The organism is Polaromonas sp. (assembly GCF_039932935.1).
GTDB lineage: Bacteria > Pseudomonadota > Gammaproteobacteria > Burkholderiales > Burkholderiaceae_C > Polaromonas.
The window spans coordinates 1-44410 of sequence record NZ_JBDTPB010000022.1 but is presented as its reverse complement, the minus strand read 5'-3'; the positions used below and the strand labels follow the sequence as shown (position 1 = coordinate 44410).

General features: G+C 62.0%; 42 protein-coding genes and 1 pseudogene. 22 read left to right on the top strand and 21 right to left on the bottom strand.

Annotation, left to right across the window (positions count from 1 at the left end; translation table 11 throughout):
- The first annotated feature begins 267 nt into the window (after positions 1–267).
- The 5 genes from ABI546_RS03445 (at position 268) to ABI546_RS03425 (ending at position 5993) form a co-directional block, all read left to right on the top strand.
- A complete protein-coding gene (locus ABI546_RS03445; protein WP_348044132.1) occupies positions 268–1008 on the top strand; it encodes a hypothetical protein in 741 nt (246 codons plus the stop codon).
- A gap of 81 nt (positions 1009–1089) precedes the next feature.
- Positions 1090–1377 (top strand): hypothetical protein, encoded by a 288-nt coding sequence (locus ABI546_RS03440; RefSeq protein WP_348044130.1) that lies wholly within the window; start codon positions 1090–1092, stop codon positions 1375–1377.
- A 15-nt stretch (positions 1378–1392) separates the two neighbouring features.
- Positions 1393–1671, top strand: coding sequence for a dihydrofolate reductase family protein (locus tag ABI546_RS03435; RefSeq protein ID WP_348044128.1), 279 nt, complete (start codon positions 1393–1395; stop codon positions 1669–1671).
- Between the two features lie 240 nt (positions 1672–1911).
- Positions 1912–4800 (top strand): aconitate hydratase, encoded by a 2889-nt coding sequence (locus ABI546_RS03430; RefSeq protein WP_348044126.1) that lies wholly within the window; start codon positions 1912–1914, stop codon positions 4798–4800.
- Entirely contained in the window at positions 4800–5993 is a 1194-nt protein-coding gene (locus ABI546_RS03425; protein WP_348044124.1) for an FAD-dependent monooxygenase, read from the top strand. Before ABI546_RS03430 ends, ABI546_RS03425 begins: the two co-directional genes overlap by 1 nt.
- 43 nt (positions 5994–6036) lie before the next feature.
- Here the strand turns inward: ABI546_RS03425 and ABI546_RS03420 are convergent, their stop codons facing one another.
- The 7 genes from ABI546_RS03420 to kynB all read right to left on the bottom strand — a co-directional run bounded on the left by ABI546_RS03420 (position 6037) and on the right by kynB (position 12660).
- On the bottom strand, positions 6037–7767 hold the full coding sequence (locus ABI546_RS03420) for a flotillin domain-containing protein (RefSeq protein ID WP_348044134.1): 1731 nt from the start codon (positions 7765–7767) through the stop codon (positions 6037–6039).
- Positions 7768–7857: 90 nt separating this feature from the next.
- Positions 7858–8478: a YqiJ family protein gene (locus tag ABI546_RS03415; protein WP_348044122.1), complete on the bottom strand. Its 621-nt coding sequence runs from the start codon at positions 8476–8478 to the stop codon at positions 7858–7860.
- Positions 8478–9152, bottom strand: a complete 675-nt coding sequence (locus ABI546_RS03410) for a PspA/IM30 family protein (RefSeq protein ID WP_348044120.1) — start codon at positions 9150–9152, stop codon at positions 8478–8480. Before ABI546_RS03410 ends, ABI546_RS03415 begins: the two co-directional genes overlap by 1 nt.
- Before the next feature lie 14 nt (positions 9153–9166).
- Entirely contained in the window at positions 9167–9643 is a 477-nt protein-coding gene (locus ABI546_RS03405; protein WP_348044118.1) for a hypothetical protein, read from the bottom strand.
- A 57-nt stretch (positions 9644–9700) separates the two neighbouring features.
- Positions 9701–10546: a tryptophan 2,3-dioxygenase gene (kynA, locus tag ABI546_RS03400; RefSeq protein WP_348044116.1), complete on the bottom strand. Its 846-nt coding sequence runs from the start codon at positions 10544–10546 to the stop codon at positions 9701–9703.
- 139 nt (positions 10547–10685) lie between these two features.
- The gene (gene kynU / locus ABI546_RS03395; RefSeq protein WP_348044114.1) at positions 10686–12002 is read right to left on the bottom strand and encodes a kynureninase; all 1317 of its coding nucleotides are present in this window, start codon (positions 12000–12002) and stop codon (positions 10686–10688) included.
- Between the two features lie 10 nt (positions 12003–12012).
- Positions 12013–12660, bottom strand: coding sequence for an arylformamidase (kynB, locus tag ABI546_RS03390; RefSeq protein ID WP_348044112.1), 648 nt, complete (start codon positions 12658–12660; stop codon positions 12013–12015).
- A gap of 232 nt (positions 12661–12892) precedes the next feature.
- Here kynB and ABI546_RS03385 point away from each other — a divergent pair, with 232 nt between their 5' ends.
- Together ABI546_RS03385 and ABI546_RS03380 are read left to right on the top strand one after the other, a co-directional pair.
- Positions 12893–13657, top strand: a complete 765-nt coding sequence (locus ABI546_RS03385; RefSeq protein ID WP_348044110.1) for an SDR family oxidoreductase — start codon at positions 12893–12895, stop codon at positions 13655–13657.
- On the top strand, positions 13654–14097 hold the full coding sequence (locus ABI546_RS03380; RefSeq protein ID WP_348044108.1) for a hypothetical protein: 444 nt from the start codon (positions 13654–13656) through the stop codon (positions 14095–14097). Before ABI546_RS03385 ends, ABI546_RS03380 begins: the two co-directional genes overlap by 4 nt.
- Before the next feature lie 12 nt (positions 14098–14109).
- Here ABI546_RS03380 and ABI546_RS03375 read toward each other — a convergent pair whose 3' ends face one another.
- The 4 genes from ABI546_RS03375 to ABI546_RS03360 form a co-directional block, all read right to left on the bottom strand.
- Positions 14110–15549 (bottom strand): NCS1 family nucleobase:cation symporter-1, encoded by a 1440-nt coding sequence (locus ABI546_RS03375; RefSeq protein WP_348044106.1) that lies wholly within the window; start codon positions 15547–15549, stop codon positions 14110–14112.
- 210 nt (positions 15550–15759) lie between these two features.
- On the bottom strand, positions 15760–16419 hold the full coding sequence (locus tag ABI546_RS03370; RefSeq protein WP_348044104.1) for a hypothetical protein: 660 nt from the start codon (positions 16417–16419) through the stop codon (positions 15760–15762).
- 46 nt (positions 16420–16465) lie between these two features.
- Positions 16466–17410 (bottom strand): ornithine carbamoyltransferase, encoded by a 945-nt coding sequence (argF, locus tag ABI546_RS03365; RefSeq protein WP_348044102.1) that lies wholly within the window; start codon positions 17408–17410, stop codon positions 16466–16468.
- Positions 17407–18624 carry an aspartate aminotransferase family protein gene (locus tag ABI546_RS03360; protein ID WP_348044100.1) on the bottom strand — a complete coding sequence of 406 codons (1218 nt, stop codon included), beginning with the start codon at positions 18622–18624 and terminating at the stop codon, positions 17407–17409. The genes argF and ABI546_RS03360 overlap by 4 nt, the downstream gene beginning before the upstream one ends.
- A 283-nt stretch (positions 18625–18907) precedes the next feature.
- On the opposite strand from ABI546_RS03360, the gene ABI546_RS03355 reads away from it, so the two are divergent.
- The gene (locus tag ABI546_RS03355) at positions 18908–19228 is read left to right on the top strand and encodes a DUF3579 domain-containing protein (protein WP_348044098.1); all 321 of its coding nucleotides are present in this window, start codon (positions 18908–18910) and stop codon (positions 19226–19228) included.
- A gap of 132 nt (positions 19229–19360) precedes the next feature.
- On the opposite strand, the gene rpsT is transcribed toward ABI546_RS03355, so the two are convergent.
- Positions 19361–19672: a 30S ribosomal protein S20 gene (rpsT, locus tag ABI546_RS03350; RefSeq protein ID WP_348044096.1), complete on the bottom strand. Its 312-nt coding sequence runs from the start codon at positions 19670–19672 to the stop codon at positions 19361–19363.
- A gap of 331 nt (positions 19673–20003) precedes the next feature.
- On the opposite strand from rpsT, the gene murJ reads away from it, so the two are divergent.
- Positions 20004–21569 (top strand): murein biosynthesis integral membrane protein MurJ, encoded by a 1566-nt coding sequence (murJ, locus tag ABI546_RS03345; protein WP_348044094.1) that lies wholly within the window; start codon positions 20004–20006, stop codon positions 21567–21569.
- 74 nt (positions 21570–21643) lie between these two features.
- Positions 21644–22495 (top strand): tetratricopeptide repeat protein, encoded by an 852-nt coding sequence (locus ABI546_RS03340; protein ID WP_348044092.1) that lies wholly within the window; start codon positions 21644–21646, stop codon positions 22493–22495.
- A 141-nt stretch (positions 22496–22636) separates the two neighbouring features.
- Here ABI546_RS03340 and ABI546_RS03335 read toward each other — a convergent pair whose 3' ends face one another.
- Positions 22637–23560 carry a LysR substrate-binding domain-containing protein gene (locus ABI546_RS03335; protein WP_348044090.1) on the bottom strand — a complete coding sequence of 308 codons (924 nt, stop codon included), beginning with the start codon at positions 23558–23560 and terminating at the stop codon, positions 22637–22639.
- Between the two features lie 115 nt (positions 23561–23675).
- Between ABI546_RS03335 and metE the strand changes: the two genes are divergently transcribed.
- A complete protein-coding gene (gene metE, locus ABI546_RS03330) occupies positions 23676–26099 on the top strand; it encodes a 5-methyltetrahydropteroyltriglutamate--homocysteine S-methyltransferase (RefSeq protein WP_348044088.1) in 2424 nt (807 codons plus the stop codon).
- 143 nt (positions 26100–26242) lie between these two features.
- Here the strand turns inward: metE and ABI546_RS03325 are convergent, their stop codons facing one another.
- The 3 genes from ABI546_RS03325 to purM form a co-directional block, all read right to left on the bottom strand.
- Positions 26243–27220, bottom strand: coding sequence for a ParA family protein (locus ABI546_RS03325; protein ID WP_348044086.1), 978 nt, complete (start codon positions 27218–27220; stop codon positions 26243–26245).
- 404 nt (positions 27221–27624) lie between these two features.
- Positions 27625–28848, bottom strand: coding sequence for an MFS transporter (locus ABI546_RS03320; RefSeq protein ID WP_348044084.1), 1224 nt, complete (start codon positions 28846–28848; stop codon positions 27625–27627).
- A 50-nt stretch (positions 28849–28898) separates the two neighbouring features.
- The gene (purM, locus tag ABI546_RS03315) at positions 28899–29939 is read right to left on the bottom strand and encodes a phosphoribosylformylglycinamidine cyclo-ligase (RefSeq protein ID WP_348044082.1); all 1041 of its coding nucleotides are present in this window, start codon (positions 29937–29939) and stop codon (positions 28899–28901) included.
- Between the two features lie 189 nt (positions 29940–30128).
- Here purM and ABI546_RS03310 point away from each other — a divergent pair, with 189 nt between their 5' ends.
- From ABI546_RS03310 to ABI546_RS03280, 7 genes are all read left to right on the top strand, one after another.
- Positions 30129–31202, top strand: a complete 1074-nt coding sequence (locus tag ABI546_RS03310) for an AI-2E family transporter (RefSeq protein WP_348044080.1) — start codon at positions 30129–30131, stop codon at positions 31200–31202.
- Positions 31203–31246: 44 nt separating this feature from the next.
- Positions 31247–31933 carry a DnaA regulatory inactivator Hda gene (gene hda, locus ABI546_RS03305; RefSeq protein WP_348044078.1) on the top strand — a complete coding sequence of 229 codons (687 nt, stop codon included), beginning with the start codon at positions 31247–31249 and terminating at the stop codon, positions 31931–31933.
- Positions 31934–31944: 11 nt separating this feature from the next.
- A complete protein-coding gene (locus tag ABI546_RS03300) occupies positions 31945–32622 on the top strand; it encodes an HAD-IB family hydrolase (RefSeq protein WP_348044076.1) in 678 nt (225 codons plus the stop codon).
- A 6-nt stretch (positions 32623–32628) separates the two neighbouring features.
- The gene (gene pcnB, locus ABI546_RS03295; protein WP_348044074.1) at positions 32629–34254 is read left to right on the top strand and encodes a polynucleotide adenylyltransferase PcnB; all 1626 of its coding nucleotides are present in this window, start codon (positions 32629–32631) and stop codon (positions 34252–34254) included.
- Positions 34255–34261: 7 nt separating this feature from the next.
- Positions 34262–34756, top strand: coding sequence for a 2-amino-4-hydroxy-6-hydroxymethyldihydropteridine diphosphokinase (gene folK / locus ABI546_RS03290; protein ID WP_348044072.1), 495 nt, complete (start codon positions 34262–34264; stop codon positions 34754–34756).
- 605 nt (positions 34757–35361) lie between these two features.
- Positions 35362–36393 carry a hypothetical protein gene (locus ABI546_RS03285; protein ID WP_348044070.1) on the top strand — a complete coding sequence of 344 codons (1032 nt, stop codon included), beginning with the start codon at positions 35362–35364 and terminating at the stop codon, positions 36391–36393.
- A 44-nt stretch (positions 36394–36437) separates the two neighbouring features.
- Positions 36438–37445, top strand: coding sequence for a hypothetical protein (locus tag ABI546_RS03280; protein ID WP_348044068.1), 1008 nt, complete (start codon positions 36438–36440; stop codon positions 37443–37445).
- A 218-nt stretch (positions 37446–37663) separates the two neighbouring features.
- On the opposite strand, the gene ABI546_RS03275 is transcribed toward ABI546_RS03280, so the two are convergent.
- The 3 genes and pseudogenes from ABI546_RS03275 to pdxH all read right to left on the bottom strand — a co-directional run bounded on the left by ABI546_RS03275 (position 37664) and on the right by pdxH (position 39085).
- Complete coding sequence (locus ABI546_RS03275) at positions 37664–37846, bottom strand: hypothetical protein (protein ID WP_348044066.1); 183 nt, start codon at positions 37844–37846, stop codon at positions 37664–37666.
- A gap of 84 nt (positions 37847–37930) precedes the next feature.
- Positions 37931–38113 (bottom strand): annotated as a pseudogene (locus ABI546_RS03270) (transposase domain-containing protein); the annotation flags it as partial.
- A gap of 321 nt (positions 38114–38434) precedes the next feature.
- The gene (gene pdxH / locus ABI546_RS03265; protein WP_348044064.1) at positions 38435–39085 is read right to left on the bottom strand and encodes a pyridoxamine 5'-phosphate oxidase; all 651 of its coding nucleotides are present in this window, start codon (positions 39083–39085) and stop codon (positions 38435–38437) included.
- A 157-nt stretch (positions 39086–39242) separates the two neighbouring features.
- Here pdxH and ABI546_RS03260 point away from each other — a divergent pair, with 157 nt between their 5' ends.
- The 4 genes from ABI546_RS03260 to ABI546_RS03245 all read left to right on the top strand — a co-directional run bounded on the left by ABI546_RS03260 (position 39243) and on the right by ABI546_RS03245 (position 43298).
- A complete protein-coding gene (locus tag ABI546_RS03260) occupies positions 39243–39815 on the top strand; it encodes a TetR/AcrR family transcriptional regulator (RefSeq protein ID WP_348044062.1) in 573 nt (190 codons plus the stop codon).
- 166 nt (positions 39816–39981) lie between these two features.
- Entirely contained in the window at positions 39982–40440 is a 459-nt protein-coding gene (locus ABI546_RS03255) for a (2Fe-2S)-binding protein (protein WP_348044060.1), read from the top strand.
- A gap of 15 nt (positions 40441–40455) precedes the next feature.
- Positions 40456–42750: a xanthine dehydrogenase family protein molybdopterin-binding subunit gene (locus ABI546_RS03250; protein WP_348044058.1), complete on the top strand. Its 2295-nt coding sequence runs from the start codon at positions 40456–40458 to the stop codon at positions 42748–42750.
- Complete coding sequence (locus ABI546_RS03245) at positions 42750–43298, top strand: nucleotidyltransferase family protein (RefSeq protein ID WP_348044056.1); 549 nt, start codon at positions 42750–42752, stop codon at positions 43296–43298. Before ABI546_RS03250 ends, ABI546_RS03245 begins: the two co-directional genes overlap by 1 nt.
- Before the next feature lie 144 nt (positions 43299–43442).
- Here ABI546_RS03245 and ABI546_RS03240 read toward each other — a convergent pair whose 3' ends face one another.
- Both ABI546_RS03240 and ABI546_RS03235 read right to left on the bottom strand, forming a co-directional pair.
- Positions 43443–43952, bottom strand: a complete 510-nt coding sequence (locus tag ABI546_RS03240) for a superoxide dismutase family protein (protein ID WP_348044054.1) — start codon at positions 43950–43952, stop codon at positions 43443–43445.
- 84 nt (positions 43953–44036) lie between these two features.
- Positions 44037–44410, bottom strand: a 374-nt coding sequence (locus tag ABI546_RS03235) for a gamma-glutamylcyclotransferase (RefSeq protein WP_348044052.1), incomplete at its 5' end; no start/stop codon positions are given.

Below are 44410 nucleotides of genomic sequence, written 5' to 3'. Positions count from 1 at the left end.
AGTTGCTCGTCCACCCCAGGATCGCCGGCCACGGCCCGACCCTGTACGAGAGCGGACTGCCGAGCACGCGACGGCTGGAGTTGATCTCGGCAAAGCCGCTTGACAACGGCGCGGTCGCCATGCACTACCGGCGCGCGCGCTGACTTGGAGATGGGTCACGTCGCCTGACAACGCGCTGCACCCGGACGGGCCTCGCCTTGCTCGGCCCTCCGGTGAGTGCGGGTATAAAACACTTTCAATCGACGGAAGTGACGATAAGGTTCCAACATGCGAAATATGGATTTCAGTTCCTGGCAGTCTGTGATCACCACGCTGGTCGGGCTGGTGGTGGTTACCGTCTTGACGCTGGTCATCCGCCTCTTGGTGATGGAGGGCGTGCAGCAGCGCCGCCAGCGTGAGAACCGTCAAATCAACGAACGGCTGCGTATCCTGATCGCCGCCTACAAGACGCTTGGAGGCTCCTTTACCGGCGAACTGTCGGTCGACCCCAGGCACCGGCGGGATCTCCGTCGGGAGGAAACGCTAACCCCATCCCTTGCGGAATCTGGCGGGGTCGACGACACCATCACGAGCGAAGACCGTCCAGCACCGGTTATGTCTGATCGCCCACGTCGCATCCGCGATGCGGTTGAAGCGGCGCTGTCGGACGTGATTCTTCTGGGCACCGAGGAACAGGTGCGGCTGGCAGCGCGCGCCGCAAGCGATCTTGTCGCGGGAAGCCCGGTCCACACGGATGAGCTGGTGGTGTCGCTGCGCGACTTCATTCGCAAGGTGCTGGACCTGGAGCCCTTTCCCGCGGAGCTGATGATCCCGAAGCAGGGCCCCACCCGCCCTGGTGGCGGAGGCGCTGGCGGTGGAAAGGGCAAAGGGGGCGCCACCGGGGGCGGAAACGCCGGCACGAAGCAGGGGGGCAATGGCGGTGGGGGTGGCGGCGGCGGCGGTGGAATGGGTGTGGGCCTGGGTGGCGGGCTGGGGTCCGACGCGCAGGGTGATGAATTCAACCGCTAGGCACTCAGCATGCTGCCATTCAGTAATGGCAAGAATGCAGGCATCCTCAAGACAGTGCAATCGCGCAACACGGAGGCCCCGATGAGACAACTCAGAATCATGGAACACATCTCGCTGGACGGTGTGATCCAGCAAACCGCCGATGGCGGCGAGTTCCCGTACATCGACTGGACCACGCCCTACCGCAGTCCCGAAGGCAGGGATGCCGTCATGGCCGCGCAGGGCGGGCGCTTTGATCTGCTGCTGGGCCGTCGCACCTATGACATCTGGTCTGGCCATTGGCCCAAGGCGCCGGCCAGCCCGATGGCGGACGGCATCAATGCGGCCACCAAATACGTCGCCACCCACCGGCCTGAAAGTCTTGAATAGGGCCCGGCCGAAGGCTTGGGGCCGGATATCGCCGAGGGCGTGCGCCGCATCAAGTCGCAGGACGGCCCGGACATTGTTCTTTGGGGCAGCTCCACGCTCACCTCCACGTTGCTCGAGCACGGGCTGGCGGATGAGGTCCTGCTGATCGTCTACCCGGTGCTGTTGGGCACGGGCAAGCGCTTCTTTGCACAGGGCACTCTGCCACGTTCGTTCCAGCTGCTCAACACAAGGGCCATGCCGTCCGGCATCATCTTCAGCACGTACAAGGTGGCCGGGGGTTTGAAGGCCGGGTAGTCTGGGGTGTATTCGGTCCATACCGCAGCGGAATGGCCGGGCGAAGTGTGAATTCATGACGAACCCATGTCCTGCGCAACACCTGGTTACGCGTTGCCTGAGACACTCATGTGGGAGAGCGGTTTTGAGTGGCATTACAGGGCAAAACTGTGCGCGGGGACGGGGTATGACGGGCGAATGACCCATACGACGCGGCTGCCTGCCAGAATGGGGGCTGCCGTCAATAAAAAGGAGTCCGCCATGGCCAAACCGCCTCCCCACGCTTTCGCATCCACGCTGAAGAGCTTCAAGACCGCTTCCGGCAAACCGGGCAAGTTCTATTCTCTGCCCGCGCTGGCCAAACAATTTCCCAGCATCTCGCGACTGCCGGTGTCCGTGCGCATCGTGCTGGAGTCGGTGCTGCGCAACTGCGACGGCAAGAAAGTCACGGCGGAGCACGTGGCGCAACTGGCCAACTGGCTGCCCAACACCGAGCGCAGCGATGAAATCCCGTTTGTCGTCTCGCGCGTGGTGCTGCAGGACTTCACCGGTGTGCCGCTGCTGGCCGACCTGGCCGCCATGCGCAGCGTGGCGCAAAAACTGGGCAAAAACCCGAAACTGATTGAGCCGTTGGTGCCGGTCGATATGGTCGTCGACCACTCCATCATGGTCGACTACTACGGCAAGAAAAATTCGATTGACCTCAACATGAAGCTCGAGTTCCAGCGCAACCGCGAGCGCTACGAATTCATGAAGTGGGGCATGCAGGCCTTTGACACCTTTGGCGTGGTGCCGCCGGGCTTCGGCATCGTGCATCAGGTCAACCTCGAATACCTCTCGCGCGGCGTGCACAAAACCAAAGACAACGTGTATTACCCCGACTCACTGGTGGGCACCGACAGCCACACCACCATGATCAACGGCATCGGCGTGGTGGCCTGGGGCTGCGGCGGCATCGAGGCCGAAGCCGCCATGCTGGGCCAGCCGGTGTACTTCCTCACGCCCGACGTGGTGGGCTTTGAGCTGACCGGCCGCCTGCGCGAAGGCGTTACCGCCACCGACCTGGTGCTGCGCGTGACCGAGCAGCTGCGCCGTGAAAAAGTCGTCGGCAAGTTTGTTGAGTTTTTTGGCGAGGGCACGCGCACGCTGGCCCTGCCGGACCGCGCCACCATCGGCAACATGGCGCCCGAATACGGCGCCACCATGGGCTTCTTCCCGGTCGATGAAAAAACCATTGACTACTTCAAGGGCACGGGCCGCACCAAGGAAGAAATCGAGGCCTTCGAGGCCTACTTCAAGGCTCAGGGCTTGTTCGGCGTGGCCAAGGCTGGAGACATCGATTACTCGCACGTCGTCAAGCTCGATCTGGGCGATGTCACGCCGAGCCTCGCAGGTCCCAAGCGCCCGCAAGACCGCATTGAACTCGGCAACGTTGCGACCCAGTTCAAATCGCTCTTCAGCAAACCGATTGCCGAAAACGGTTTTAACCAGCCTGCCGGCATGCTCAACACCCGCCAGCTGGTCCGCCGCACCGATGAAGGCCGGCTGGATACGTTGCCGTCCGCCCCACCGACCCCCGCAGGCGCTGCACGCCCCGTGATGGAAATGGAAGGCAACCGCCCCACGCTCGCGCATGCGCGCGCCAGCAACACCACCGACGCCCCTGCCAAATCGCAGACCGAGGTGATTCATTCGGCGCCCGGCATTACGGTGGGCAATGGCGACATCCTGATCGCCGCCATCACCAGTTGCACCAACACCTCCAACCCCAGCGTATTGCTGGCCGCGGGCCTGCTGGCCAAGAAGGCGGTGGAAGCAGGCCTCAAAGTGCAGCCGCACATCAAAACCTCGCTGGCGCCAGGCTCGCGCATCGTGACCGAGTACCTCACCGAAACCGGCTTGTTGCCTTACCTTGAAAAGCTGGGCTTCGCGCTGGCTGGCTATGGCTGCACCACCTGCATCGGCAACGCCGGTGACCTGACGCCCGAGCTCAACGAAGCCATCAGCAAAAGCGACCTGGTGTGCGCGGCCGTGCTCTCGGGCAACCGCAACTTCGAGGCACGCATTCACCCGAATCTGAAGGCCAACTTTCTGGCCAGCCCGCCGCTGGTGGTGGCCTACGCCATTGCCGGCACGGTGATGCGCGACCTGATGACCGAGCCTGTCGGCAAAGGCAAGGGCGGCAAGGATGTGTACCTGGGCGACATCTGGCCGACCAGTGACGAGATCTACAAGCTCATGAAGTACGCCATGAACGGCAAGGCCTTTCGCGCCAACTACGCCAAGGTCAAGACCGAACCCGGCAAGCTCTGGGAAAACATCAAGGGCGTGAAGGGCACGTCTTACACCTGGCCTGCCAGCACCTACATCGCCGAGCCGCCTTTCTTCAAGGACTTCACCATGGAAGCGGGCGAGGCCGGCAGCGTGTCGGTCAAAGGCGCGCGCATCATGGCGCTGTTTGCCGACTCCATCACCACCGACCACATCTCGCCGGCTGGCTCCATCAAGGCGAGTTCACCCGCGGGCCAGTGGCTGCAAGCCAATGGCGTGCAGAAGGCCGACTTCAACAGCTACGGCGCGCGCCGGGGCAACCACGACGTGATGATGCGCGGCACCTTCGCCAATGTACGCATCAAGAACCTGATGATTCCGCCCGGCGCCGACGGCTCGCGCGAAGAGGGCGGCGTGACGCTGTTTCAGCCTGGCAACGAAAAAATGTTCATCTACGACGCCGCCATGAAGTACATGGACGAAGGCACGCCCACGGTGATTTTTGCCGGCGAGGAATACGGCACCGGATCATCGCGCGACTGGGCTGCCAAGGGCACACAGCTGTTGGGCATCAAGGCCGTGGTGGCGCGCAGCTTTGAACGCATTCACCGCAGCAACCTGGTGGGCATGGGCGTGTTGCCGCTGCAGTTCAAGCCCGGTGATTCGTGGCAGACCCTCAAGCTCACCGGCGCCGAAGTCATCGACGTGATTCCGCACCCCGAACTCAAGCCGCAAAGCGAAGCCAAACTGGTGATCACGCGCGCTGATGGTTCGCGTGAAGAAGTCACGGTCATCCTGCGTGTGGATACGCCGATTGAGGTCGACTACTACCGCAGCGGCGGCATCTTGCCGTTTGTGCTGCGGCAGCTACTCGCTTAATGCTCCGGCAGGCTCTGATAGCTGGCGGCGGCATCGGTGGGTTGGCGGCGGCGCTGTCAGCGTCGCGCGCCGGCTGGGATGTGCGCCTGTTCGAGCGCGCCAGCGCGTTCAGCGAAGTCGGCGCCGGCATTCAGCTGGGGCCTAATGTGGTGAAGGTGTTGCACGGCTGGGGCCTGGCCGACGCGTTGCAAGCTGTGGCCGCATTTCCCGAGCGTTTGCTGGTGCGCAGTGCGGTGTCGGGCCAGCAGCTTGGCGAGCTGGGCCTGGGCGCTGCGATGACCACGCGTTATGGCGCGCCCTATCTCACCATTCACCGCGCCGACCTGCATGGCTTGCTGCTGCAGGCGGTGCAGCAGCAGGTCGACATGAAGCTGCATTTGAGCCGCCCCCTGCAATCCTTCAGCCAGACGGCGCAAGCCGTCACGGTGCATGCCGACGACGGCCCCGGCATTGAAGGCGATGCGCTCATAGGCGCTGATGGTGTGTGGAGTACGGTGCGCCAGGAATTGCTGGGCGACGGCCTGCCGCGGCGCACCGGCCACCTGGCCTACCGCGCACTGACGCGGCAGTCCGATCTACCCAAATTACTCAGGAGCCAGAACGTCACTGCCTGGCTGGGGCCCCGCATGCATGTGGTGCAGTACCCGGTGCGCGGCGGCGAATGGCTCAACGTCGTGGCCATTGTGCAAGGTGAAGCCGCGGCCGAAGCCGACCTCTGGGACCACAGCGCCAATGCCGCCGATTTGGCCGCCGCCACAGCCGGATGCTGCGCTGCCCTGCGCGAAGTGATGGACGCCATCCAGGGCTGGCGTCTGTGGGTACTGCACGACCGCGCGTCCATGCAGGGCGCCCACCAGCACGCCGTCGGCCGTGTGGCCTTGCTGGGCGACGCCGCCCACCCGATGCGGCCCTATCTTGCGCAAGGCGCCGGCATGGCGATTGAAGACGCCGCCGAACTCGGCCACGCGTTGGCGCAAGCGCTGGACCCGGCCTTTGACGTGCCCACCATGCTGCAGCGCTACGCGCTCAATCGCTGGCAACGCAATGCGCGCGTGCAGGCGCGGGCCCTGCGCAACGGGCAGATCTTTCATGCCGATGGCTTGCTACGATGGGGGCGCGATGCGTCCATGAAGTTGCTGGGCGAGAAGGTGCTGGACATGCCCTGGCTGTACGGGGCTTCGGTTAAAGGCTAAAAAAAAGCGCCCAAGGGCGCTTTTTCAGGACCCCGGGGTCTTCTCAGCTTTCCGGATGCGCTTGGCCTGAAGAAGGCACCGGTGTAACGGTTGCGGGCACCACGGCCGGCATGGCGACCATCGCGGCAACAGATTCCGCAATTCCGGTCAGCGACGGGTTGGAAAGGCCCGCATCTTTCATGATCGCGTCGACGATGGGTTTGGCTACCTGGTACTGCAGCGCCGAGTTGACGACCTGCTCGGGCAGGGTGCCTTGGGAGCCGCCCGAGCCACCGGCTTGACCGTTCCCACCCATGCTGCCGTTTGGCATGCCGTTGACCTGAAACAGGCGTATCGATTCAATCTTTTCGAGCGGTTTGACTGACTGCTGGATGATCAGCGGCAGCGCCCGGATCAGCTGCAACCGCACTTCAAGGTCAATCTGCGCTGCACCAAGCCGGTTTTTTGCCTCGTTGATGGCGGTGATACCTTCGGCTTCAGCAAGGGCTGCGGAGCGCTTTGCGTCAGCCTCGACCTTCAGCGCGAGCGCACGATTTTCTGCGGCCTCACGTTCGGCCGTGGCCGCAACGGTCACGGAGATCGCCTGCTGCTCTGCCTCTCTTGCTGCATCGATGAGCTGGATGGACTTGCCCCGTTCAGCGATGGCCACTTCGCGTGCGGTGTTCACAAGTTCTTCAGATTTCACGGCGTCGGCACGTGCGGTGTTGGCCGCAGCGTCAGCCTGCGACTGTTCCTGCGATTTCTGGGCGATGGCGATGGCCGCGGTCTGATTGGCAAGCTCGATCGACTGGCGTTGCTCTGCCTGCTTGACCTTGGTCTCACGGTCGGCTTCGATCTGCTTTTTCTGCACCGAGAGGTTCTTGTCGATCTCGGCGTTGTTCACAGTACGGTCGGCTTCGATCCGTCGTTCTTTCACCAGGCGATCGGCATTGATGCGGACTTCTTCGGCTTCGCGGTGGCGCTCCGCCTCGATTTTGGCAATGGTGGTGGTCTGGTCGGCTTTGGCGTTGGAGATTTCCTGCTGCTGCGTCAGGGTCGCAAATTCCTGCTCCTTGGAGATGGTCAGCTTGAGGCGCTCGGCCTCCAGGTTTTTGGTGCGGACCTGAACTTCCGTGTCCTGTTCAATGTCGTTGCGCTGCTTGCGGCGGCTTTCGGTTTCTTCGGTCAACCGGGTCAAACCTTCGGCATCAAAGGCATTGCTGGGGTTGAAGAATTCCTTGGCGGTCTGGTCCATGCTCGTCAACGAAACCGACTCAAGCTCCAGGCCATTCTTCTCAAGATCTTCAGCGACCGCGTTTTGCACCGCCTGCACAAACTCGCGGCGCTTGTCCTGCAGTTCACGCATCGACATTGTTGCCGCGGTCGCGCGCAAAGCGTCGACGAACTTGTCTTCGACCAGCACTTTCAGGGCGGTAGGCTCCATGGTCTTGCGGCCCAGGGTCTGAGCCGCTGTGCTGACGGACTCGGCGGTCTGTTTGACGCGCACGAAGAAGGCGGCCGCCACGTCGACCCGCATGCGGTCCAGCGCGATCAGGCTCTGCTCTTCGCGGCGCGAAACCTCGAGCTTGAGCGTGTTCATGTTCACGGGAATGGTTTCATGAAAGATCGGCAGCACGATGGCGCCGCCGTCCATGATGACCTTCTGGCCGCCGAGGCCGGTACGCACAAAGGCGGTCTCTTTGGTGGCGCGGTGGTAAAGCCGCGCGAAGATGATGCCGATCAGCAGCAGCGGGAAAAATACGAGCCCTGCGGGGATCGCTATATTGATAAGCATGTCGATCACGATTTACTTCCTCCGGTTGTTGTTTTTGGTCAGCCTAAAAGGCCAACTTTTTTCATTGAATTTCAAATGCCTTAGTGGCGCTTACAAAAGCTCGGGGTGCGGGTTGCGTATGCACTTGAAGCGTGCACCGGCTTTGCGCACCAGCACGATGGGGGTGCCTTCGTCCAGCGTCTGGTCGATGATGTCGGGCTCGACCATCACGTAATGCGCGCGACCGTGACTGTCGCGCACCTTGGCTTCGGCCGCCATGCCGTCGCGTGCATGCCCCTTAACAATCACGCCGGCACGGCCAACCAACGTCTGTTCGCTGACGGCGCTGGTCTCGTCGCCGGGGATGATCTTGGCGAGCAGCCCACCGATGCCGTTGACGGTTGATATACCTGCGAGAAGCGCTGGAATGCTGGCGATCCAGGCCGGCAGCAGGGAGCCGAGCAGTGCATTGGCCGCTGACTGGATCACGTAACCGGAGACTGCGAAACCGGCCAGAAAAAGGATCAGCAGCACCAGCAACGGCACTTTTCCCACGTGAAGCCAGCCTAACGGCCCATCCATGCCGTCGGGGGTATCGGGCAGAAAACTGTCAAGCAGGCCCGACGGGCTGTAGGCCAGTATCAGCCCGGCGCCTTCGACAATGCTCAGGCCTACCATAACGGCCAGTGCGGCGCCGAACGGCCATGTTTCAGGGGCGGTGAAGATCACCATCAGTGCGCCGTGCCGGCCTTGAGTGCCGCCAGGCGCTCACTGATCTTGTTGTCGCGCACAAGCTGATTCAGTTCGTTGATTTTTGCCGTTTGATCGATGCCGGCGCGGCTGCTGGACGATGACAGGCCGGTCTGGCGCTGGAAGGTGCGGTCGAAGGCGGATTGCGCCGAATTCACACGCGCGCCAGCGCTGCTGGTCACGTTTTTTCGCGGGCCGGCACTGTCGGCGAGGCGCCTCGAAGCTTCGAAGTCCTGGATGGCTTTTTCCATCTCGCGCTTCTTGCCCATCAGAGCGTCGACGAAGCCGGAGAGTTCCTTGTCCTGTTGGCTCATCTCCCCGAGACTGGCTTCAAGGACCGGCAATTGGGCTTCGATGTCGAGCTGGCGTGAGATGGCGGGTTTGGCAAGGTCCTCGCGATTTTCGGCAAGCGCGGTTGCGATTGAGGCCGACAGTGCGTCGTGTTCACTGTTCAGGTGCAAATGTTGCTGCTGCGCGAGATGGCGGTTTGCCACGATGCGACCGAGTTCGGCCCTGACCTCGTCGGTCACCTGCTCGACTTCACGCACCGACTGTTCCAGTACAGCGACTGGCGCGGCGTCTTCTATCTTGTCGAGCAGGGCGTGTGCGCCACCTGCGATCACGCGGGCAACCCTGGTACGTAAGCTATCGGCCATAAAAACCTCTCTTTTTAGCGTGGTGACGAAATCAGTTGGGCCAACTCGAGCACGCGAGTTGAATTATCAATGATGACTTTTTCATCATAGGCGGCAGCGCGCGTGGTGACTGCTTGCCTCAGCAGCGTTTCCGTCAGTTGCATGGTGCGTTTGACCAGGACGGCTTCGAGCTCGCGGGCGCTGCTGGGTGACGATGCCTGGCTGGCGTGCAGCATGGCGATCAAAGCCGGGAGGTGCTCCATGAACGCGGCCAGCACTTCGGAGTGCTGGCCGGTCTTGCGTTCGATCTGGGCAATCTGTTCGCGTGTGCTGCGGCCGAGGTCGCGGTACATCGACAGCGCACCGATGTAGTCGGCGTCCCCGTCATGCATGCGCTTGAGGTGCAGTACGGCAACGCGCAGCTTGTCGCTCAAGGTCGTCGCATCTTCCAGCGGAAGTGTCGACAGCCATTCATAGAGATCGTCGGGGAGGCGGGCGGAAATGGGTACCATGTTGACGATTGTATTCAAATGAATACGATCGTCAACATGTATTTTTGGCGGGCGTTTCTAGAGATCCGTCCGCAGCTTCCAGATTTCCGGAAACAACACCACGTCCAGCATCTTGCGCAGATAGCTGACTCCGCCCGTTCCACCGGTACCCCGCTTGAACCCAATCACGCGCTCTACCGTGGTGACATGCCGAAAGCGCCAAAGCCGGAACGCATCTTCGAGATCCGTGAGTTCTTCGCCGAGCTGGTACAGGTCCCAGTACTTCTTCGGGTCGCGGTAGACCACCAGCCAGGCTTGTTCGACTTCGTCGCTTTCGGCATAGCCTTGCGTCCAGTCGCGTTGCGTATGGCTGGCGGGCACAGCGAGGCCGCGGCGGGCCAGCAGGCGCAGGGCTTCGTCATACAGTGACGGCGCTTCGTAGGCGGCCTGCACCTGTGCGAGCAGGTCGGGCCGGTGCGCATGGGGCTTGAGCATGGCAGAGTTCTTGTTGCCCAGAGCGAATTCGATGCAGCGGTATTGCGCGCTCTGAAAGCCGCTGGAGTTGGCGAGGTAGGGGCGTATCGCGCTGTATTCAGGCGGTGTCATGGTGGCCAGCACGTCCCAGGCGTGCACCAGCTGCTCCATGATCTTGCTCACGCGTGCCAGCATCTTGAAAGCGGCTCCCAGCTCGTCTTTGGCGACATTGGCAATGGCCGCGCGTAATTCATGCAGCATCAGTTTCATCCAGAGTTCGCTGGTCTGGTGCTGGATGATGAACAGCATTTCGTTGTGGTCGGGCGAGAGCGGTTTTTGCGCGGTGAGGATCGAATCGAGCTGCAGGTAGTCGCCATAGCTCATGGATTTGCTGAAGTCGAGTTGGGCTTTTTCGTCGCGCACGATGTCTGCGGGTTGCTGTGTTTTCATGGGCGCTCTTCAATCGGAAGGAAAGATTCCGGTATTAAACCGGACAGGGGCCGCGGAACCGGCTTTGCCGGGCCGCAGGCGTAGCGGCCCCTCGGGGGGCAGGGAGCACACGGAGTGAACGACCGTGGGGGCCATGTTGTCAGGTGACCGCATGCTTCTGGTTGAATTCGGCTTTTTGCCATTCGGCGGTTTCCAGCACCTGCTTCAAATGCTCGACGGCGTTCCACACGTCCTCAAAGCCGATGTAGAGCGGCGTGAAACCAAAGCGCAGGATGTCAGGCATACCCGTTCGTCCTGAGCTCGGCCTGTCCTGAGCCTGTCGAAGGGTCGAAGGATCACCGGCGCGGAAGTCGCCGATCACGCCGCGTGCAATCAGCGCCTGCACGATGGCGTAGGCCCCTTCGGTTCTGGTCAGGCACACCTGCGAGCCGCGCTGTGCGTGCTCGCGCGGTGTGGCCAATCCCAGGCCGTGGCCTGCACAACGCTCTTCAACGAGCTGGATAAACAGGTCGGTGAGCGCCAGCGATTTTTTGCGCAGGGCCTGCATGCCGCCCATCGCTTCAGCGGCCAGCACCGTGTCCAACCCGCACTCCAACGCCGTCATGCTCAGGATGGGTTGTGTGCCGCAGAGGTAGCGCGAGATGCCTGCCGCAGGCCGATAGTCGGGCGTGAACGCGAACGGTGCGGCATGGCCCCACCAGCCGGCCAGCGGTTGCCAGAAGCGGTCGGCGTGCCTGGGGTTGACCCAGACAAAGGCCGGCGCGCCGGGGCCGCCGTTGAGGTATTTGTAGCCGCAGCCGATGGAGAAGTCGGCCTTGGCCGCGTTCAGGTCGACAGGCACAGCACCCGCGCTGTGCGCCAGGTCCCAGACGGTGAGCACGCCGGCTGCGTGCGCTGCGGCGGTCACAGCGGCCATGTCGTGCATGGCGCCGGTGCGGTAGTTCACGTGGGTCAGCATCAGCACGGCCACTTCGCTCGTGAGAGCGGCGGGGATCTCTTCGGGCTCGACGAGCTGCAGGCGAAAGCCGCGCTCGCGGCACAGGGCTTCGGCGATGTAGAGGTCGGTCGGGAAGTTGCTGCGTTCGCTCAAGATGAGCTTGCGTTCGGGCGCGTCTTGCGCTGCGATGTGCAATGCGGCGCTCAGCACCTTGTAGAGGTTGATGGAGGTGCTGTCGGTGGCCACCACTTCACCAGGCCGCGCGCCAATCAGCTGCGCAATCTTGTTGCCCAGGCGCTGTGGCAGCTCAAACCAGCCGGCGCTGTTCCAGGAGCGGATCAGGCCCTGGCCCCATTCGGCCGTGACCGCTTCGGCCACGCGGGCGGCGGCTGTTGTGGGCAGCACGCCCAGCGAGTTGCCGTCGAGGTAGATCACGCCTTCGGGCAGCGTGAATTGCTGGCGCAACGCGCGCAGCGGGTCTTGCGCATCCAGGGCGCGGCAGTCTTGCAAAGTGGTCATGGGGTGGTCTTCAGAGGAGTTCACGCAGGACTGCGCGAACGGGTGAGGCATCGGCCCGGATGAGCTTGAGCGGCAGGGCAATGAGTTCGTAGTCGCCTTCGGGCACGTCGTCGAGCACCAGGTTTTCCAGCACGCGCAGGCCGTGCGCCAGCAGCTGGTGGTGGCTGGGCAGATCCTGGCTGGTGGCCGGGTCCACGCTGGGGGTGTCGATGCCGATCAATGCTATGTTTTTGGTAGCTAAAAGCTCAAGTGTGTCCTGGGCTACAGCCGTAAAAGACTCCCAACTTTGGCTGGCGGTGTGCGAGGTGCGCAGCAGCACGCGCGCCGGCAGGTTGTCCAGTGCGTGGGCAATATGCTGCGGCAACACCAGTGGGCCGCAGCCCATGCAATGGATCACGCGGCAAGGGCCCAGGTAAGGGGCAAGATCCACCTCGCCGATGCTGGCCTCGCCGTTGGCGTAGTGCAGCGGCGCATCGGCATGCGCGCCGGTGTGCGGCGACAGCGTGATCGCGTTGACGTTGACCGGGCAGCCCGGCTCCAGCGAGAAATGCCGTTGCTGCGAATAGGCGGTGTCGCCGGGAAACACGGCGGCGTTTTCGTCTACCGGCGGTGAGATGTCCCAGAGTTTGCGTGGCGCTGATGTGTTGGGGGAGGGCATGGATGCGAAGGTAGCACCGGCAAAAAAGCCGTGGTGTCGGTTATTTCCAACAATTTCAAAAATAGTTGAAACCTAAAGTATGTGAAAACGGTGACTGCGGCGGCGCGGGGTTCAGCAGGTGCAAACTCAGAACAGGTTCTAAGCCTCGGGCACAATTAAAGGCTGTGGCGCTCATCGCTGCATCGATTTACCAGACCTCCAAAAACCCTTTCATTAGAGACAAAGGCACACCATGAATTCCGAGAACAAGTCCAACGGCAAAGTCGCACTCGTCACTGGTGCCGGCACTGGTATCGGCAAGGCCGTGGCCCTGGCCCTGCTGCGTGAAGGCTACAGCGTGGCGCTGGTGGGGCGCCGCGCTGAGCCGCTCGACGAAGTCGCGAAAGAGTCGGGCACAGACCGTGCGCTGGCAGTGCCGACCGACGTGAGCAAGCCGGAATCCGTGGCGGCGGCGTTCGCCACGGTCAAGGAAAAGTTCGGTCGGCTGGACCTGCTGTTCAACAACGCTGGCGTGGGTGCCCCGCCCGTCAACCTTGAAGACATCACGTTCGAGCAGTGGACCAACGTGGTGAACATCAACCTGACCGGCTCCTTCCTCTGCGCGCAAGCGGCTATCAAGCTGATGAAAGACCAGCTGCCCCAAGGCGGCCGCATCATCAACAACGGATCGATCTCGGCCCACGCGCCGCGCCCCAACTCGGCGCCATACACCTCGACCAAACACGCCATCACGGGCCTGACGAAGTCAATCTCGCTGGACGGGCGCAAGTACAACATTGCCTGCGGCCAGATCGACATCGGCAACGCCATGACGGAACTCGCGGCGCGCATGGCCAAAGGTGTGCCTCAAGCCAATGGTGAGATCGCCATCGAGCCGATGATGGATGCGAAAGAAGTGGCCGAAGCGGTGGTGCACATGGCCTCGCTGCCGCTGTCGACCAATGTGCAGTTCATGACCATCATGGCCACGAAGATGCCGTTTGTGGGGCGCGGTTGAGCCCCACGGCTTACGTTGTCGTGCTGGCGCTGAACGTGGCCTGGTTCAGCGCCGGGTTTTGGTCTTTCGGCATGACGCCCAGGCGCAGCGCCAAAATCGTGGTGCCGAGTTCCTTGCGGCAGTCGCCGCTGTTCGCGACGCTGGCGGAGTCACTGCGTTTTCTGGGCGGCATGAACTTCGCCTTCGCGGTGTTCTCGCTGCTCTGCCTGCTGTGCATGTCATGGTTTCCCGAGGCGCGCCAGCGCGCGCTGTTCGCTGCCGTCTTTGCCATCGCGCATGCGAGCCAGTTCGTCGCCAACCTGCCGGTTGCTTTTTCGGGCGGGCGTCAGGGCGAGTCGTACTGGGACGTTCTCAAGGGCCCGATGCTGTTTATCTTCAGCGTTGACGCCGCACTGATGTTGGCCAACGGGTTGTTGGCTGCGCTGCTGCTGGCGGCTTAGGCCTGTCGCCGTTCAGGCCCGCCGCGGCCGCACCATGGCCAGCACGTAGTAGGACGCCCCGCCGATCGCCACGCCGAAGAACCAGCCGTAAATGCCCCACCATGAAGGCAGCAGGCTGGTGAAGTTGGGCAGGATGCTGGAGAACAAGGCCCCCGCTGCCGTGGCGATGAGCGCGTTGATGTTCCAGCCGCCCTGGTAGCGGTATTCGCCGTCTTCGTGATAGAGCGCTTCTACGTTCACCTCACCTTTGGCGATCAGGTAGTAGTCGACCAGGATGATGCCCAGCAGCGGCCCCATGGTTGCGCCAATGGCGCCCACAAAGGTGGCGGCGTTGCCTTCCCACGGCGCGAAGGGGTAGAGCACCAGGGCGATGCCGGCCGCGATGTAGCCGCCGGTCTTGAAGCTGACTTTGCGCGGGAAGACGTTGGCGAAGTCAAACGCGGGCGACACAAAATTGGCCACCACGTTGATGCCCAGCGTGGCCACGGCGAAGGTAAGCGCGGCCAGCATCGCGAGGAACCAGCTGTCGAACTTGGCGGAGATCTGTTCAGGGTGCAGCAAGACTTCGCCGTAGACCTTGAAGGCGGCGATGGTGGTGACACCGGCCACCAGCGAGAACAGCACCAGGTTGATGGGCAGGCCCCAGAGATTGCCTTTTTTAACCGTGGACTTGTCTTTGGCGTAGCGCGAGAAATCGCAGAAGTTGAGATAGAGCGCCGCAAAATAGGTGATCCATGTCGCGCCCACGGCCATCAGCGCCCAGAACGAGCCTGGCTCGCCCGGCACGCCGGCATCCTTGGTCTTGGCCAGCAGCACGTCTTGCGGGATGCCGTGGTCAAACGAGAAACCGCCGGCCTTCACACACAGGCCCACGGCCAGCACCAGCATGGCGATCCAGACGGCGGGCCCGGCCCAGTCCTGGAATTTGCGCACTGTTTCCATGCCGTTCTGGATGATGAGCAGCTGCAGCGCCCACACCACGATAAAGCAGATCAGCTCCAGCCCGGAGTGGCCGAGCAGGTGCGTGGATTTGTGAAAAGCCATGATGGCGTCTGAGCGCGTGAGGAGCGCCACGATGGCGCCGGAGGCGGCGGCGGTTTGCGCGCCGTACCAGAAGCAGGCCACCACAGCGCGCACCAGCGCAGGCAGGTTGGCGCCCCAGATGCCGAAAGAGGCGCGCGCCAACACAGGATAGGGCACGCCGGTTTTCACGCCAGCGTAGCCGACCAGGTTCATCAGGAAAAAAATCACCAATGAACTGAGCCCGATGGCGATCAGGAAGTTGGTGAAACTGCCGCACAACAGGAACAGGCTGGCCGCGAGGTAATAGCCCCAGAGGCTGTGAACGTCGGAAGTCCAGACGTTGAAGATACTGAAGGTGCCCCAGTTGCGCTCTTTGGCGGGCGCCAGGTCTTCGTTGTACAGATCGGGCGATGGGTTGCGAATTTCCATAGGTGAGCTCCGGTACGGTGGGCGTTTGCCCCTGGCCAAGGTGATCGTTGTTTGATTGAGTGTTCAGTTTTGTATACAGGACTGTACTCACTGCCGGAGGAATCAATTCACGGGTTTACCCGAACGGGGTTGCGGTCTTGAATCCTGCTGTGTGAGCACGGTCGCGGTATCCCAGCAGGTTTCATGCCATTGGGGCATGCGATGCGGGATTCAGGGGCGCTGATTGCGTGAGAGTGCCGCCAGCGCAGCCTGCAAGTTGTTTCGGGCGTTGGCCTCATGCCGCTCGAAAAACCAGGACGTGCTGTAAATACGGGGACGATCCAGAAACGACTGCAGCACCGCGCTGCGGCCCTGTACGTAGCGTGGCCAGCGGACCCAGCGGTACTCGCTGCGAACGTCGCGTTCAAATTGCTGGTACACCGCCTCGCTCTGGCCCAGGATGGCCAGGTCGATGTCGACCACCCATTGCGCGTCGCCGTTTGCAGGCTGCACCTGATGGCGGGTGTCCAGGATGTGGCGGCTGACCAGGTCGACCAGCGAAGGCGACATATTAAGGCGGTGCAGGAAGTGTTCAGCCCAAGCCGCGCTTTTTTCCTCATTGCGCGGCAGCCAGGGCCAGTAGATGGCGTCATGAAACCACAGGGCCAGTTCGACTGCGGCGGGGTTTTCGAGCTGGCCTCGCACCGCATCAAGGTGGCGCAGGCAGGCCATCAGATGCGGCGTGTTGTGATAGCGGCGCGGCCAGCGTGCCCAGCTTCGGATCAGGCGCTTGCCTTCGCGGTGCCAGGTAGTCCCGCTTTGATGGAGGTGCGCGCCGAGGGTATCCCAGCGTGCAAGCAATTCATCGTGGTGGGCTGGGGCAAACCACATTGGCGAATAGCTCAGGTCAGCTGGCTCACGTACTACTACCCGATTGCTATGCGAGCTGCCCGAGCAAAAGGAACTCCATGAGTGCCTTCTGCGCGTGCATCCTGTTCTCAGCCTCATCCCACACGACTGATTGCGGGCCGTCGATGACGTCGGCTTCGACTTCTTCGCCGCGGTGGGCGGGCAGGCAGTGCATGAAGAGGGCGTCGGGCTTGGCGGCACGCATCATCTCGGTGTCCACGCACCAGTCGGCGAAGGCCTTCTTGCGCGCTTCGTTTTCGGCTTCGTAGCCCATGCTGGTCCACACATCGGTGGTGACCAGGTCGGCGCCGGCGCAGGCCTGCATCGGGTCCTTGAAGACTTTGTAGCTGTCGGCCGAACGGATGCCGGCGATCGACTGGTCGACCTCATACCCGCCAGGTGTGCTCACATGCACCTTGAAGCCGAGGATTTCGCTGGCCTGCAGCCATGTATTGGCCATGTTGTTGCCGTCGCCCACCCACGCCACCGTCTTGCCCTTGATGGAGCCGCGGTGTTCGATGTAGGTGAAGATGTCGGCCAGGATCTGGCAGGGGTGAAATTCGTTGGTGAGGCCGTTTATGACGGGCACGCGTGAATGCTCGGCAAAGAGGTCAATCTTGGTTTGCTCAAAGGTGCGGATCATCACCAGGTCGACCATGCGGCTGATGACCTTGGCGCTGTCTTCAATCGGCTCGGCCCGGCCCAGCTGGCTGTCGCCGGTGGTCAGGTGCACCACGCTGCCGCCCAGCTGGTACATGCCTGCCTCAAAGCTCACGCGCGTACGCGTTGAGGCTTTTTCGAAAATCATCGCCAGCGTCCGGTCTACCAGCGGCTGGTGTTTTTCGTAGGTCTTGAATTTTTTCTTGATGATGGCGGCGCGCTCGAACACGTAGGCGTATTCGGTCGCGTTCAGGTCGCTGAACTGCAGGTAGTGCCGCACCGGTGCGGGGGTGGAGGGGATCGCAGTGGTCACGCGTTTTTCTCTTTCAGCAACTGTTTGATCAGCGGAACCAGGATGGCCACCGCTTCGTCGGCTTCGGCCGTGGTCATGATGAGTGACGGCACCATGCGGATCACGGTGTCGGCCGTCACGCTCAGCAGCAGGCCGTTTTCAGCGGCCCGACCCAGCAGCTCGCCGCAAGGCACCGTCAGCTCAATGCCCAGCATCAGGCCGCGGCCGCGGATTTCTTTCAGGCCTTTTTCGCCAGCCAGTTCGCGCGCCAATGCAGTGCGCAAATGGTCGCCCACCTTCACGGCATTGGCCAGCAGGCCTTCTTCTTCCATGATGCGCAGGGTTTCCACACCGGCGCGCATGGCCAGCGGGTTGCCGCCAAAAGTGGTGCCGTGGTTGCCGGGGCCAAAGATGTGGGCGGCCTTGGGGCCTGCCACGACTGCACCAATCGGCACGCCGGAGCCCAGGCCCTTGGCCAGCGGCATCACGTCGGGTTTGATGCCGGCCCACTGGTGGGCAAACCACTTGCCGGTGCGGCCCATGCCGCATTGCACTTCGTCAATCATCAGCAGCCAGTCGCGCTCGTCGCACAGCGCGCGAACTTCGCGCAGGTAGTCGTCCGTCATGCTGTTGATGCCGCCTTCGCCCTGAATGGCTTCAAAGAACACGGCGACCACGTTGGGGTTGTTGGCGGTGGCGGCTTTCAGCGCATCGATGCTGTTGAGCGGCACGCGGATAAAGCCTTCCACCAGCGGACCGAAGCCGGCCTGAACCTTGGGATTGCCGGTGGCGCTCAATGTGGCGATGCTGCGGCCATGGAAGGCCTTTTCATAGACCACGATTTCCGGACGCTCAATGCCCTTGTCATGGCCGAACTTGCGCGCCAGCTTCAATGCGGCTTCATTGGCCTCCAGGCCGGTGGAGCAGAAAAACACGTTTTCCAGGCCCGACAGTTCCACCAGTTTGGTGGCCAGGGTTTCCTGCAGCGGCACATGGTAGTAATTGGAGCTGTGGATGATCTTGGCGATCTGCTCTTGCAGGGCCGGCACCAGCTTGGGGTGGTTGTGGCCCAGGGTGTTGACAGCGATGCCGCCCAGCACGTCGAGGTAAGCCTTGCCGTTGACGTCCCAGACGCGGCAGCCTTGGCCATGGTCCAGCGCGATAGGCAGGCGGCCGTAGGTGTTCATCACGTGTGGGGAGGCGGCTTCGATGTGCTTGGGAAGGGCTGCGGTCATGGAAAACTCCGGAACAGGTCTGAAACAAGGCTAAAAAGGGTAGGCCCGCAACGGATGGAGCAGGCCTGAGCTGATTTTAGGCGCAGACCTTGCGAGCTTTTGTGACGTTCCTGCATTACTGCGATGCGGGCAGCCTGTGGGCCGTTGCCGTCTGCGGCGTTGAAAATTTGTGTCCAAGTCTTATATAAGAGTCCTGAGTTAAGCTAGAATTGTTGTGCGGTGCAGCATGGGGTGAAATCCCATCCCTTTCCCATGCTGGGCATCGCCAAAAACCCTCCACCCGATGGTCTCCAACACCGCCAAAGAAGTTTTCATTCAGGGTATTACCCGCGACGGCAAAACCTTCCGGCCCAGCGACTGGGCCGACAGGTTGTGCGGTGTGATGAGCCATTTCCGTCCGGGCGGGCCGCAGCCCGGCAGCCATCTGACCTACTCCCCCTGGTGCGTACCCACCGTCATCAACGGCGTGAAATGCGTGGTGGTCAATTCGGAGCTGCGCGAAGCAGAACCCATGGCCTGGGACTTCGCCATCAATTTCGCCAAAGACAATGATTTACAGGTTGCAGAAGCCTGCCTGATTCCCGATTTGCCCCGCAAAGATTGAAGCGGCTGAAGTTTTGAAGCGCCCAACAAAAAAGCCGTCTTTCGACGGCTTTTTTGCTTTGCTGCAGCGCACCCTACAAAACGGCGGACTGTATTTCTTTCAAAATGCAGTCCGGGCGATTTGCCTAATTGCTTAGGCGGCCTTTGCGGGGGCCAGTGCCAGGGCTTTCACCTTGGCAGACAGGCGGCTCTTGTCGCGCGCTGCCTTGTTCTTGTGGAAGATGCCCTTGTCGGCAATCGTGTCCACCACGCTCTGGGCCTTGGCGAACAGGTCTTTGGCTTTGTCCATGTCACCGGCTGCAACGGCTTTTTCGACGTTTTTCACAGCGGTGCGGTATTTGGAGCGCAGCGAGGTGTTCGCAGCGTTGAGTTTGACGTCCTGGCGGACGCGTTTGCGGCCCGACGCAAGGCGTGGGTTCTTTTTCTTGGGTTTGGCAGTAGCCATATATAAGTTCCTTTAATCCTGGGGAGGAGTCTGTGGATGTTGCAGCAAAGCCCACGATTATAGCCCCCACAGTCGTTCACTGCGTGTAACTCCTTGCCCCCTCAAGGGGCCGCCCGCCTGTGGCCCGGCGAAGCCGGTTCCACGGCTCATGCTGGTAAAGAGGGTTTTAGCTGCCTTTTGCTATCAAATAAATAGCTTCTTGTGCATGTCCTGATTGGGCTGGAGCCAGATTTGATGCCTGAAGTTACGTTTTCTGGATGGTTTCGCTGTCCTCATGTCAAGTGAGCTTTGCATGGCCGGGCCAGCGCGACCTCGGGGATAAACTCCACCGGTGTCCTTATTCAAATCCGCCTCCACCGTTTCCCTTTTAACGCTTGTCTCCCGAATCACCGGTTTGGTGCGGGAACTCCTGATTGCATCGACTTTTGGCGCGAGCGCCGTGACCGATGCTTTCAATGTGGCGTTTCGCATTCCCAACCTGTTTCGTCGGCTGTTTGCCGAAGGGGCTTTCAGCCAGGCTTTTGTGCCGGTGCTGGCGGCCAGCAAGGCGCAAAACGGCGATGACGCCACCAAACTGCTGATCGACCGGGTCGCCACGCTGCTGGCCTGGGTGTTGCTGCTGACCTGCGTGGCGGGCGTGGCGGCGGCGCCGGTGCTGGTCTGGGCCATGGCCAGCGGGCTGAAGCAGGAGCCGCACGGCTTCGAGGCTGCCGTGTTCATGACGCGATGGATGTTTCCCTACATCGGTTTCATGTCGCTGGTGGCGCTGTCGTCGGGCGTGCTCAATACCTGGCGGCGCTTTGCCGTGCCGGCAGCCACGCCCGTGTTGCTCAACCTTTCCATGATCCTGGCGGCCTGGCAGGGCGCGCCCTGGTTCAAGGCGCACGGCATCGAGCCGGTTTACGCGCTGGGCGCGGGCGTCATGGTGGGCGGTATCTTGCAGCTTGCGGTGCAGGTGCCGGCCTTGCTGAGGCTTGGGCTGCTGCCGCGTGTCGGCTTCAGTCCGGCGCGCATCAAGGCCGCCTGGGCCGATCCGGCCACCCAAAATATCGCCAAGCTGATGGTGCCGGCCTTGCTGGGTGTCAGCGTGGCGCAGATTTCGCTGCTCATCAACACACAGATTGCCTCCCACCTCACGTCCGGCAGCGTCAGCTGGCTGACGTATGCCGACCGGCTGATGGAGTTCCCCACCGCTATGCTCGGCGTGGCCATTGGTGTGGTGCTGATGCCCCAGCTGGCCGCCGCCAAGGCTGCAGGCGATGTCGACCGGTATTCCGCCATGCTTGACTGGGGCCTGCGCATCGTCGTGCTGCTGGCCGTGCCTTGCGGCGTGGCGCTGCTCACGTTTGCCCAGCCCCTGGTTGCCACGCTTTACCACTACGGCGCTTTCACTGACCGCGACGTGCAGCAGACCACCACCGCCCTGATGGGTTACGGCGCCGGCCTGCTCGGGCTGGTCGCCATCAAGGTGCTGGCCCCGGGCTTTTATGCCAGCCAGGACATCAAGACTCCCGTGCGCATTGCCGTGGTGGTGCTGGTGATCACGCAGTTGCTCAACATCGCCCTGGTGCCTTTGCTGCAGCACGCCGGGCTGGCGCTGGCCATCGGCCTGGGCGCGCTGATCAATGCTTTCTGGCTGCTGTGGGGGCTGATGCGGCGCGGCAGCTACACACCGGCGCCAGGGTGGAGCATCTTTGCAACGCAGGTGGTGGCGGCCAGCGCGTTGCTGGCGGTCTTCTTGCTGTGGGCTGCCCAGGCGGTCAATTGGGTGGGCCTCAAGGCTCACGCTTTGGAGAGAATTGGCCTGTTGACCCTTATATTGCTTGCGTCAGCAGCTATCTATTTCATAGCGCTCTGGGTGTCTGGTCTCAAGGTGAAAAAACTGCTGAAGCACTGAAAAGCGGGTTTCTCAAGACCCCAGGCGGCATTTTCCCCAAGCCTTTTTTCCCCGGTTTGTGAGAAAGTAGGGTCATGCAATTAAATCTGACCGTTCCGTCTCCATTGCAATATTTCTCCAGCCTGGTCGAAAGCGACGAGCACTTTCCCCTGCTGGAAGCCGCCATCAGCCTGGCGCAAGATGAATACCCCGACCTTGACGTGCAGCAGGTGCTGGGCGACGTAGACCAGCTGCTCGCCCGCCTCAAGCGCCGCCTGCCCGCCGACGCACCCGCGCTGCAGCGGTTGCGCGCGCTCAACCAGTTCTTCTTTCACGATTTGAACTTCGGCGGCAACGTCAACGATTACTACGATCCCGACAACAGCTACCTCAACGCCGTGCTGCGCACACGCCGCGGCATTCCGATCACGCTGGCCGTCCTGTGGCTGGAGCTGGCACTGGGCCTGGGCCTCAATGCACGCGGTGTGGCGTTTCCGGGGCATTTCATGGTCAAGGTCAATCTGCCCAAGGGCCAGGTGGTGATTGACCCCTTCAGCGGCCAGTCACTCAGCCGCGAAGAGCTGTCTGAAAGACTGGAACCCTTCCGTCAGCGCGGCAACGCCGACGAAGACTTCGAAGTGCCCATGGGCCTGTACCTGCAGTCGGCCGCGCCCCGCGAAATCATCAGCCGCATGCTGCGCAACCTCAAAGAAATCCACAAGACGCAAGAAGACTGGCAACGCATGATCCCGGTGCAGGACCGCCTCATCGTGCTGCAGCCCGAGGCGTGGACCGAATACCGCGACCGCGGACTGGCCTGGGCCGCGCATGGGGAGCCTGAGCGGGCCATTGTCGACCTGGAAATTTACCTGGCCAACGCCGAAGACGCGCTTGACATTGATGCCATGACCGAGCGGCTGATCCAGCTGCGCCGGAGCCGTCACTGAGTTGCCCTGCCACCCCGCGCAGCCCGCGGTTGAAGTGCGGGCTCGGCTGCCCGCCCTCTCTGGTCTGTCTGTTTACCGGCTATCGCTATAAATTTGATAGCTGCTTGCGCTCGCCCATCAAGCGCCACAGGCACTTTTTTCCTATAGAAGTTCGATTTCGCTGAGTGTGAGAAAACAGCTTTCCCGTGTGATCGCCACGAAGTCTTCCAGCCAGGGCCGGCCTGACGTAGCCTCCGTGCAGGCGACGTAGAGGCGTCCTGTGAGACCCTTTTTGCCCACTGGCCGCGCCGTCACATACCCCCGGTCCAGATAACTTTGCACGGCCCATTTGGGCAATGCGGCGATACCGCGGCTGCTGGCTACGAGTTGCAGCATGGCAATCGTCAGTTCGGTGGTGCGGCGGGCGGGTTTGATGCCGGCGGGTTCCAGCACCTGGCGCACCACGTCGAGCATTTCGTCGGGCACAGGGTAGGTGATCAGGGTTTCGTTGGCGAAGTCTTTGGCGGTGAGGTGGCTCTTGGCGGTAAGGGGGTGGCCGTTGGCCAGCAGGGCCATGATTTCAAAGCGAAACAGGGGGTGAAACTCCACCGTCTCGCTGGCGTCGGCTTCGGACACGATGGCGATGTCGGCGCGGTCTTGCAGCACCAGGGCGATTGGGTCGGGGTGAAAGCCCGAGACGATGTCGAGCTCGACTTCGGGCCAGCGCGTGCGAAAGGCGTCCATCGCAGGCATCAGCCAGTCAAAGCAGGTGTGGCATTCAACCGCGATGCGCAACTGACCGGAGCGGCCGGTGGCCAGGCGCGCCACGTCGCGCTCCGCTTCTTCGATTTGCGGAATCACCGCGTCGGCCAGAGCCAGCAGGCGCTGGCCGGTGGTGCTGAATTGCGGCGGCACGGACTTGCGCTCAAACAGCGGCGTGCCGTAGCGCTCTTCAAGCAGCTTGACCTGGTGCGAGAGCGCTGATTGGGTGAGGTTGAGCAGCTGCGCGGCGCGCACCAGGCTGCCGCTGTCGCGCAGTGCGGTCAGCGTGCGCAGGTGGCGGACTTCAAGGATGGACGACGTCATGTCAAACCCGATGTTTATTAATTTTCATGTTAAACGGCAATATCTTTCGTTTGAATAATACGTTTATTTGGCCGACCATCGCTCCTCTTGTAGAAATTGCAACGGGAGAAAACGAATGGCAACGGGAATTGAAACGCGCACAGTCCAGACACATACCCTGGGTTTTCCGCGCATGGGCGCGCACCGCGAGCTGAAATTTGCGCTGGAGAAACACTGGCGCGGCGAGATGGACGCGGCCGCGCTGGAGGCAGTGGGCGCCGGGCTGCGCGAGCGCCACTGGGCGGTGCAGAAAGAAGCGGGGCTGGCTTTTGTGACCGTCGGCGACTTCGCGTTTTACGACCACGTGGCCAATCACATCCAGCTGCTGGGCTGCGAGCCGGCGCGGTTTGGCTTTGACGGCAACGAGCCGGAGCTGGGCCGCTACTTCGCGATGGCGCGCGGCGTGAATGTGCGGGCCGGCCACACGCACAGCGAGGAGTGCGGCGGCGCGGCGGGCCAAGAAGAGGGTGGCGCTGGAGGCGGAACGTTCGCCCTCGAAATGACCAAGTGGTTTGACACCAACTACCACTACCTGGTGCCCGAGTTCAACGCGGCCACGGAGTTCAAGCTATCTTCCACGCGCTTGTTTGACGAGGTGGCAGAGGCGCAGCGGGCCGGCCACAAGGTCAAGGCGGTGCTGCTGGGGCCGTTGAGCTTTTTGTGGCTGGGCAAAGAGAAAACGCCGGGCTTTGACCGCCTGAGCCTGCTCGACAAACTGCTGCCCGTGTACCAAACAATCCTGCAGCAGTTAAAGGCCCAGGGCGTGGAATGGGTGCAGATGGATGAGCCGATCCTCGGCCTGGACCTGCCGGTTTCCTGGAGCCCGGCTTTCGAGTCCAGCTATTGGCGGCTTGCGCGCAAAGGGGTGAATCTGCTGGTGGCGACTTATTTTTCGCCACTGCAAGAAAACCTGCGCATGGCGTGCCAGTTGCCGGTGGCGGGCCTGCATGTGGATGCGGTGCGCGCGCCCGAAGAGCTGGTGGGCGTGGCCGACTGGCTGCCCAGCCACAAGGTGCTGTCGGTGGGCGTTGTGGACGGCCGCAATATCTGGCGCACCGACCCTGACGCCGCATTGGCGCGGCTGCGGCCCGTGGTCGAAAAGCACAAGGGCGATCTGTGGCTGGCGCCTTCGTGCTCACTGTTGCATGTGCCTTACGGCTTGCAGGCTGAAGACCAGCTCGATGCAGACATCAAGTCCTGGCTGGCCTTCGCAGTTGAAAAGCTGCAGGAGCTGCGCGTGCTGAAGGAGGTGTTGCAGGGCAATGAAAAGCGCGTGGAAACCGAACTCGCCGATGCCCGCCTGGCCGCCCATGCCCGGCGCAACAGCCCGCGTGTGCACCGGGCCACCGTGGCGGCACGGCTGGCCCAAGCCGCCGCCGGCGCCGACCGGCGGCTATCGCCCTTCAGCCGGCGCCAGCAGGTGCAGCGCCAGCGCTTTGCCTTGCCGCTGTTTCCGACCACCTCGATAGGCTCGTTTCCGCAGACAGCGGAGATACGCGCGGCGCGCGCGGCCTTCAAGCGCGGCGAGATCGGCAAGTCGCAGTACGCCCAAAAAATGCAGGCCGAGATCATGCTGGCGGTGCGCAAGCAGGAGGCGCTGGGCCTGGATGTGCTGGTGCACGGCGAGGCCGAGCGCAACGACATGGTCGAATACTTCGGCGAGCAGCTCGAGGGCTTTGCCTTCACGGCCAATGGCTGGGTGCAGTCCTACGGCTCGCGCTGCGTGAAGCCGCCGGTGATCTATGGCGACGTGGCACGCCCCATGGCCATGACAGTGGCCTGGACGGTCTATGCGCAAAGCCTGACCCGGCGGCCGATGAAGGGCATGCTGACCGGCCCCATCACCATTCTGCAATGGTCCTTTGTGCGCGACGATCAGCCGCGCAGCCTGACCACCGAGCAGATTGCCTGGGCGATTCGCGATGAAGTGGTGGAGCTGGAGGACGCGGGCATCGGCATCATCCAGATCGACGAGCCGGCGATTCGCGAAGGGCTGCCGCTGCGCCGCGCCGGCTGGAAGCCGTATTTGCAGTGGGCCACACGCGCCTTTCGCATCAGCGCCAGCGGCGTGGCCGACGAGACGCAAATCCACACCCACATGTGCTATTCGGAGTTCAACGACATCCTGCCGGAGATCGCCGCGATGGACGCGGATGTGATCACCATCGAAACCAGCCGCTCCGACATGGAGCTGCTGCGCGCGTTCGGTGGAGGCGCCCATTCAGGCGCGGGCGGCTTCAAGTACCCCAACGAGATCGGCCCCGGCGTGTATGACATCCATTCGCCGCGTGTGCCCACGGTGGACGAGATGGTGCGGCTGTTGCGCAAGGCGGCCATGGTGATCCCGGCGGAAAACCTCTGGATCAACCCCGACTGCGGCCTGAAGACACGCGGCTGGCCGGAGACGGAGGCGGCGCTGGGCAATATGGTGCAGGCTGCGCATGTGGTGCGCGGGGAATTTGCGGCGACGGAGGCGGCGAAAGCCGAAGCGGCCGCGTAGGGCCGAGCGTATGTCGGGATGCAGCGGCGAAAATGGAATGCAGATGATTGCTATATTTTTTATAGCTGCTTGCGCTCATCTGAATTGGGCTACAGCCCGTTTTGATGCTAAAACGTCAATGCCGCGGACGCCGAAAGCGTGCGTCAGGTCCCTCGCTTGAGGAAGTGCGGAATCTGCATGCCGTCGGGCGAGTTCACGTTGCGCGACATGGCCGGCGCGGTGCTAACCTGCACAGGCCGGCCGACCGCGCGGGCCGTGCTTTGCGCCGACATGCGGGCGCCATGCACCATCGACTCCTGCGCGGGCATGAGGCTGTTGGAGAGCGAGCTGCCCAGGCGCGAGGGCGCGGCTTTGGCGGCGGGGGGCGGGTTGAGCGGACGGGCGCCAAGTGTTGCGGCGGTCGAAGGCAGGGGCGCGATCATCCGGGTCGGGGTCTTGGCTGGGGCAGTGGCATGCCCTCTTTCGGGCGCGTCGTTGGCGGCTTGCGGCGGGTACAGTGTGGGCCGCAGCCACTGCAGAATCGGTTCCCACTGCTGCAAGTCTTGCGCGGCCGTGCTGGCCGGCAGGTCAAACATCGTCATGCCGCGCTCCAGGCTGCGCACATACAGCTGGGTCTCGCGCAGGGCGCCCAGAAAGGGCATGCCCAGGCTTTCAGACCATTCCGCCAGCGTCTTGGCCGCGTGGGTGCGCCCGTCGATGCGCATGCCCACTGTGGCAAGCCGGCAGCGGCCGCTGGCCACGCGCGGCAAGGCCATCAGCTCGGCGTGGCACTGCGCGGCCGATTCGCGGTCAAACATCGAATTGCACACCGGCATGACGATGACATCGGAAAACATCACCACGCGGGCCAGCTCAAAGCCGTGCATGCCGCCGGGTGTGTCGAGCACGACATGCGTGATGCCTGTGGGCACGCGCAGCATGTTTTTCTGGTCGACGGCCCAGGGTGCGATGGCGGGCAGTGCCGCGTCGCGGCGCTTGAGCCAGCTGCGCGCCGATTGCTGGCGGTCCACGTCGCCCAGCATGACCGAGCTGCCATTGCGCGCACACCATGCCGCGATGTGTGCGGCGAGTGTGCTTTTGCCACTGCCTCCCTTGCGGTTGACCACTGCGATAACGGGCATGAATGCTCCAGGACGTTGAGGGGGCTGACGGGGGAGGGGCCGAGGAAATGGACTCTGTGAATGGGCGCGATGGAACAGTTTGATACAGAAGTAAGGAAAAGTCCAGCAAAGCCCGAAGCACGGGCGCAAGCAGCTAGTATTTTTGTAGCACCGAGGGACGCAGCAGGCCGACCGCCTGGCCATCAAGTTGGGCCGCTACGTCGGGCGGATAGCGCCGCCTCTGTCGAAGCTGATGGCACCCTAATTGGTGCTTGGCTGTTCAGTGAGTCGCTGAAGCTGCCGGTGTGCCGGGCAGGCGTTGGCTTGATGGACTATGATTTTTAAGGGTTTTCCCCGTTTGCCCTTATAGAACCAGCGCGAGCAGCTACTATTTTGATAGCGGTAGGTCCGACTGCAGCACCGGCTCAAGGTTGCCGCAAAGCCTGGCGCCAAACCCACAGCAAAGCCAGCGCGGCGACGCTGAACGCCGCCCCGGCCGCGAAGGTGGCAGGCGCGCCAAGCCGGTCCCACAGCACCCCGGCCAGGGTGCTGGCCACCAGCAGGGCCACGCCGCTGAGCAGATTGAAAAAGCCGAAGGCCGTGCCGCGCAGGTCCGGCGGCGATGCGTTGGCCACCATGGTGGCGAGCAGGCCTTGTGTCATGGCCATATGCAGGCCCCACAGTGCAATGCCTGCGCAGAGCCACAGGCCCGGGTGGCTCCATTGGCCGCTGCCCGCCAGCAGCACATCGGCGGCAATCAGCACCCCCATGCCCCAAGCCAGCAAGGCCGTGTGGCTCGTGGAGTCGGACAACTTGCCAAAAGGGTAGGCACCCAGCGCGTAGACGATGTTCATGCCGATCAGCACCAGAGGCGTGTAGGCGATGGGCAGGCCGATTTGCAGCGCGCGCAGCAGCAAAAATGCCTCGCTGAAGCGCGCCAGCGTGAACACCGCGCCGATGGCGGCCACGTGCCAGTAGGCCGTGCCCAGCCGCCGCAGGTTGGTCTTGCTGATGGGGTTGGGCCGTGGTGCCTCGCTGATGGTGTGCGGGGCGCGAGCCGGTTCGCGCACGCCGAACAGCAGCAGCGCCACAGACAAGGCGCCGGGGATGACTGCCACCCAGAAAATCGCCCGGAAATCGTTGGCCCAGAGCAGCATCAGGCCCATGGCCAGCAGCGGTCCGGTGAAGGCGCCCACGGTGTCGAGCGACTGGCGCAGCCCGAAAGCCGCACCGCGCCTGCCAGGTGGGGCCAGGTCAGCCACCAGCGCATCACGGGGCGCGCCGCGCAGGCCTTTGCCCACGCGGTCAATCAGTCGGGCGGCCAGCACCAGGCCCGACGTGGTTGCCAGCGCGAACAGCGGTTTGGACGCGGCGCCCAGGCCGTAGCCCAGCAGGGCCAGCGGTTTGCGTTTGCCCCAGTAGTCGCTCAGCACACCTGAAAACACCTTGACGATGAGCGCAGTGGCTTCGGCAAAGCCTTCAATCAGGCCGACGGCCAGCATGCTGGTGCCCAGCACGGTCACCATGAACACGGGCAGGAGGCTGTGGATCATCTCGGAGGAGATGTCCATCAGCAGACTGACAAAGCCCAGTGCCCAGATGCCTGCGGGAAGGCGGCCAGCCGTGGGGGAGGGGGCAGGCTGCGGCATGGCTTGTGGGGCTCAGGCCGTGTGCAGTCTTACCCGCGGGCTTGACCGATTTAGCCGACCGTGACTGCGGCGCCGTCGCCCTTGGCGGCGATCACGCCGATTTCATGGACCTGCTCACCTGCGTCGCGCAGGGTCTTGGCCGTGGCCTGGGCGTTGGCCGCATCCACCACCACCACCATGCCGATGCCGTTGTTGAAGGTGCGGTTCATCTCGAAGTCGTCGATGCCGGCGGTTTTTTGCAGCCAGGCGAACAGCTCGGTTTGCGGCCAGCTGCCCTTTTTGAGGTGGGCGGCCGTGCCTTCGGGCAGCACGCGGGGAATGTTTTCGAGCAGGCCGCCGCCGGTGATGTGGGCCAGGGCCTTGATGGGGTGGGCGGCCAGCGCGGCCAAAACGTTCTTGACGTAAAGGCGGGTGGGCTCCATCAAGGCTTGCTTGAAGGGCTTGCCGTCCAGCATGGCGGGCGCAGTGCCGGCTGCGCGTTCGATGCACTTGCGCACCAGGCTGAAACCGTTGGAATGCACGCCGCTGCTGGCGAGACCCAGCACCACGTCGCCGGGCTTCACGTCTTTGCCCGTCAGGATTTTGGATTTTTCGACCGCGCCCACAGCAAAACCGGCCAGGTCGTATTCGCCCGCGGGGTACATGCCGGGCATCTCAGCGGTTTCGCCGCCAATCAGTGCGCAGCCGCTCAGCTCGCAGCCCTTGGCGATACCGCCCACCACGGCTGCAGCCGTGTCCACGTTCAGCTTGCCGCAGGCGAAGTAGTCAAGGAAAAACAGCGGTTCGGCGCCCTGCACCAGCACGTCATTCACGCTCATGGCCACCAGGTCGATGCCTACGGTGTCGTGCATCTGCCATTCAAACGCCAGCTTGAGCTTGGTGCCCACGCCGTCGGTGCCGCTGACCAAAACGGGTTCCTTGTAGCGCTTGGGCACCTCAAACAGGGCGCCAAAGCCGCCAATACCCGCCAGCACGCCTTCGCGCATGGTTTTTTTGGCCAGGGGCTTGATGCGTTCGACCAGCGCGTCACCCGCGTCGATGTCAACGCCAGCGTCTTTGTAGCTCAGGGGGGTGGGAGAAGAGGTGGTCATGTGTCGGCTTTGATGCGGTGAGGGACGGCGGTCTGAGGGCGGGTTTGCAGCCCGGAAGCGGCCTGCAAGCCCGATAGAATTCAGCCTGAGATTCTAAAGGCTGGCCGTCAGGCGCCTTTTGGGCCCTTGCGGGGCTGCTTCTCATGGTTTCCCCATGGCTTTTTTCGCCAAGCTCAACCCAAGGCCTTCATGCAATTCACCGCCACCCAAAAACGCGCCGGCACCTGGTGCCTGATCGCGGCGCTGGTTATCCTGGCGCTGTGGCTGCTGGGGCCGGTCCTGGCGCCTTTTGTCATCGCCGCCGTGCTGGCCTATGCGTTGACGCCGCTGGTCAACCGGCTTGACGACATGGGCAAGGGCCGGTTGCCGCGGGTGGTGGCTGTGGTGGCGGTGGAGTTCCTCTTCATCGTGGTGCTGCTGAGCCTCTTTTTGCTGATCGTGCCCATCATGGCCAAGGAGTTGCCTGTGCTGCGCGAACAGGTGCCGCTGCTGGCCGACAAGCTGAACACCAGCCTTGCGCCGTGGCTGGCCCAGTTCGGCATCCACGTCGCGCTGGACGTGGGCAGCATCAAGGCCTTTGTGCTGAAGTACCTCAATGCCAATTTTGAAGACCTGTTTGGCTCACTCATGTCTTCGCTCAAGCTGGGTGGCAGCGTGGCGCTGGCCGTCATCGGCAATGCCGTGCTGGTTCCGGTGGCGCTGTTTTACCTGCTGATGGACTGGGACAAGTTTGTCGCCCGCGTGCTGGAACTGGTGCCGCCGCATTTGCGCGGCGGTTTTGACAGTTTTACCGAAGAGGCCGATTCGGTGCTGGGCCAGTACCTGCGGGGCCAATTGCTGGTCATGCTGATCATGGCGGTGTTTTATGCCGTGGGCCTGGCGCTGTTCGGCCTGGACCTGGCTTTGCCCATCGGGGTCTTCACGGGCCTCGCAATGTTCATTCCCTACCTCGGCTTTGGCCTGGGGCTGATGCTGGCGGTGCTGGCCGGACTGCTGGAGTTTGCCTCGCTCAAGGCGCTGGTCATGGTGGCCGTGGTCTACGGCATCGGGCAAGTGGTGGAAAGCCTGTACCTTACGCCGCGCCTGGTCGGCGAGCGTATCGGCCTGCATCCGCTGGCGGTGATTTTCGCCTTGCTGGCCTTCGGCCAGCTGTTCGGCTTTGTTGGCGTGTTGGTGGCGCTGCCGGCCAGCGCTGTGCTGCTGGTGGGTATACGCCGGCTCAAGGCCAGTTACATGGCCAGCCGGCTGTACAAGGCCGGGTAAGGGCGGATGAGGTCGAATAAGGTCGGCATGAAAAGATCGTGGGCATGAAACAGATTGCGCTGGACATCGGGCTGGCTTCAGCGCCGTCGTTCGCCAATTTTTTTGGCGGGCCGAATGAAGCCGCGCTCAAGCACCTGGAGCTGTGGGCCGGCAACACGCTGCGCTCGCCGGTGCCTACCTATTTGTGGGGTGATGCCGCCAGCGGCAAAACCCATCTGCTCAAGGCCGTGCGCGAAACGCTTCGCGAGCAGGGCGCTGCCAGCGGGTGGATGGACGCCTCCATGCTGGAGCCGCCCGAGTTCAACGAGTCCTGGGCCGCGGTGATTCTGGACGATTGCCATCTCTACACCGCGGTGCAGCAGCAGGCGGCCTTCAACTGGTTTGTCAACGCGCTGAGCGCCCCCGACGGCCGGCCGCGCTGGGTGCTGGCCGCCGGCCAGGTGCCGCCCGCCGACCTGGCGCTGCGCGAAGACCTGCGCACCCGGCTGGGGTGGGGCCATGTGTTTGCCCTGCAGGCCCTGACCGAAACCGAGCGACGTGCTGTGCTGCGGCGCGAGGCTGATGCCCGCGGCGTGTTTTTGAGCGATGAGGCCATGGACTTCATGTTGACCCGTTTCTCGCGCGATCTGGGCAGCCTGATGCAGCTGCTGGACCAGCTTGATGCGTATGCCTTGCAAACCAAACGGGCTATCACCATCCCCCTGATCAAGTCGATGCTGAAGAGCGAATAAGTGACTGTGAAATGACTGTTTCCCGCAAGATTGCCTTGTTTGATTTGGATCACACGCTGATTCCGATTGACTCTGATTACGAATGGGGCGAATTCACCATCGCGCTGGGCTGGTGTGACAGCACCGAGTTCAAGCGCCGCAACGCCGAGTTTTTTGAGCATTACCGCGCCGGCACGCTCGACATCCACGAATATGTGCGCTTTGCCACTCAGGCCATTCGCGAGCAAGGCGCTATCAATTCAGGAGCTGGTCACGCTCGTTTCATGCGGGATGTGGTGCAAAAAGCCATCACAAAACAGGCGCTGGCGCTGGTCGACGGCCACCGGGCCGCGGGCGATGAACTGGTTATCGTTACCGCCACCAACGAGTTCGTGACGCGGCCCATCGCCGACGCTTTTGGCGTGAAAGAGCTGATCGCGGTCGAGCTGGAGCGCGACGCCCAGGGCTGGGTGACCGGGGAGATTCGTGGCACTCCCTCGGCCCGATACGGCAAGGTCACCCGCATGGAACAATGGCTGGCCGCCAGAAAACTGGGCTGGGACGACGTGGAAACCACGTTCTACACCGACTCCATGAACGATATTGCCTTGCTGGAAAAGGCAACCCACCCCGTTGCAACCAACCCGGACGAGCGCCTGCGGGCCCTGGCGGCAGAGCGCGGATGGCGCATACTTGACCTGTTTATCTAGTTTTCCATGATCAAAAAATTTATCGACAAGCTGTTTGGCAAATCGGACAGCACGGACCCCGGCGCCAAGCGGGTCAAAAAATCACCTTTCGGTCAGCGCCAGGATGTCGGCTTCAAGGAGCACGGCATCGACGTCAATCTGGTGGACGACCGCGCCATGGACGTGGTGCGCACCCTGAAGGATGCCGGCTACGAAGCCTACATCGTGGGCGGTGCGGTGCGCGACTTGCTGGTCGGCCTGCGTCCCAAAGACTTCGACGTCGCCACCGACGCCACGCCCGAGCAGGTCAAGTCGCTGTTTCGCCGCGCCTTCATCATCGGCCGGCGCTTTCGCATCGTCCACGTCATCTATGGCCGCGGGCGCGAGCATGAAGTGATCGAGGTGTCGACCTTCCGCGCGCATCTCGACAGCAGCCTGGCCGAGCAGGTCGGCGGCAACGAGCGCACCAGCAAGAGCGAACTGGCCGGCATGAAGCATGCGGTCGACGCATCAGGCCGGGTGCTGCGCGACAACGTCTGGGGCCCTATCGAGCAGGACGCCGCGCGCCGCGACTTCACCATCAACGCGATGTACTACGACCCCGAAACCCAGGTGGTGGTCGACTATCACAACGGCATCAAGGACGCCAAGAAAAAGATCATCCGCATGATCGGCAACCCGGCGCTGCGTTACCGCGAAGACCCGGTGCGCATCATCCGCGCCGTGCGTTTTTCCGCCAAGCTCAACGCCCTGGGATTCAAGTTTGAAGACAAGACCGTGGCGCCGCTGCGCGAGATGAAGGGCCTGCTGGCCGACGTGCCGCAGTCTCGCCTTTTTGACGAAATGCTCAAGCTGCTGCAGACCGGTCATGCGCTGGCCAGCATCAAGCAGCTCAAGTTCCTGGGCTTGGGCACCGGTATTTATCCGCTGCTCGACGTGGTGGTTGAAAACGCCGACGACCCCTTCCTGAAGCTCGCTTTGCAAGACACCGACCGACGCGTCGGCGAAGGCAAACCGGTGGCCCCCAGCTTTTTGCTGTCTTGCGTTCTGTGGTCTGACGTGCGTGAGGGCTGGGAGCAGCGCAAAAAGCGCGGCGAGCACCTCATGCCGGCGCTGCAAGATGCGATTGACGATGCCTTCAACGCCAAGATCGGCGACGTGTCGGGCCGCGGCAAGCTGGGCACCGACATGCGCGAGATCTGGACCATGCAACCCCGCTTTGAAAAGCGCGTCGGCAGCGCGCCGTATTCGCTGCTCGACCAGCCACGCTTTCGTGCCGGCTTCGACTTCCTGCGCCTGCGCGCGCAGACCGGCGAGATCGACATGGAACTGGCCGAGTGGTGGGAGAAATTCAGCACCGCGTATGACGACGAGCGCCACGCCATGATTGAAGAGGCGCGCCAGGCCCAGCAGAACAAACCGCAAGCACCACGGGTCCGTGTCAAGCGCGCCGATGCAGAGGCCGGTTCAGCGCATGCCGAACGCACGACGACTGATACAGCTGATGTGTCCGGCGAGCAGGGCGACTCAGCACCAGCCAAAAAACGCCGCCGTCGCCGCAAGCCGGCCAACCGCGGTGGGGCAAGTGGGACTGAAGGCGGGGGCGGCGAAGCTGCTTCTTCGCCCTCATCGGATAGCGCTCCCAACACCTGAGGGCCCAATGGTTCGCGCCTATGTTGCCTTGGGCGCCAATCTGGGTGATGCCGCGGCGGCCTTGCGGCAGGCCGTTGAGGCGATGAGCCAGCTGCCGCTCACGCAAGTCCGCCAATCCTCCAGCCTCTACAAAACAGCGCCACTCGATACCGATGCGAGCGAGGCTTCAGCTGCGCCCGGCGACGACTACCTCAACGCCGTTGTCAAACTCGAAACCGGTCTCACGGCGCCCGCCCTGCTCGATCACCTGCAACACATCGAGCAGCAAGCCGGCCGCGAAAGGCCTTACCGCAACGCGCCCCGCACGCTGGACCTGGACTTGCTGCTCTATGGCAGCGCCCGCATCGAATCAGAGCGCCTCACGCTGCCGCATCCGCGCATGGCACAGCGGGCGTTTGTGCTGGTACCGTTGGCAGAGATTGCGCCCGAGCTGGTCAGCGCAGCGCAGCTGGCGGCGGTGGCGCAGCAGCGCATTGAGCGGTTGGGCCGTCTCGCAGATTGAATTGCCTGCGCGTTCAATCGGCTTAATCGTCGTCCTGTTCTTGCACCGCGGCAAGGCTCCGCGTCTACTTCAGCGCTGAGCGGCACCACTTCTGCTGTCTTGGAACCAGTGCCTCGCGCTCTGCAATGCCGCCTACCCTAACCTGGCTCAATTTCTACACCCATACGAGATTGCACTCGACGCTGGGCTACGTCAGGCCAATGACGTTTGAGCAACGCTGGATCGCGGCACAGCAGCAAGAAAAGAAGGCCGCATAATGGTCAGCACTACGGAGTGCGGACAACAGGGGCGAGATTGGTTTTTCTCGCGAATAAATTTGATTGGTCACGGTCAGAACGGGATGCCGCGAAGACAGTGACCAGTCTGGAGCTGGAAGAGGTTGGATATAAATGGAAAGCTCTCACGGATTGCGCCGCGTCGCTGTAATGGAAGGAGAAAGTTAGCGCGCTGACGTGTGAAGTCCGCAGATCACGATAGCGCTGCAGAAGACTGCGACGGCAAACCTGGCGGCATCGCAGTAGAAATAGCGCACCGAGGCTGTTTTTCATTTCGGATGCGAAACCGATGGGCTTAAACTTCTCCTCAACAAAATTGGGGAGGAATTTATGAGGGAGTGGATTCGAATTCTTGGTTTGATTCTTTTGGCAATGTTCGTGAACAGACACGTCAATGCACAAAGTGTTTATGCCCCCGGTGAAGTCGGGAAGATCGTTCTGGCGGCCTACAACCAAAATGACTTTTCGACGCTTGACAAGTTAGCCACCAAACTACGCACAGAAAAGAGTCGAACCTCTTACGGACGCTGGAATCTGTCAGATTTTTATGATGCCTTGTATCGCGCCATGCTTGAGGGGCGCGAAGACAATTCCTCAGAGCAATGGAGTAAAGCTGAGGGCAAGATAAATCGCTGGGTGGCGATTTCCCCTCAATCATCCACTGCGCCAATTGCTCTGGGTACCGCGCAGACGTGGCATGCATGGGCTCTGCGCGGTAATGGCTATGCAAACACCGTAACGCCTAAAGGCTGGGAAGACTTGGCAAAGCACATGGCGATTGCCCGCAATACGCTTGAGGCTAACAAGAGAATCAGCAGTGATGACCCACAGTGGTATGTCGTGATGCTGCACGTGGCGCTCGCCGAGAGTTGGAAAAGAGATCAATACATGGCCTTGTACGAAGAAGCCATATCGAAAGAACCTCTTTATTACGACACACACCTCAGGGCGTTAGAGCGGTTCACTCCTAGATGGGGCGGAGATATACAGGAAATTCAGCAATTCGCTGCTATAGCCGTGAAGCGGACGGCAGCAGCAGAAGGTCAAGCACTGTATGCACATGTCTACTGGTCGGCAGTACAAGACATAGGATTCAAAGCGCTCTTCGCGGAACCGTATCGCAGTTCAATTTGGGTTCAGATGAAATCGGGCTTTGAGGACGTGCTCAAGAAATACCCCGATGACTGGAACAGAAATGTATACGCAAGAATGGCGTGCCAGATGGGCGAAGTGGACTTGTTTATTTCATTAGCCCGCCAATTCAACGGCGAGCCTATTAAAAGCAAAAGTGCGTGGCCTGGGGACTACTTTCAAAAATGCAAAGAGTACGCTGCGGCACTTCGACCAAACAACCCGCTTTGAGCGTTTCACAACCCAGGCACATCGGAGGATCTGTGAGTAACCTAGTGAAAATCTTTTCTATCGCTCTATTAGGCTGGATGGCTAGCTCCGCCGGCGCCCAAGTCACCACATATACGCCGACCGAAATAACGCAGATCGTGACGACTTCATTCCAAAATGATGATTTTGCTACGCTGGACAAGATGGCAATTCAGTTCCGCACTACCAAGAGCCGATCCTCTTCTGGAAGCTGGAATCTCGCGATTTTCTACAGCAATTTCAGAAATGCGATGTATGAGGGAGGTAAGCAAAATTCAGATGAGCAGTGGCAGCGTATTGAAGAAAAGATATCGCGCTGGGTTGCGACCACTCCAAATTCAGCAACTGCACCAATTTTTCTTGCGTGGGCTCAACTTCGACACGGGTGGTCTTATCGCAACAATGGCGTTGACAACACAGTGACGGAAGAGGGGTTTAATAAATTTTTGCACTACGTTTCGATGTCCGAAAACATCTTGAAGAAGCATAAGCGCGTTAGCAGCGTTGATCCAGAATGGTACGTCATGATGTTGAGCTTGGCCAAGCATCGCAAAATGAATGATCGCGAATATGGACTACTGTATGAGGAAGCTCTAAAGGTCGAGCCTGGTTATCACGATACTTATAAAGCCGTTGCAGAAACTGTATCGCCAATGTGGAGCGGCAATATAGCGCAACTCAGCGCGCTTGCATCCGATGCGGTTAGACGGACAAGCGCGGTGGAGGGAAACGCTCTCTATGCGCGTATCTTCTGGTCTGTTTCGGATCGATACAGCGGAGTTTGGTATCACATCCTGTCTACCGGCGGTTGGCCGCTCATGAAATCAGGCTTCGAAGACATGATCAAGCAATACCCCGACGATTGGAATAAGAATGCGTACGCTAGATTTGCTTGTAAAGCCGGCGATGTAGACCTATTTTTAAAACTCACACGCCAATTTTCCGGCAACCCAGACGTTGAGGCTTGGCCAGGGAACAGCTTTCAACAATGCAGGGATTACGCTGCCCGAATGCGGCCTACGACCCCGATTTGATTTGATTTGAGTGGCGGGGCCGGAACAGCCCATCTTCTCGGGGGCAGGCCCGGCGCCCGCAGCCGGCGTGACACCAAAGGATGCAGCCCGGCCGGGTTATTGGTAGCGATGGTCAAACACAATGGAATGGGCTGTTTGGACTGCGCTCGTCCATATTGAGGAGGCGATAAAAGCGTCCGACCATTGCCCTCTTGACGCAGATGCTGAACGCATAGCGGTTACTGGGTCCTGTTTACTTCGTCAATGAAATGGTCGTACTCATAGGCGGCCTCGATGGCGGCATCGAGGCGCTGCAGCAGGTCGTTCAGAGTCTCGCAGGACTGGCGCACCAGCATAGCCAGACAATTGTGCTTGTCGGTTGCGGTGGCCACGCATTCAAATGGATATACCGGCCCGATCACAATTTCCCACCCTCTTCAATCAACGCTTCAATACTGATCTGCCCGGGTGATGGTTTTGACCGCTTCCTGGTTTTCCGGTCATGTTCATGCCGCCTTCTGCTCAAGTGCGCCTGCCGCATCCATCTCCAGCGCAAGATTCCACGGCGGCAACTCATCGACCCGGTTGACCCGATGGTGTGCAATGCGCCTGATCACCTCGGTGAGGTAAGCCTGCGGATTGACCGCATTGAGCTTGGCCGTCTCGATCAGGCTATAGACGGCAGCAGCGAAACTTTGGGTCATCCCGTTCTGTCGATAGGAGATGAGAGCTACCTGGTCTACGGCGATCTCAGACCTGTTGGGTTCACCTCGTCGGATGCGGTGTACGGCAAGAGAATATGCAAGCCGTCAAAGCTTTGGTTTCCGGATGGCTGGAATAGTAGGTGAACGGAAACCTAAAAAGTACTCCACCTGACTGCCGAAATGCACCTGTGCAGCTCTTCATCAAGCGGACGCCCTTAAGTCACGCTCATACTTGAACGTTAAACGAACCTGATGGGCCACTGAGAGCACCAGAATCGCACCGGGCCTCCCTGAGGCTTTGCAATACTATGGTGCAAGCCGCTCGCGCAGCCAGACCGCATCACTCTGCAGCGTATACCGCAGACGGTCATGCAGCCGGCTTTTGCGGCCTTGCCAGAACTGCCAGTTGTCGGGCTTCAAGCGATAACCGCCCCAGTGTGGCGGGCGCGGTGGCTGCAAGAGAAACTTTGCACCGTATTTGGCCGCATTGGCCACCAGCACGCCGCGCCCGGTAATCACTTCGCTTTGCGGGCTGGCCCAGGCGCCTATGCGAGAGTCCAGGGGGCGGCTGTTGAAGTAAGCGTCGCTTTCTTCCGCAGAGACTTTTTCGACCACACCCTCGATGCGCACCACGCGCTCCAGTTCGACCCAGTGAAACTGCAGCGCCGCATACGGGTTGCCTGCCAGCTCGTGCCCCTTGCGGCTGTCGTAGTTGGTAAACCAGGTGATGCCGCGCTCGTCATAGCCCTTGATCAGCACGATGCGGGTGGAGGGGCGCAGGTTGCTGGCCACGGTGGCCAGCGTCATCGCATTAGGCTCGGGCACCTCGGCAGCGATGGCTTCTGTTAGCCACTGGTCGAATTGTTTGAGCGGGTCTGCCTGCGAAGCGTCTTCGTTGAGTTCGGCGCGTTCGTAGCTTTTGCGCAGGTCGGCGATGGAGAGGGTGGGCTGGCTCATGCCCTTGATTGTGCCCGCTCGGACCATTTCCTTGCCTGCCGGCAGCCCTTGCTCCACGCAGGCAGCGTGAAAGAGGGTGAAATTGCGCATAGACCAAGGCGCGGAATCGAGATGGGCTTGATGGCGAATTAATATTCGCTTATATTCCCACCTTCGCATGAAGCCCAAAGACGACGAAAAGCAGCGCGCCATTGCCGAGGCCACCTTCAATCTGGTGGCCCAGACCGGCCTGAGCGGGCTGACTATGGCCGATATCGCCCGTACCGCCGGCATTGCCACGAGCACGCTTTACGTCTACTACCCGTCCAAAGACGAGCTGATCAGCCAGCTCTATGAAGAGGCCAAGGCCGCGACCATGCAGCGCCTGATGGAAGGCGTGGTTCCCGGCTCTCCGCTGCGCAGCCGGGTGCGGCGCATCTGGGGCAACCTGCTGCGTCACCGGCTGGAGCGCCACGCCGAGGTGCTGTTCCAGGAGCAGTACTACAACTCTCCCTGGTTCACGCAGGGCAACCGGGAGCTGTCGGCCAGGCTGGCGGCCAGCTTTCTTGCCCTGATGGAAGAGGGCCAGCAGCAGGAAATTTTCAAGCCCGTTCCACTGCCTCTACTCACCGCCAGCGTGGTGGGTTCGGTGCGGGAAACCGCCAACCTGATACGCACCGGGACGCTGCCCGACGATGAGGCGGTGCACCAGGCCGCCTTCAGCCTGTGCTGGGACGCCATCAAGGCTTGACTGCCCGGCTGGGCAAATACCCCTGCTCTTTGTAGGCCAAGTTTTAATTGATAAAACCCGCATTTAAGCGAATATAAATTCGACAAGTGGCTTTTCAGTCGTTCTGCAATTCCCGTTGACCCTCTCCCTCTTTATCCCCCTAACAAAAACCGCAAGGAGCCCCACGATGCCCACCCTCAACATCAATGGCAAGGACGTATCCGTCAACGCCGCCGAATCCACCCCCATCCTCTGGGCTCTGCGTGACACGCTGGGCATGACAGGCACCAAGTTCGGCTGCGGCGCCGCGCTGTGCGGCGCCTGCACCGTGCATCTCAATGGCGCGGCCATTCGCTCGTGCGTCACGCCAATCTCGGCCGCCGCCGGCCAGAAGATCACCACCATCGAAGCCGTGGCCAGCGACCGTGTCGGCAAGGCTGTGCAGGAGGCCTGGGTCAAGCACGACGTGGCCCAATGCGGCTATTGCCAGAGCGGCCAGGTGATGAGCGCCACCGCCTTGCTCAAAGGCAATGCCAAACCGAGCGATGCCGACATCGACGGCGCCATGGCCGGCAATATCTGCCGCTGCGGCACCTATGTGCGCATCCGCGCCGCCATCAAAGACGCCGCCCTGGCCCTGGCTTGATTGAAGGAGAACACCATGTATTCCAACTCCACAGACACTTTCGACATCGCCGCTCAACTGCCAAAAGGCCTTCAAGCCCTTATGCAACGAGCGCAAGCAGCTACTAAAAACATAGCAGACGCTGAACTGCTGCGGCGCAGCTTTCTCAAGGTCGCCACTGCTGGCGGCTTTGCGTTGGGGGCTTTTCCGATGCTGGCACCGGCGCAAACCATGGCGACGGCCGGCGCACCGGGCGCGTCCAGCCTCAAGCCGACGCAGCAGCCTTCCGCTTTTGTGCGCATTGACCGGGATGGCACGGTGACCGTCACCATCAACCGGCTCGACTTTGGTCAGGGTGTGCAGACCGGCCTGCCCATGATCCTGGCCGAAGAGCTTGACGCCGACTGGGCACTGGTCAAAAGCCGGCACGGCAATGCCGACCCGGCTTATATTGACCCGGCTTTCGGCATGCACATCACGGGTGGTTCGGGCTCCATCAAGAACTCGTACACGCAGTACCGTGAACTCGGCGCACGCACCCGCGCCATGCTGGTGTCGGCCGCAGCGGCGCAATGGGGCGTGGACGCCGGCAGCCTGCGCACCCAGCAAGGCGTGGTCATAGGCCCCGGCGGCAAGCGCCTGACCTACGGCGAGCTGGCCGAAGCGGCCATGAAGCTGCCGGTGCCGGAGACTGTCACGCTCAAGGACCCGAAGCAGTTCCGCATCATCGGCAAGCCCACGGGCCGGCTTGATGCACGCGCCAAATCCACGGGTGGCCAAAGCTACGGCATTGACGTGCGCCTGCCCGGCATGCTGACGGCTGTGGTCGCGCACCCACCGGTGTTTGCCGGCAAAGTCAAATCACTGGACGACACAGCGGCGCGCGCCATTCCCGGCGTGAAGGCCGTGCTGCGTGTGCCGCTGGACCGCGGGGGCGAAGGCGTGGCGGTGGTGGCCGAGGGCTACTGGGCTGCCAAGCAGGGCCGTGATGCGCTCAAGGTCGAATGGGACACCAGCGGCGTCGAAAAGGTTGACAGCGCACAGCAACTGACCAGCTACCGCGCGCTCGCGCAGAAAACCGGCGCGCTCAAGTACAACGACGACATCGGCAAGATGGCGTCGGCGCCCAAAAAAATCAGCGCCGAGTTTGTGTTTCCCTACCTGGCTCACGCGCCCATGGAGCCATTGAACTGCACCGTGCAATTCAGCGGACAGGGCGCTGACGCGAAGGCCGAGCTCTGGCTGGGTACGCAAATGCCCGGACTGGACACGCTGGCCGCGTCCAAGGCGCTGGGCGTGGCGCCGCAAAACGTCAAGATGAATGTGCAGATGGCCGGCGGGGGTTTTGGCCGCCGTGCCATTGCGACCAGTGACTATGTCGTTGAAGCCTGCAATGTCGCAAAGACCGCACGCGGCGCCGGGCTCACGGCCGCGGTGCGCACGCTGTGGAGCCGCGAGGACGACATCAAGGGCGGCTACTACCGCCCCATGCATGTGCACCGCGCGGAGATCGGCTTTGATGCGCAGGGCAACATCCTGGCCTGGGACCATGTCATTGTCGGCCAGTCCATCGTAGGCGGCACGCCTTTTGAGAGCTTCATGGTCAAGGATGGCGTAGACGGCACCATGGTCGAAGGCATGAAAGAGCCTTATGAGATCCCGATGCGGCTGTCTGTGCATCACCCCAAGCTGAACGTGCCGGTGCTCTGGTGGCGCAGCGTGGGTTCCACCCACACCGCCTACGTGATGGAAACGCTGATTGACGAGATCGCGCGCAGCACGGGGCAAGACCCGGTGGCTTTTCGCATGAAGCAGTTCGGCAGCAAGCACCCGCGCCACGCCGCGGCGCTGCAGCTGGCGGTCGATAAATCCGGTTACGGCAAACGCACGCTGGCCGCCGGGCGCGCATGGGGCGTGGCGGTGCATGAGTCCTTCAACACCGTGGTGGCCTATGTGGTCGAAGCGTCCGTCAAGGACAACACGCCGGTGCTGCACGGCATCACCGCCGGTGTGCATTGCAACCTGGCCATCAACCCGACCAGCATTGAAGCGCAGGTGCAGGGCGCGGCGCTGATGGGGCTGTCCATGTGCCTGCCGGGCGCGGCCATCACGCTCAAGGACGGCGTGGTCGAGCAAAGCAACTTCGGCGACTTCCCGGTGCCGCGCATCACCGACATGCCGACGGTGGCCGTGTTCATCGTGCCCAGCGCCGATGCGCCCACGGGCCTGGGCGAGCCCGGCCTGCCACCGCTGGCCCCGGCTTTTGCCAACGCGGTCGCCAAACTCACAGGCAAGGCGGCGCCGCGCGAGCTGCCCTTCAAGCTGGCTTGATGGACGGCGGCAAGCCCACGGTGCTGGTGCTGGCCTCGGGCCGGGGGGAGCGCTTTGCGGCATCTGGCGGCGGAACGCACAAGCTGCAGGCACTGCTGGCCGGCAAGCCTGTGCTGCAGCACACGCTCGACGCCGTGGTCGCCAGCGGCTTGCCGTGGCACCTTGAAAACGCAGGCCACCCCGGCATGGGCGACTCAATCGCCGCCGCTGTGCGGGCCACGCCCGATGCGGCGGGCTGGTTGATCTTGCCGGGCGATTTGCCGCTGCTACGGAGCACCACGCTGCAGGCGGTAGCCCATGCGCTGACGCAGCATTCAGTGGTGGTGCCGATGTTCCAGGGCGAGCGCGGCCATCCGGTCGGGTTTTCGGCCGCCTGCCGCGATGCGTTGCTGAGTTTAAGGGGAAATCAGGGCGCAGCGCCCGTGGTTCGAGCGCAAGCAGCTATCAATTCTGTAGCGTATGTAGATGTGACCGATGAAGGCGCCGTCACGGATATCGACACGCTGGACGATTTGCTGCGGGCCGAAGTTCTGTTCGCAGCGCGTTGATGGCGGCAAGTCAACGGAGCAGAGCGGCCGTGCGTAACGGTTGGGCCCCATTCAAGCCAGGGCCGCGGAACCGGCTTTGCCGGGCCGCAGGCGCAGCGCCCCCTCGGGGGGCAGAGCGCTACGCGAAGCGAGCAAACGTGGGGGCTAACTGACAACCGCACAAGCCAGCCGCGGTCCGGCATTGCCGGTAGGTTGGGTCTTGTAGTCGTCGGGATCGCGGTGGACGATCAGGCCCTTGCCTACGATATTGGTCGCGCCGCTGCCGACTGAAATGGTTTTTGATTCAAAGCTGAACCTCGCCACACCGCCGGCGTCGGCCTTCAGACTGGGCAGGTCGCCGGTATGGTGGGTCATGTCCGAGTGGTTGCCATGTTGCTGGGCGGTGGGGTTGAAGTGCCCGCCTGCGCTCATGCCGTCGCCGCTGGAGCAATCGCCTTTTTCATGCACATGAAAGCCGTGCTCGGTATTGGGCTTGAGGCCGCGTATCTCGCCTGAAACCAGCACCTTGTCGCCCTTTTTTACAAAACTGACAGTGCCGCTGGCGGTGTTGCCGGTGGTGCTTTGCAACTGGGCTACCGCGCGCGGGCCGCTGGTGGTGGAAGCGCAAGCGGTAAGCACAAGGGCGGCGGCGAAGGGAACCAGATGGCGTTTCATGATGCAGGTCTCCGGGTAGTTGATTCAGGGGCTCACTGTAGGGCGCATGGCTCGCACTGACAAGCGCAAAGCCGCGAACAGTGCTTATCTGGCGAATTCCAGCAGTTTTCCCAGCGCATGGTCGTGGATTCCCAGGGTCTTGAGCTTGTCATAGGTGAGTTGTGCGTATTCGCGCGTGGTGCCGTAGCGCCCGCAGGAGTCCGAAAATATCTGCCGGTAGACGTCTTCGCTGAGCACCCCCGTGTGGCTGGGGCTGCGCTTTGACAGCGTGAAGGCCAACGCCCGCACGTCGCCTTCGGAGGTCTGGCAGCGCAGCCACTTTGGGTCGTACACGCCGTTGGGCATTTCGCGCGCCCACAGGGCGGGCAGGGCGCCGGCGACCTGTGCCCGGGGGATGCGAAACACCATGCCCTTGCAGCTGCCGCCGTGCAGCAGGCCGAACACCAGGCCCGGGCATT

What these genes read in the sequence shown, in the direction of transcription:
- ABI546_RS03445 (WP_348044132.1), top strand. Translation starts at nt 268, where the DNA reads ATGCGAAATATGGATTTCAGTTCCTGGCAGTCTGTGATCACCACGCTG.
- ABI546_RS03440 (WP_348044130.1), top strand. Translation starts at nt 1,090, where the DNA reads ATGAGACAACTCAGAATCATGGAACACATCTCGCTGGACGGTGTGATC.
- ABI546_RS03430 (WP_348044126.1), top strand. Translation starts at nt 1,912, where the DNA reads ATGGCCAAACCGCCTCCCCACGCTTTCGCATCCACGCTGAAGAGCTTC.
- ABI546_RS03425 (WP_348044124.1), top strand. Translation starts at nt 4,800, where the DNA reads ATGCTCCGGCAGGCTCTGATAGCTGGCGGCGGCATCGGTGGGTTGGCG.
- ABI546_RS03420 (WP_348044134.1), bottom strand. Translation starts at nt 7,767, where the DNA reads ATGCTTATCAATATAGCGATCCCCGCAGGGCTCGTATTTTTCCCGCTG.
- ABI546_RS03415 (WP_348044122.1), bottom strand. Translation starts at nt 8,478, where the DNA reads ATGGTGATCTTCACCGCCCCTGAAACATGGCCGTTCGGCGCCGCACTG.
- ABI546_RS03410 (WP_348044120.1), bottom strand. Translation starts at nt 9,152, where the DNA reads ATGGCCGATAGCTTACGTACCAGGGTTGCCCGCGTGATCGCAGGTGGC.
- ABI546_RS03405 (WP_348044118.1), bottom strand. Translation starts at nt 9,643, where the DNA reads ATGGTACCCATTTCCGCCCGCCTCCCCGACGATCTCTATGAATGGCTG.
- kynA (WP_348044116.1), bottom strand. Translation starts at nt 10,546, where the DNA reads ATGAAAACACAGCAACCCGCAGACATCGTGCGCGACGAAAAAGCCCAA.
- kynU (WP_348044114.1), bottom strand. Translation starts at nt 12,002, where the DNA reads ATGACCACTTTGCAAGACTGCCGCGCCCTGGATGCGCAAGACCCGCTG.
- kynB (WP_348044112.1), bottom strand. Translation starts at nt 12,660, where the DNA reads ATGCCCTCCCCCAACACATCAGCGCCACGCAAACTCTGGGACATCTCA.
- ABI546_RS03385 (WP_348044110.1), top strand. Translation starts at nt 12,893, where the DNA reads ATGAATTCCGAGAACAAGTCCAACGGCAAAGTCGCACTCGTCACTGGT.
- ABI546_RS03375 (WP_348044106.1), bottom strand. Translation starts at nt 15,549, where the DNA reads ATGGAAATTCGCAACCCATCGCCCGATCTGTACAACGAAGACCTGGCG.
- ABI546_RS03370 (WP_348044104.1), bottom strand. Translation starts at nt 16,419, where the DNA reads ATGTGGTTTGCCCCAGCCCACCACGATGAATTGCTTGCACGCTGGGAT.
- ABI546_RS03360 (WP_348044100.1), bottom strand. Translation starts at nt 18,624, where the DNA reads ATGACCGCAGCCCTTCCCAAGCACATCGAAGCCGCCTCCCCACACGTG.
- ABI546_RS03355 (WP_348044098.1), top strand. Translation starts at nt 18,908, where the DNA reads ATGGTCTCCAACACCGCCAAAGAAGTTTTCATTCAGGGTATTACCCGC.
- rpsT (WP_348044096.1), bottom strand. Translation starts at nt 19,672, where the DNA reads ATGGCTACTGCCAAACCCAAGAAAAAGAACCCACGCCTTGCGTCGGGC.
- ABI546_RS03340 (WP_348044092.1), top strand. Translation starts at nt 21,644, where the DNA reads ATGCAATTAAATCTGACCGTTCCGTCTCCATTGCAATATTTCTCCAGC.
- ABI546_RS03335 (WP_348044090.1), bottom strand. Translation starts at nt 23,560, where the DNA reads ATGACGTCGTCCATCCTTGAAGTCCGCCACCTGCGCACGCTGACCGCA.
- metE (WP_348044088.1), top strand. Translation starts at nt 23,676, where the DNA reads ATGGCAACGGGAATTGAAACGCGCACAGTCCAGACACATACCCTGGGT.
- ABI546_RS03325 (WP_348044086.1), bottom strand. Translation starts at nt 27,220, where the DNA reads ATGCCCGTTATCGCAGTGGTCAACCGCAAGGGAGGCAGTGGCAAAAGC.
- ABI546_RS03320 (WP_348044084.1), bottom strand. Translation starts at nt 28,848, where the DNA reads ATGCCGCAGCCTGCCCCCTCCCCCACGGCTGGCCGCCTTCCCGCAGGC.
- purM (WP_348044082.1), bottom strand. Translation starts at nt 29,939, where the DNA reads ATGACCACCTCTTCTCCCACCCCCCTGAGCTACAAAGACGCTGGCGTT.
- ABI546_RS03310 (WP_348044080.1), top strand. Translation starts at nt 30,129, where the DNA reads ATGCAATTCACCGCCACCCAAAAACGCGCCGGCACCTGGTGCCTGATC.
- hda (WP_348044078.1), top strand. Translation starts at nt 31,247, where the DNA reads ATGAAACAGATTGCGCTGGACATCGGGCTGGCTTCAGCGCCGTCGTTC.
- ABI546_RS03300 (WP_348044076.1), top strand. Translation starts at nt 31,945, where the DNA reads ATGACTGTTTCCCGCAAGATTGCCTTGTTTGATTTGGATCACACGCTG.
- pcnB (WP_348044074.1), top strand. Translation starts at nt 32,629, where the DNA reads ATGATCAAAAAATTTATCGACAAGCTGTTTGGCAAATCGGACAGCACG.
- folK (WP_348044072.1), top strand. Translation starts at nt 34,262, where the DNA reads ATGGTTCGCGCCTATGTTGCCTTGGGCGCCAATCTGGGTGATGCCGCG.
- ABI546_RS03285 (WP_348044070.1), top strand. Translation starts at nt 35,362, where the DNA reads ATGAGGGAGTGGATTCGAATTCTTGGTTTGATTCTTTTGGCAATGTTC.
- pdxH (WP_348044064.1), bottom strand. Translation starts at nt 39,085, where the DNA reads ATGAGCCAGCCCACCCTCTCCATCGCCGACCTGCGCAAAAGCTACGAA.
- ABI546_RS03260 (WP_348044062.1), top strand. Translation starts at nt 39,243, where the DNA reads ATGAAGCCCAAAGACGACGAAAAGCAGCGCGCCATTGCCGAGGCCACC.
- ABI546_RS03255 (WP_348044060.1), top strand. Translation starts at nt 39,982, where the DNA reads ATGCCCACCCTCAACATCAATGGCAAGGACGTATCCGTCAACGCCGCC.
- ABI546_RS03250 (WP_348044058.1), top strand. Translation starts at nt 40,456, where the DNA reads ATGTATTCCAACTCCACAGACACTTTCGACATCGCCGCTCAACTGCCA.
- ABI546_RS03245 (WP_348044056.1), top strand. Translation starts at nt 42,750, where the DNA reads ATGGACGGCGGCAAGCCCACGGTGCTGGTGCTGGCCTCGGGCCGGGGG.
- ABI546_RS03240 (WP_348044054.1), bottom strand. Translation starts at nt 43,952, where the DNA reads ATGAAACGCCATCTGGTTCCCTTCGCCGCCGCCCTTGTGCTTACCGCT.